General features: G+C 70.3%; 55 protein-coding genes (1 of these 55 only partly in view). 18 read left to right on the top strand and 37 right to left on the bottom strand.

The window, feature by feature from the left end; genetic code table 11:
- Window positions 1-23, bottom strand: partial view of a GNAT family N-acetyltransferase gene (locus tag NQ151_RS12690; protein WP_257528316.1) — the 5' portion only. It extends 589 nt beyond the left edge of the window; only the first 23 of its 612 coding nucleotides appear in the window; it begins with the start codon at window positions 21-23; the stop codon falls past the left edge of the window.
- Window positions 24-186: 163 nt separating this feature from the next.
- Between NQ151_RS12690 and NQ151_RS12685 the strand changes: the two genes are divergently transcribed.
- Genes NQ151_RS12685 through NQ151_RS12675 form a run of 3 tightly spaced genes read left to right on the top strand, consistent with a single transcriptional unit; the run spans window position 187 to window position 2,116 of the window.
- Complete coding sequence (locus NQ151_RS12685; RefSeq protein ID WP_257509232.1) at window positions 187-552, top strand: ribonuclease E inhibitor RraB; 366 nt, start codon at window positions 187-189, stop codon at window positions 550-552.
- 24 nt (window positions 553-576) lie between these two features.
- Window positions 577-1,839 carry an MFS transporter gene (locus NQ151_RS12680; protein WP_257528315.1) on the top strand — a complete coding sequence of 421 codons (1,263 nt, stop codon included), beginning with the start codon at window positions 577-579 and terminating at the stop codon, window positions 1,837-1,839.
- 22 nt (window positions 1,840-1,861) lie between these two features.
- A complete protein-coding gene (locus NQ151_RS12675) occupies window positions 1,862-2,116 on the top strand; it encodes a sigma-70 family RNA polymerase sigma factor family protein (protein WP_257528314.1) in 255 nt (84 codons plus the stop codon).
- Here the strand turns inward: NQ151_RS12675 and NQ151_RS12670 are convergent.
- From NQ151_RS12670 to NQ151_RS12655, 4 genes are read right to left on the bottom strand one after another with little or no spacing between them, the layout of a single operon-like run.
- The gene (locus NQ151_RS12670; protein WP_257509218.1) at window positions 2,088-2,525 is read right to left on the bottom strand and encodes an HIRAN domain-containing protein; all 438 of its coding nucleotides are present in this window, start codon (window positions 2,523-2,525) and stop codon (window positions 2,088-2,090) included. The genes NQ151_RS12675 and NQ151_RS12670 overlap by 29 nt on opposite strands.
- A gap of 48 nt (window positions 2,526-2,573) precedes the next feature.
- Window positions 2,574-2,801: a CDGSH iron-sulfur domain-containing protein gene (locus NQ151_RS12665; protein WP_257509217.1), complete on the bottom strand. Its 228-nt coding sequence runs from the start codon at window positions 2,799-2,801 to the stop codon at window positions 2,574-2,576.
- Window positions 2,798-3,760, bottom strand: coding sequence for a glycosyltransferase family 2 protein (locus tag NQ151_RS12660; protein ID WP_257528313.1), 963 nt, complete (start codon window positions 3,758-3,760; stop codon window positions 2,798-2,800). The genes NQ151_RS12665 and NQ151_RS12660 overlap by 4 nt, the downstream gene beginning before the upstream one ends.
- Window positions 3,747-4,811, bottom strand: a complete 1,065-nt coding sequence (locus NQ151_RS12655; RefSeq protein WP_257528312.1) for an iron-containing redox enzyme family protein — start codon at window positions 4,809-4,811, stop codon at window positions 3,747-3,749. Before NQ151_RS12655 ends, NQ151_RS12660 begins: the two co-directional genes overlap by 14 nt.
- A gap of 155 nt (window positions 4,812-4,966) precedes the next feature.
- On the opposite strand from NQ151_RS12655, the gene NQ151_RS12650 reads away from it, so the two are divergent.
- Together NQ151_RS12650 and NQ151_RS12645 are read left to right on the top strand one after the other, a co-directional pair.
- Window positions 4,967-5,725: an MBL fold metallo-hydrolase gene (locus NQ151_RS12650; protein WP_257528311.1), complete on the top strand. Its 759-nt coding sequence runs from the start codon at window positions 4,967-4,969 to the stop codon at window positions 5,723-5,725.
- Window positions 5,726-5,840: 115 nt separating this feature from the next.
- On the top strand, window positions 5,841-5,981 hold the full coding sequence (locus NQ151_RS12645) for a hypothetical protein (protein WP_257509213.1): 141 nt from the start codon (window positions 5,841-5,843) through the stop codon (window positions 5,979-5,981).
- A 71-nt stretch (window positions 5,982-6,052) separates the two neighbouring features.
- Here the strand turns inward: NQ151_RS12645 and NQ151_RS12640 are convergent, their stop codons facing one another.
- The 3 genes from NQ151_RS12640 to NQ151_RS12630 form a co-directional block, all read right to left on the bottom strand.
- Window positions 6,053-7,066: an aromatic acid exporter family protein gene (locus NQ151_RS12640; protein WP_257509212.1), complete on the bottom strand. Its 1,014-nt coding sequence runs from the start codon at window positions 7,064-7,066 to the stop codon at window positions 6,053-6,055.
- Window positions 7,067-7,134: 68 nt separating this feature from the next.
- The gene (locus NQ151_RS12635) at window positions 7,135-9,510 is read right to left on the bottom strand and encodes a phosphoketolase family protein (RefSeq protein ID WP_257528310.1); all 2,376 of its coding nucleotides are present in this window, start codon (window positions 9,508-9,510) and stop codon (window positions 7,135-7,137) included.
- A 4-nt stretch (window positions 9,511-9,514) separates the two neighbouring features.
- Window positions 9,515-9,664 (bottom strand): hypothetical protein, encoded by a 150-nt coding sequence (locus tag NQ151_RS12630; RefSeq protein WP_257509210.1) that lies wholly within the window; start codon window positions 9,662-9,664, stop codon window positions 9,515-9,517.
- A gap of 378 nt (window positions 9,665-10,042) precedes the next feature.
- On the opposite strand from NQ151_RS12630, the gene NQ151_RS12625 reads away from it, so the two are divergent.
- Window positions 10,043-10,747 (top strand): M23 family metallopeptidase, encoded by a 705-nt coding sequence (locus tag NQ151_RS12625; RefSeq protein WP_257528309.1) that lies wholly within the window; start codon window positions 10,043-10,045, stop codon window positions 10,745-10,747.
- Between the two features lie 44 nt (window positions 10,748-10,791).
- Here NQ151_RS12625 and NQ151_RS12620 read toward each other — a convergent pair whose 3' ends face one another.
- Window positions 10,792-11,571, bottom strand: coding sequence for an ABC transporter permease (locus tag NQ151_RS12620; protein ID WP_257528308.1), 780 nt, complete (start codon window positions 11,569-11,571; stop codon window positions 10,792-10,794).
- Window positions 11,568-12,608 (bottom strand): ATP-binding cassette domain-containing protein, encoded by a 1,041-nt coding sequence (locus NQ151_RS12615; RefSeq protein WP_257528307.1) that lies wholly within the window; start codon window positions 12,606-12,608, stop codon window positions 11,568-11,570. Before NQ151_RS12615 ends, NQ151_RS12620 begins: the two co-directional genes overlap by 4 nt.
- 61 nt (window positions 12,609-12,669) lie before the next feature.
- Between NQ151_RS12615 and NQ151_RS12610 the strand changes: the two genes are divergently transcribed.
- The gene (locus tag NQ151_RS12610) at window positions 12,670-13,671 is read left to right on the top strand and encodes a helix-turn-helix transcriptional regulator (RefSeq protein WP_257528306.1); all 1,002 of its coding nucleotides are present in this window, start codon (window positions 12,670-12,672) and stop codon (window positions 13,669-13,671) included.
- Between the two features lie 91 nt (window positions 13,672-13,762).
- Here the strand turns inward: NQ151_RS12610 and NQ151_RS12605 are convergent, their stop codons facing one another.
- The 3 genes from NQ151_RS12605 to NQ151_RS12595 form a co-directional block, all read right to left on the bottom strand.
- Window positions 13,763-14,791 (bottom strand): ABC transporter permease, encoded by a 1,029-nt coding sequence (locus NQ151_RS12605; protein ID WP_257528305.1) that lies wholly within the window; start codon window positions 14,789-14,791, stop codon window positions 13,763-13,765.
- The gene (locus tag NQ151_RS12600) at window positions 14,788-15,738 is read right to left on the bottom strand and encodes an ABC transporter ATP-binding protein (protein ID WP_257528304.1); all 951 of its coding nucleotides are present in this window, start codon (window positions 15,736-15,738) and stop codon (window positions 14,788-14,790) included. The genes NQ151_RS12605 and NQ151_RS12600 overlap by 4 nt, the downstream gene beginning before the upstream one ends.
- Before the next feature lie 100 nt (window positions 15,739-15,838).
- A complete protein-coding gene (locus NQ151_RS12595) occupies window positions 15,839-16,852 on the bottom strand; it encodes a glycerophosphodiester phosphodiesterase family protein (RefSeq protein ID WP_257509203.1) in 1,014 nt (337 codons plus the stop codon).
- A 157-nt stretch (window positions 16,853-17,009) separates the two neighbouring features.
- On the opposite strand from NQ151_RS12595, the gene NQ151_RS12590 reads away from it, so the two are divergent.
- Entirely contained in the window at window positions 17,010-17,912 is a 903-nt protein-coding gene (locus NQ151_RS12590) for a Bax inhibitor-1/YccA family protein (protein ID WP_257509202.1), read from the top strand.
- Between the two features lie 146 nt (window positions 17,913-18,058).
- Here the strand turns inward: NQ151_RS12590 and NQ151_RS12585 are convergent, their stop codons facing one another.
- From NQ151_RS12585 to NQ151_RS12555, 7 genes are all read right to left on the bottom strand, one after another.
- Complete coding sequence (locus NQ151_RS12585) at window positions 18,059-19,441, bottom strand: glycosyltransferase (RefSeq protein ID WP_257528303.1); 1,383 nt, start codon at window positions 19,439-19,441, stop codon at window positions 18,059-18,061.
- Between the two features lie 174 nt (window positions 19,442-19,615).
- Window positions 19,616-21,199, bottom strand: a complete 1,584-nt coding sequence (gene guaA / locus NQ151_RS12580; RefSeq protein WP_257528302.1) for a glutamine-hydrolyzing GMP synthase — start codon at window positions 21,197-21,199, stop codon at window positions 19,616-19,618.
- The gene (locus tag NQ151_RS12575) at window positions 21,196-21,678 is read right to left on the bottom strand and encodes a DUF3817 domain-containing protein (protein WP_257509199.1); all 483 of its coding nucleotides are present in this window, start codon (window positions 21,676-21,678) and stop codon (window positions 21,196-21,198) included. Before NQ151_RS12575 ends, guaA begins: the two co-directional genes overlap by 4 nt.
- 123 nt (window positions 21,679-21,801) lie before the next feature.
- On the bottom strand, window positions 21,802-22,674 hold the full coding sequence (locus tag NQ151_RS12570) for an SURF1 family protein (protein ID WP_257528301.1): 873 nt from the start codon (window positions 22,672-22,674) through the stop codon (window positions 21,802-21,804).
- Complete coding sequence (locus tag NQ151_RS12565; RefSeq protein ID WP_257509227.1) at window positions 22,671-23,789, bottom strand: GuaB3 family IMP dehydrogenase-related protein; 1,119 nt, start codon at window positions 23,787-23,789, stop codon at window positions 22,671-22,673. The genes NQ151_RS12570 and NQ151_RS12565 overlap by 4 nt, the downstream gene beginning before the upstream one ends.
- 127 nt (window positions 23,790-23,916) lie before the next feature.
- Window positions 23,917-24,588, bottom strand: coding sequence for a TMEM175 family protein (locus NQ151_RS12560; RefSeq protein WP_257528300.1), 672 nt, complete (start codon window positions 24,586-24,588; stop codon window positions 23,917-23,919).
- Complete coding sequence (locus NQ151_RS12555) at window positions 24,585-24,833, bottom strand: helix-turn-helix domain-containing protein (RefSeq protein WP_257528299.1); 249 nt, start codon at window positions 24,831-24,833, stop codon at window positions 24,585-24,587. Before NQ151_RS12555 ends, NQ151_RS12560 begins: the two co-directional genes overlap by 4 nt.
- A gap of 384 nt (window positions 24,834-25,217) precedes the next feature.
- Between NQ151_RS12555 and NQ151_RS12550 the strand changes: the two genes are divergently transcribed.
- Window positions 25,218-25,382 (top strand): hypothetical protein, encoded by a 165-nt coding sequence (locus NQ151_RS12550; protein ID WP_257509195.1) that lies wholly within the window; start codon window positions 25,218-25,220, stop codon window positions 25,380-25,382.
- 115 nt (window positions 25,383-25,497) lie between these two features.
- Here the strand turns inward: NQ151_RS12550 and guaB are convergent, their stop codons facing one another.
- Window positions 25,498-27,003, bottom strand: coding sequence for an IMP dehydrogenase (gene guaB, locus NQ151_RS12545; protein WP_257509194.1), 1,506 nt, complete (start codon window positions 27,001-27,003; stop codon window positions 25,498-25,500).
- Window positions 27,004-27,255: 252 nt separating this feature from the next.
- Here guaB and NQ151_RS12540 point away from each other — a divergent pair, with 252 nt between their 5' ends.
- The 4 genes from NQ151_RS12540 to NQ151_RS12525 all read left to right on the top strand — a co-directional run bounded on the left by NQ151_RS12540 (window position 27,256) and on the right by NQ151_RS12525 (window position 31,323).
- Window positions 27,256-28,605 carry a branched-chain amino acid ABC transporter permease gene (locus NQ151_RS12540; protein ID WP_257528298.1) on the top strand — a complete coding sequence of 450 codons (1,350 nt, stop codon included), beginning with the start codon at window positions 27,256-27,258 and terminating at the stop codon, window positions 28,603-28,605.
- A 6-nt stretch (window positions 28,606-28,611) separates the two neighbouring features.
- Window positions 28,612-29,595 (top strand): branched-chain amino acid ABC transporter permease, encoded by a 984-nt coding sequence (locus tag NQ151_RS12535; protein WP_257528297.1) that lies wholly within the window; start codon window positions 28,612-28,614, stop codon window positions 29,593-29,595.
- Between the two features lie 82 nt (window positions 29,596-29,677).
- Window positions 29,678-30,604, top strand: coding sequence for an ABC transporter ATP-binding protein (locus NQ151_RS12530; protein WP_257509226.1), 927 nt, complete (start codon window positions 29,678-29,680; stop codon window positions 30,602-30,604).
- Window positions 30,601-31,323 (top strand): ABC transporter ATP-binding protein, encoded by a 723-nt coding sequence (locus tag NQ151_RS12525; RefSeq protein WP_257509191.1) that lies wholly within the window; start codon window positions 30,601-30,603, stop codon window positions 31,321-31,323. The genes NQ151_RS12530 and NQ151_RS12525 overlap by 4 nt, the downstream gene beginning before the upstream one ends.
- A 74-nt stretch (window positions 31,324-31,397) precedes the next feature.
- On the opposite strand, the gene NQ151_RS12520 is transcribed toward NQ151_RS12525, so the two are convergent.
- From NQ151_RS12520 to groES, 3 genes are all read right to left on the bottom strand, one after another.
- Window positions 31,398-32,753, bottom strand: coding sequence for an ABC transporter substrate-binding protein (locus tag NQ151_RS12520; RefSeq protein ID WP_257509190.1), 1,356 nt, complete (start codon window positions 32,751-32,753; stop codon window positions 31,398-31,400).
- Window positions 32,754-32,909: 156 nt separating this feature from the next.
- Complete coding sequence (gene rarD / locus NQ151_RS12515) at window positions 32,910-33,845, bottom strand: EamA family transporter RarD (RefSeq protein ID WP_257528296.1); 936 nt, start codon at window positions 33,843-33,845, stop codon at window positions 32,910-32,912.
- Window positions 33,846-33,925: 80 nt separating this feature from the next.
- Window positions 33,926-34,222, bottom strand: coding sequence for a co-chaperone GroES (gene groES, locus NQ151_RS12510; protein ID WP_257509189.1), 297 nt, complete (start codon window positions 34,220-34,222; stop codon window positions 33,926-33,928).
- A gap of 291 nt (window positions 34,223-34,513) precedes the next feature.
- On the opposite strand from groES, the gene NQ151_RS12505 reads away from it, so the two are divergent.
- The 4 genes from NQ151_RS12505 to NQ151_RS12490 all read left to right on the top strand — a co-directional run bounded on the left by NQ151_RS12505 (window position 34,514) and on the right by NQ151_RS12490 (window position 40,327).
- Window positions 34,514-36,295: an Hsp70 family protein gene (locus tag NQ151_RS12505; protein ID WP_286130183.1), complete on the top strand. Its 1,782-nt coding sequence runs from the start codon at window positions 34,514-34,516 to the stop codon at window positions 36,293-36,295.
- Between the two features lie 40 nt (window positions 36,296-36,335).
- Window positions 36,336-38,873 (top strand): helix-turn-helix transcriptional regulator, encoded by a 2,538-nt coding sequence (locus NQ151_RS12500; protein WP_257528295.1) that lies wholly within the window; start codon window positions 36,336-36,338, stop codon window positions 38,871-38,873.
- Window positions 38,874-38,970: 97 nt separating this feature from the next.
- The gene (locus NQ151_RS12495; RefSeq protein ID WP_257528294.1) at window positions 38,971-39,696 is read left to right on the top strand and encodes an IniB N-terminal domain-containing protein; all 726 of its coding nucleotides are present in this window, start codon (window positions 38,971-38,973) and stop codon (window positions 39,694-39,696) included.
- A 28-nt stretch (window positions 39,697-39,724) separates the two neighbouring features.
- On the top strand, window positions 39,725-40,327 hold the full coding sequence (locus NQ151_RS12490) for a hypothetical protein (protein ID WP_257528293.1): 603 nt from the start codon (window positions 39,725-39,727) through the stop codon (window positions 40,325-40,327).
- Here the strand turns inward: NQ151_RS12490 and NQ151_RS12485 are convergent.
- The 4 genes from NQ151_RS12485 to NQ151_RS12470 all read right to left on the bottom strand — a co-directional run bounded on the left by NQ151_RS12485 (window position 40,268) and on the right by NQ151_RS12470 (window position 45,695).
- Window positions 40,268-41,779 carry a dynamin family protein gene (locus NQ151_RS12485; RefSeq protein ID WP_257528292.1) on the bottom strand — a complete coding sequence of 504 codons (1,512 nt, stop codon included), beginning with the start codon at window positions 41,777-41,779 and terminating at the stop codon, window positions 40,268-40,270. The genes NQ151_RS12490 and NQ151_RS12485 overlap by 60 nt on opposite strands.
- Window positions 41,776-43,674, bottom strand: a complete 1,899-nt coding sequence (locus tag NQ151_RS12480; protein ID WP_257528291.1) for a dynamin family protein — start codon at window positions 43,672-43,674, stop codon at window positions 41,776-41,778. The genes NQ151_RS12485 and NQ151_RS12480 overlap by 4 nt, the downstream gene beginning before the upstream one ends.
- Before the next feature lie 137 nt (window positions 43,675-43,811).
- Window positions 43,812-44,729 (bottom strand): hypothetical protein, encoded by a 918-nt coding sequence (locus NQ151_RS12475; RefSeq protein WP_257528290.1) that lies wholly within the window; start codon window positions 44,727-44,729, stop codon window positions 43,812-43,814.
- A gap of 63 nt (window positions 44,730-44,792) precedes the next feature.
- The gene (locus NQ151_RS12470; protein ID WP_257528289.1) at window positions 44,793-45,695 is read right to left on the bottom strand and encodes a hypothetical protein; all 903 of its coding nucleotides are present in this window, start codon (window positions 45,693-45,695) and stop codon (window positions 44,793-44,795) included.
- A gap of 189 nt (window positions 45,696-45,884) precedes the next feature.
- Here NQ151_RS12470 and NQ151_RS12465 point away from each other — a divergent pair, with 189 nt between their 5' ends.
- On the top strand, window positions 45,885-47,075 hold the full coding sequence (locus NQ151_RS12465) for a class I SAM-dependent methyltransferase (RefSeq protein ID WP_257528288.1): 1,191 nt from the start codon (window positions 45,885-45,887) through the stop codon (window positions 47,073-47,075).
- A gap of 14 nt (window positions 47,076-47,089) precedes the next feature.
- On the opposite strand, the gene NQ151_RS12460 is transcribed toward NQ151_RS12465, so the two are convergent.
- The 9 genes from NQ151_RS12460 to NQ151_RS12420 form a co-directional block, all read right to left on the bottom strand.
- On the bottom strand, window positions 47,090-47,560 hold the full coding sequence (locus NQ151_RS12460) for a hypothetical protein (RefSeq protein ID WP_257528287.1): 471 nt from the start codon (window positions 47,558-47,560) through the stop codon (window positions 47,090-47,092).
- Window positions 47,557-48,642 (bottom strand): tRNA (adenosine(37)-N6)-threonylcarbamoyltransferase complex transferase subunit TsaD, encoded by a 1,086-nt coding sequence (gene tsaD / locus NQ151_RS12455; protein WP_257509178.1) that lies wholly within the window; start codon window positions 48,640-48,642, stop codon window positions 47,557-47,559. The genes NQ151_RS12460 and tsaD overlap by 4 nt, the downstream gene beginning before the upstream one ends.
- Window positions 48,639-49,214, bottom strand: coding sequence for a ribosomal protein S18-alanine N-acetyltransferase (gene rimI, locus NQ151_RS12450; protein WP_257528286.1), 576 nt, complete (start codon window positions 49,212-49,214; stop codon window positions 48,639-48,641). Before rimI ends, tsaD begins: the two co-directional genes overlap by 4 nt.
- The gene (gene tsaB / locus NQ151_RS12445) at window positions 49,211-49,885 is read right to left on the bottom strand and encodes a tRNA (adenosine(37)-N6)-threonylcarbamoyltransferase complex dimerization subunit type 1 TsaB (RefSeq protein ID WP_257528285.1); all 675 of its coding nucleotides are present in this window, start codon (window positions 49,883-49,885) and stop codon (window positions 49,211-49,213) included. The genes rimI and tsaB overlap by 4 nt, the downstream gene beginning before the upstream one ends.
- Window positions 49,886-49,950: 65 nt before the next feature.
- Window positions 49,951-50,454, bottom strand: a complete 504-nt coding sequence (gene tsaE / locus NQ151_RS12440) for a tRNA (adenosine(37)-N6)-threonylcarbamoyltransferase complex ATPase subunit type 1 TsaE (RefSeq protein ID WP_257528284.1) — start codon at window positions 50,452-50,454, stop codon at window positions 49,951-49,953.
- Complete coding sequence (gene alr / locus NQ151_RS12435) at window positions 50,451-51,575, bottom strand: alanine racemase (RefSeq protein WP_257528283.1); 1,125 nt, start codon at window positions 51,573-51,575, stop codon at window positions 50,451-50,453. The genes tsaE and alr overlap by 4 nt, the downstream gene beginning before the upstream one ends.
- Complete coding sequence (locus tag NQ151_RS12430) at window positions 51,572-51,949, bottom strand: holo-ACP synthase (RefSeq protein WP_257528282.1); 378 nt, start codon at window positions 51,947-51,949, stop codon at window positions 51,572-51,574. The genes alr and NQ151_RS12430 overlap by 4 nt, the downstream gene beginning before the upstream one ends.
- Before the next feature lie 13 nt (window positions 51,950-51,962).
- Window positions 51,963-53,816 carry a glutamine--fructose-6-phosphate transaminase (isomerizing) gene (gene glmS / locus NQ151_RS12425; RefSeq protein ID WP_257509173.1) on the bottom strand — a complete coding sequence of 618 codons (1,854 nt, stop codon included), beginning with the start codon at window positions 53,814-53,816 and terminating at the stop codon, window positions 51,963-51,965.
- 53 nt (window positions 53,817-53,869) lie between these two features.
- A complete protein-coding gene (locus NQ151_RS12420) occupies window positions 53,870-55,018 on the bottom strand; it encodes an esterase/lipase family protein (protein ID WP_257528281.1) in 1,149 nt (382 codons plus the stop codon).
- Window positions 55,019-55,803 lie beyond the last annotated feature (785 nt).

Genomic DNA, 55,803 nt, shown 5'->3' with positions numbered 1-55,803 from the left:
GTCGCAACATCCTGATGGGCCATCGCTCACTCCTCGCGTCAATGCGGCCAGTCTGCAACCCGCCCCGAGCCTCGACAAGGCATCGCCGGGCGATTCGCAGCACCGCGGCCATGTTGCACCGAGCGCAAGAAGACCGATTTCGCAATAAATGGCGACGGGGGAGATACTTACGGCCATACTTACCAAATGACGGAGAATTCCATGCAACAAGCGACCGAGAGTTCCACGCTCCAGTCACAGTTGGCCCTTTGGCCCACTCAGGAGGCGCAGCGCATGGAACTCAATGACCGTTTCGAGGTACCACGCCCGGTGGAGCACTTCGCCTACTTCCGCCGCCGCGCGTTCGCCAATGTCGCCGGAGCCGAGTTGCAATCGCGCGGATTCAGCGTCGAGATCGGACGCCGAGGCCTCCAGACTTTTCTGCAGGCCACCCGCGAGGAGCCGCTGGATTTCGCGTCCGTCGAACGCTTCCTGAGTGAAGTGATCGCCGTCGTGGAAAGGTCGCGTGGCGACTACGACGGCTGGGGGGCTGCCGTCGAAGCATCCGCCTGAGCGGTTAGCCCTAGCATTGGCGGAATGCGCTCGCTCGGCGACCTGATCGCACCCCGCCGACTCGGCAAAGATTTCCGCTGGCTGCTGGGGTCGTCGTGGACGAGCAACGTCGGCGACGGCATCGCGCTGTCGGCGTCACCGTTGCTGATCGCGTCGCTGACCTCGTCTCCGCTTCTGGTGGCTTCGGGCGCGATGATGCAGTACCTGCCGTGGCTGCTGTTCGGACTGCTGGCAGGGTCGATCGCGGACCACCACGATCGACGCCGCCTCGTCATGCTCGCGAACGGTTCGCGCGCGGTGATCGTGCTGGGGCTCGTGATCTTCCTCGCGACCGGCCAGGTCACGGTGTGGATCGTCCTGGCCGCCGCGTTCCTCTACGGCACCGCGGAAGTGTTCGCCGACACGGCGGGCAGCACGCTCCTGCCCATGCTGGTGCGGCCTGCCGATCTGGGTCTGGGAAACGCGCGACTGCAGGCCGGGTATCTCGTCGGCAACCAGCTCGCCGGTCCCCCGCTGGGCGCGTTCCTCTTCGCCATCGGATCCTTCTGGCCGTTCGCGATCCAGATCCTGTGCGTGAGCCTCGCCGTGGTCCTCATCTCACGCATCGCGCACACCCCGATTCCGCCGAAGGATGCCGCGCCCACGGGCGCGAAGCCGCATCCGATCCGGGAGGGCTTGCGGTGGCTGCGCGGCAACGCCCCGGTGCGCACGCTCGTGCTCATCATCCTGGTCTTCAACGTCACCTGGGCCGCGCCCTGGAGCATCCTCGTGCTCTATGCGACCGAATACCTCGACATGGGTGCCCTCGGGTTCGGTGCGCTGACGACGGCATCCGCCCTCGGCGGCCTGGTGGGCACGGCGTGCTTCGGGTGGCTCGAACGCCACGTGTCGTTCGCGACGCTCATGCGGGTGTGCCTCTCGCTCGAGGTGTTCATGCACCTCACCTTCGCACTCACGACCGTGCCCGCCGTCGCCTTCGGCCTCATGTTCGGGTTCGGCGCCTACGCCTTCGTCTGGGGCACGATCTCCACCACCGTGCGGCAGCGCCTGGTGCCCCTGCATCTGCAGGGGCGCATCGCCTCGGTGAACATGGTCGGCGTCTTCGGAGGGCTGGTGATCGGGCAACTGCTCGGCGGGCTCATCGCTCAGGCATGGGGATTGACCGCCCCATGGTGGTTCGCCTTCGCGGGGTCGGCGGTCACCCTGCTGCTGGTGTGGCGCTCGATCTCGCACATCGCCGCCGCTCCCCCGGCGATCGACTCCGCCGAACCGCAGAGCGAGCGCTGACTAGAACGGTGCGGGTTCTTCGATGGCGGTGCGGCCCATCGTCGGCGCCGATCGCCTGGGGCGGTATCTCATCGGCGGCATGGCCAAGGCAGGCGGTGCGGCGGTCGCGGCCGTGACGTGGGTCAACGGTCAGTTCGGCATCCGGATGCTGCTCGGCGGTGAACTCGTCGGTGTCGTGAGCCTGACCGTCGCGGACGGACGGGTCACGCGGGCTTACGCGATCGCGAACCCCGCCAAGCTCGAACGCTTCAGCGAGGAGGTGCTGCTGCGTCGCTGATCGCGTCGCCCTCGTACGAGCGAACGAAGCCGAGCAACGCCTCTTCCTCCGGCAGGTCCACCCACAGTCGGCTGCTGCCCGATTCCGAACCCAGCCCGTTGATCACAGCGGCGCCGCCGAGCCGGTCCAGCAGGGGCGCGATCGCTGCGGCCCGCGTGGCGGAAACGTAGCCGACCGCCCGACCCCGCGCGTAGACCGCGATCGCGGACATGTCCCGCTTGTTGCGCGGCTCCCGGCGCAGCACATACATGCGATCGCCGTCGTGCGAGCGCTCCCGGTCGTGCGCCAGATAGTGCGTGCCCTCCACGCGCGCCCGGACCGTTTCCAGCCCGCGGAGGTCCGGCAGGGTGGCATGCTCGTGGGCGCGCAGAGACAGCAGATTACGCAAGTGTTCCCACCAGAGAGGCATTCGAGGAGCGTATCGAACACCCCTGGGAAACCACCGGCCCGCCGCGCCTCAGGGGTTCGCGTCGGCGGGGAGCACCGGGGTCGTGGTGAAGCCGACGAGCTTGTGGGTGCCGTCGCACCACGGCTTGATCGCCGACACTCCGCAGCGGCACAGCGCCGCGGTGCGCCGGGGTTGGCGGATCTCCTCGCCCGCTTCGTTGCGGTAGGTGACCCCGGTGCCTCGCACGATGAGCGGCCCGTCCGGGTAGGCGGTGATGGTGGTCTCGTTCTCGGTCATGTCGCCCTCCTGAGCGTGCGCAACGGCGTCGCCGCGCGAAGAATGCGTCCGTCGCGGTAGTGCACGCCGCCGCGCAGGCGCAGCGCCACCGCGATCCAGACGGTGACGGCACGCTCCATCGCCCACGGCACCGACCACAGGCAGTCCGTCGCACGGAAGTGCCGTCGCCCGCCCGCGCGGGCACGCCCGATCGCCGCGACAGCGACGACGACCGCGGCCAGCACGGCCAGCCCCCACACCTTTCGTGCGCGCAGCAACGCCACTATGAGCGGCAGCAGCGCCAGCTCGCGCGCCAAGCGCCCCGGCTGCGCGAGATCGTCATACGCCTGACGCACGCGCTGCTCGAAGAACTTCGCCAGCTCGGGCGGGCGGCGGGCGACATACACGTCGGATGCCACATCCACCCGGCCGCCGTGCGCGCGGACCGTGCGCTCCAGTTCGAGGTTCTCGAACAGCACGTCGGTGTCGTAGCCCGCCTCCGGCAGCGCCGCGCGGCGCACCGCCACCGTGCCGGAGAAGTCCCCGCCGAGGCCCCGGTTGAGCAGGCTCCGGCCGGTGTCCCACCGGGCGTGCCACGGCGCCGGGACGAACACGTTCTGCGGCCGCACCGCATCAGCGGCATCCAGCCGGTCGAGCACCGTCGTCAACTGCTGCCGGCCGTACCGCACATCGTCGTCGGCGATGACGATCTTCTCGTGGCGGGAGCACCGGATGCCGGTCACCGCTCCCCTGGCCTTGCCGTTGCGTCCCGCCACTGCGGGCGGGATGTGCCGCACGAACGGCCAGGTCACGTGGTGCCCCTCGAACAGTGGCGGGGCCGACCCGTCCACGACCGTCACGTCCACCCAGCGCCGCAACCGCGCGAGGTAGTCGGTCAGTTCCCCCAGGCCGGCGTCGTCGTCCCAGCGCAGCGGCAGCACGTACTCCCCGTCGAGGCGGTCATGCTCAGGATGCGACACGGTGCTGTTCCCAGCCCTCCCGAACGGCGCTGCGGTCCTGCTGCCACGCCTGAAGGATGTGATCGCCCGCCCAGCCGTCCACGGCCAGGCACGCTGCGGCGCCGAAGAGGATGTCGCCGAGCAGCTCGGGCTCGTCCTCGGCGAGCGCCCCGGCCATGTCGCGCCCGGCGATCTGCTCGTGCACGGCATCCGCTTCGACGTGCTCGTCGAAGTACCAGGTGACATCGGTGTCGAAGCCGTTGCGGCGGAAGCCGTCGCCGTAGTGCTTGTTCGGGATCGACGAGGTCATCTCGAACGCCGCAAGATGGCCGACGACCGCGCCGCGCAGTCGGCGGTTGAGCCCGAACATCGACATCATGTTGAGCGAGGCGAGGGTCACCGCCGGCACCGCGTCGACGTAGACGCCGTAGGTGTCGTCGAGCCCCGCGCCGCGCATGGTCTGGGCGAAGATCCCGGCGTGGGCCCGGCCCGCGTCGCCGCTGCCGTATTCGTCGAACTGGATCTCCATGAGCGCGGCCTTCGCCCGGCCGGTCAGCCGCGGGATCGCCCACGAGTGCGGGTCGGCTTCGCGCAGCGTGTAGACGCTGCGGTGCATCAGGAATTCCCGCAACTGCTCAGCGGATGCCGTCTTGGCGACGTACCGCGCCAGGCTCGGGCCCGGCGTGGGAGCGGTGAAGGAGAAGAGCAGCCGAGCCACGGCGTCGGCCGTGGGGTCGGGGGCAGCGGGCACGGTGATCTCGCTGCGCAGTTGGGCTTCGAAGGCGGCCTCCAGCACCTGCCGCGCGGCGAGCAGGTCGACGTCCCATTCACGCGACGTGGGGAGGTCCGCCAGCGACCCGTAATGCAGGGCGTACAGCAGGAACAGGCTCAGCTGCACATCGTCGTCGCGGGCGATGTCGTCGGCGGCGGCCACCGCCTGTGCGGCGAGGGTGCGGACGCTCGAGGCGTCGCGCGCCTCGTCTTCGAGGAGCGCCAGAATCTCACGTCCGAGGGGGCCGCGGGCGGAGGGTCGAACCGGAGCGTGGGTCTCGGCGGGCGCGTAGAGCGTCATGGTGGGTCCTGTCTGTGCAGATGTGACCGCTCAAGGGTCCCAAGAAGAACCGGCGCCTGCACGGACTTGACGGGCCAGCGCCGGATCGCTATCACCGCACCGCACCGCCCGGCAATACCCTCCTCTGCGCGCGGTGCGACCCACAGGCTGACCACATGACCGCACCCACGACGCCCTGGCAGGAATGCGCGCCTGGCGTGTACCGGCTGTCCCGCGCGCAGGTGAACTGCTACCTGCTGGCCGGCGCCGACGGCCTCACTCTCGTCGACACGGGGCTCCCCGGCATGTGGCGGGATCTCGTCTCCTTGTTGCGGACGCTGGATGCCACGCCGTCGGACATCGACGCCGTGCTGCTGACGCACGGCCACTTCGACCACGTCGGCATGTCGCGACAGCTGGCGGAGGATCACGCCGTGCGGCACTTCGTGCACGAGGGCGACCGGCGCCTCGCGCGGCATCCGTATCGGTACCGGCATGCGGCACCCCGCTGGGTGTATCCGCTGCGGCATCCGCGTGCCATCCCGATCCTCGCCCGCATGACGGCAGCCGGCGCCCTCACGGTGAAGGGCGTCGAGGCTGAGGGCACCGTCGTGCCGGGGCGTGCACTGGATGTCCCCGGCACCCCGGTGCCGGTCTTCACCCCCGGGCACACCGACGGGCACTGCGCGTTCTTGCTGCCCGCCTCCGGCGTCCTCCTCTCCGGCGACGCGCTGGTGACGCTCGACCCCTACACCGGCGCATCGGGTCCCAGAATCGTCGCCAACGCGGCCACGGCCGATCCGGACTCGGCACTCACGGCCCTGACAGCCCTCGCCGGGACCGGCGCGAACACAGTGCTCCCCGGACATGGCGAGCCCTGGACCGAGGGCATCCGCGCCGCGGTCACCCTCGCCGCGCGCGAGGGCACGGCATGAGCCGCGGGTCGACCGGGCGGTACCCCGGCGTCTGCCGCGCGTCAATCCCTTCGCCTCGTGCGCTGCGGATCGTTAGCGTCGAGGGAGAAGACCTCGAGCACGAAGGAGGAGAAGCATGGACAGTGACATCTCGCGACCCAGTCAGGCCGAAGGCGACGACCCGGACCGCCCCTCGGAGGGCACGGACGACGCGATCGGGCACCCCTCGCAGGCCGAAGGGGACGACCCCGACCCGCAGGCGGACGACTCCGTCTGAGCTCGTCACGGTGCGGTCGGCGATTCACCGTCGGCCGCACCGGCGGGTGACCCGCTCCTTCTCGCGTCGCCTCACAACAGCGATCGCGCGAGCTGTACCAGGCGCCCCAGACAGACCGAGACCGTGACCGCCGGGCTCGGCTGCGGGGCATCGGGGTCGGCGCCGACCCTGACGTACCGGTCGATCGCATCCGTCGCGACGGCCAGGTGCGCAGCCGCGTTCTCCCCCGTGGCGACGGTCGAGATGGCCGTGCCGACGGCGCGCAGTGCGGCGGACAGCACGCCGTCGTCGCTGCGCGGCTGGCCGTACACCTCCGGATGCTGGATGAGGATGTCCGCCAGTTCGCGCGCCAGCAGCACCGAGCGCTGCAGGGCCCGCCAGCCCCGCTCGAGCTGAGCCTGCTCCGCGGCCCGCCGCCGCCCTCGGGGGTTTCCGCGTCCGCTGCGGCTCGCCTGCTGCACGCCCTCCGCCGCCACCTCGGCCAGGGCCGCGAGGTTCTCCGCGGCGGCCACGAGGTCGTCGTCCTTCAGAACGCCGGCATCCACCCCCGCCGCCATCTGATCGAGGGTGTCGGCGATCCGCTCGCGCAGTGTCGCCAGCTGCGCCCCCGCTTCGCGCAGGTACAGCGGCGGCACCAGAAGGTAGTTGGCGGTGATCCCGACCGCCACGCCGAACGCCATGGTGACCAGGTACGAGGTCGAGAACGCGTCGGCGTTCGAGCCGCCGAGCACCAGCACGAACAATCCGGCCAGGGCGATCCAGTCGCGCCCGACGCCCAGCCGCCGGATGCCGCCCAGCGCGACGCCGACACCGACGACGATCGCGATGGCGACGACCCCCGGCGCACCCGCACCGACCACGGCCAGCCCGCCGAAGCCCAGCACGATGCCGATGGCAAGTCCGACGAGCGCCTGCAGCCCAGCACGGGCCGAGTCGGCGACGGTCGGGTACATGCTCACCAGCACCCCCATCGGCGCGTAGTAGGAGTAGTCCGCGTCGGCGAACGGCACGAAGGGCGCGAGATACCAGGCCACGGCCGCGGCGACGGCGGTCTTGGCGGCCAGCACGAGGCGCGACAGTGCCATGACTTCGCCACCGGCGGATCGGACGGAGGATGCCAGCGAGGCGCGGCGGCCGGAGGAGCGCGGCCGGCTCACTGCGGCGACCAGCGCCAGTCCCGCACCCAGGCGACGTCCTCGCCGGTCTCGCGGGTGTGGCTGCGCGCGGCATCCCGCAGGTCCTGCATCCGCTGCCGCACGTCGCCGCAGCGATCGGCCAGTCCCGGCACGCGGTCGATGACGTCCATCACCAGGTGGTACCGATCGAGGTCGTTCATCATCAGCATGTCGAAGGGCGTCGTGGTGGTGCCCCGCTCGAGGAACCCGCGCACATGCAGGTTGTCGTGCCCCCGGCGCCGGTAGGTCAGCCGGTGCACGAGCCACGGGTACCCGTGGAAGGCGAAGACGATGGGGCGGTCGGCGGTGAACAGCGCGTCGAAGTCGTCGTCGGTCATGCCGTGCGGATGCACCGTATCGGGCTGGAGCCGGCCGAGATCCACCACGTTGACCACGCGCACCCGCAGGTCGGGGATGTGCTCGCGCAGCAGCGACGCCGCCGCGATCGTCTCGATCGTCGGCACGTCGCCCGCGCAGGCGAGCACGACGTCGACGCTCTGGCCCGCGGTCTCGCTGCCGGCCCACTCCAGGACACCGGCGCCTCGTTCCACATGGGCGATGGCGTCGTCCATTGCCAGCCACTGCGGTTCGGGCTGTTTGCCGGCAACCACGACGTTGACGAGATCCCGCGAGCGCAGGCAGCGGTCGTAGGTGGCCAGCAGCGTGTTCGCATCGAATGGCAGGTACACCCGTACCACGTCGGGGCTCTTGTTCATCACGACGTCCAGGAACCCGGGGTCCTGGTGGGAGAACCCGTTGTGATCCTGTCTCCAGACGTGGCTGGAAAGCAGGTAGTTCAGGCTCGCAATCGGCGAGCGCCACGGGATGCCGGCACTGGACTGGAGCCACTTGGCATGCTGGTTGAACATCGAATCGACCACGTGCACGAACGCCTCGTAGGAGGTGAAGACACCGTGCCGGCCGGTGAGCAGGTAGCCCTCGAGCCACCCCTGGCACTGGTGCTCGCTGAGCACCTCCATCGCCCGGCCGGCGGGGGCGAGGTCACGGTCGACGTCCTCGGTCGCGGCCATCCACTGCTTGGCGGTGACGTCGTACACGGCGGGGGCCAGCCGGTTGGAGGCGATCTCGTCGGGACCGAAGAGGCGGAAGTCCTCGGGATTGCGACGCATGACCTCCGCGAAGAAGCGGCCGAGCACGGCGGTGCTCTCCTCGTCCGCGCCGCCGTGCTGGGTGACCGGCACCCGGAACGAGCGGAAGTCGGGGAGATCCAGCGGCCGCACGACGCCGTCGTGCACGTGCCGTGACGCGCTCATGCGGCGCTGCGGCGGCGGAGCCAGGGCGGTGATCTCCGCGCGCGGCTCCCCCGTCGGGCCGAACAGCTCCTCCGGGCGGTACGACCGCAGCCACTGCGCCAGCACCTGCAGGTGCGCCTCGTTCTCGCGCGCCCCCGATACCGGCACCTGGTGGGAGCGCCACGTGCCTTCGACGGGCTCGCCGTCAACGACCGCCGGTCCGGTCCACCCCTTGGGTGAGCGCAGGACGATCATCGGCCAACGAGGGCGCCGCAGGTCTCCCGCGCGAGCGGCGGCGCGGATGCGGTCGATGCGGTCGAGGGCTTCGTCGACGACGGCGGCGAACGTGCGGTGCACCTCGAGCGGGTCGTCGTCGACCGCGAAGCTCGCCAGCAGCGGGTCGTGCCCGTAGCCGCGCAGCAGCGAGAGCAGCTCGTCCTGCGGGATGCGCGCGAGCACCGTGGGGTTGGCGATCTTCCAGCCGTTCAGATGCAGGATCGGCAGCACCGTGCCGTCGGTCACCGGGTTGAGGAACTTGTTGCCGTGCCACGCAGTGGCAAGCGCCCCGGTCTCGGCCTCGCCGTCGCCGATGACGCACGCCACCGTCAGGCCGGGGTTGTCGAACGCGGCGCCGTAGGCGTGGCTGAGCGAGTAGCCGAGCTCCCCGCCCTCGTGCATCGATCCGGGCGTCTCGGGTGCAGCGTGACTCGGGATGCCGCCAGGGAAGGAGAACTGGCGCATGAGCGCGGCCAGACCCTGCTCGTCACGTCGGACGGCGGGGAAGAGTTCGCTGTAGGTGCCATCCAGCCACGCATTGGCGACCATCGCGGGCCCGCCGTGGCCGGGGCCGGCGATGTAGACCACATCGAGGGCGCGGTCGATGATCGCGCGGTTCAGGTGGGCGTAGATCAGGTTGAGCCCGGGCGCGGTGCCGAAGTGTCCGAGCAGGCGCGGTTTGACGTGTTCGGGGGTCAGCTGCTCGCGCAGCAACGGGTTGTCCAGCAGGTAGATCTGGCCGACCGAGAGGTAGTTCGCCGCCCGCCACCACAGGTCCAGCCCGGCGGCGGTGTCGTCGTCGATCCTGAGGGTGTCGATGCCCATACCGTTACTCGTCGTCGGGGCTCGCGGAGCGACCCTCGATCACGTTCCCTTCGTCATCGAGCGGGACGAGACGGTCATCGTCTTGGACCGGCTCCGGCGGAAGATCGGCCTCGGGGTCGATCGGACGCTCGTCATCGGGCACGTTGCTGCTCATCGGTGCTCCCTTCTCTGGACCCAGCTTCGGTTCCCGGGCGATGATGCGCACCCGGTTGACGATGGGCGGTGGCGCGACTATGCGTGCACGCGTGGAGGCTCCGTCCAGGTTGACCGTGACAGGATCGTTACCAACGACGTCGCAGCCAGCGAACCGGCAGCGACACAAAACCCGCCGACCCGACGGCGCCGACCCGAGGGCTCATCGAGCCCAGAGGAACCTTTGACTCAGCACCCCACCCCTGCCACGCCTTCGCGCCGCTTCGCCCGACTGACCGCCCGAACGGCGGTGCGTCCGGACAATCCGAGGCACAACGCGCGAGGCGCCTTCGCGATCGCCGTGGTCGTCAGCCTCGCCGGCACCTCCGCGCTACCCGCCATGGCACTGACCCCGGTCGAGGGTTCGACCGCGGCCCAGCCGACCGCGGCCCAGCCGACCGCGGCCCAGCCCGCCGCGGCTGGTGCGGCTCAGACGCCCGCGGCTGTCGCCGCGGAGGCGCCCGCCGCACAGGTGCAGTCGCTCGTCGTCGCCTCGGCGACCGATGGCATCACCCTGAACCGCGCGTCCTACGCGGCCACGACGCCGGAGGAGCTCGCCAGCATCGAGGCGGCCAGGGCCGAGCAGGAGCGCGCACGCCTGGCTGCCGCGATCACGAACGGCCAGCTCTCCTCCGTCGCCTCGGCACTGCCGGTAGGCGGTGGCGTGGTGCGGCCGCTGCCGTACTTCAACAACTTCGGCACACCGTATGCCGGCCACAAGGGCGTGGACTACATGGTCGGTGCCGGCACCCCCATCTCGTCCATCGCGGACGGCGTCGTCATCGAGTCATCCGAGAGCGGACCAGGCTGGGGCGTCTACGTCAAGGTCGCCCACAACATCAACGGCACCAGTGTCACGAGCCTCTACGCCCACATGACCTACGGCACCCGCACCGTGCAGGTGGGCGACCGCGTCGCCGCCGGCCAGGTCATCGGTCAGGTCGGTTCCACCGGCCGCGCCTTCGGGGCGCACCTGCACCTCGAAGTCCAGGTCAACAACGGGTACGTCAACGGCGAGAGCTGGCTGGTCGCCAACGGCGCCTAGCCGAGCATGCCGCCGACGGTCGTTGCACCGGCGGCGGCATCCGCTCAGCTGGATCGGCGCATCGCCCGCACGCCGACCACGAGTCCCACCACGGCGACCGCGAGCCCCGCGGTCCAGCCCCACAGCACCGCCGGGGCATCGAAGTCGCCCGACAGCAGTGCCCTCTCGGCCTGCACGACCCAGTTGACCGGGTTCACCGCGGCGACCACCCGCATCCACGCCGGGCCGTCATCCAGCGGCAGCAGCATGCCCGACAGGATGAGCAGCGGGAAGATCAGCGACTGCTGCACTCCCCAGAACAGCCACTCCCGGTCTTTCGTCGCCAGCGCGAGGGAGTACGACAGGGCACCGAGCCCCACCCCGAACACCGCCAGCAGCGCCAGCCCGACCACCAGGCCCGCCAGATCCACGCGAAGGCCGAACGGCCAGGCGATCAGCACGATGATGATCGCCTGCACCACGATCGGGGCGATCTCCTTGAGCGCCCGGCCCACCAGCAGCGCCGACCGCGACAGCGGGGCGACCAGAGTGCGCTCGTGGGAGCCGGTCATCATCTCGTACTGCAGGTTGGAGCCGGTGGCGCCGGTCCCGAACAGCACGATCATCACCAGCACCCCCGGCACGAACCACCGCAGCGTCTCGGCGACGTCGCCGCCGGCGGCTCCCGCCAGCAGCGGGGCGAACAGCCCGAGGAACACCAGCGGCTGCAGCAGGCTGAAGATGAGCGAGAACGGGTCGCGCACGATCGGCCGCAACTCCCGCGTGAGCACGTTCCAGGTGTCGCGTGCGGGGTTCGCACGCACGAACTGCTGTGTGGTGGTCATCGGACTGCTCCTGTCTGCTGTGCCGCATCGGCGGCATCCGACTCTTGTTCGACCGGTTCGACCGGTTCACCCTCGCCCGCTTCGCGCAGCGTCCGTCCGGTGAGCACGAGGAAGACGTCATCGAGGGTCGGCGGCACGCCGGTGGCCTGCTGCACGACGACCCCGGCGGCATCCAGCGCGCGCACCGCCCGGGGCAGCAGCCGCTCGCCGTCGGGCGCGGTGAGGGCCACGGATGCCGCGCCTTCGCGCCGCACCACGCGATCGGTCAGCGCCTGCACCACCGCGACGGCGCGATCGGCGTCTGCCGGGTCGGCGAACCCGAGCGTGATGACGTCACCGGCCAGCGTCGCCTTCAGCGCACTCGCGGTGTCGTCGGCGATAACCCGCCCCCGGTCCATCACCATGACCCGTTCGGCGTAGCGGTCGGCTTCTTCGAGGTAGTGGGTCGTGAGGAACACCGTCGTGCCGTGCTGGGCGCGCAGATCGATGATGTGCTGCCACAGGTTGGCGCGGCTCTGCGGGTCGAGCCCCGTGGACGGCTCGTCCAGGAACAGCAGCGGGGGCGCGTGCATGAGTCCGAGGGCGATATCGAGCCGCCGTCGCTGGCCGCCGCTGAGCTGCTGCACGGAACGTGTGGCGAACGAGGCGAGATCCACCGACTCGATGAGTTCGTCCGCCCGCACCCGCGAGGCCGCGCGTGCCATGCCGTAGAACGCGCCCTGGCTGATCAGCTCGTCGCGCACCCGCTGCGCGTAGCTGCCGCTGTTGAGCTGCCCGACGTAGCCGATGCGGGCACGCACGGCACCGGCATCCGTCGCGATGTCGTGCCCGACGACCCGGGCGGCGCCCGCCGTCAGCGGCAGGAGAGTGGTGAGCATGCGCAGGCTCGTCGATTTCCCCGCGCCGTTGGGACCCAGGAACGCCACCAACTCGCCCACGGCGACCTGGAACGTGAGGTCGGTGACCGCCTCGACGGTCTTCTTCTTGACGGTGAACTTCTTTGTCAGCCCCACCGCATCGATGATCGGTTCGTCCATGACGACACGGTAGGAGCCAACGCGGACAGATTCTGTCCGCGATCCAGGACACAATCGAGCCATGTCCGATACGACAACACGCGCTCTTTCGCTCTTGAATCTGCTGCAGACGCACCGGCACTGGTCCGGGTCCGAGCTTGCCAGCCGGCTCGGTGTCACCGAGCGCACGGTGCGCCGCGACGTGGATCGGCTGCGGGAACTCGGCTACCGCATCGAATCGGCACCGGGCGCGGCAGGTGGCTATCGGCTGGAGGCTGGGTCGGCGGTGCCCCCATTGCTTCTCAACGACGACGAGGCCGTCGCGATGGCCGTGGGGTTGCGGGTGGCCGCCGAGCAGCGCCTGGTCGGCGGCCCCGAGACGACGCTGACGGCACTGGCCAAGCTCGAGCAGGTGCTGCCGGCGCCGCTGCGGCGACGGGTGGGCGCGCTGGCCGCGGCGGTGCAGCCCGGCGCCGTGCGCAGCGGCGCCGCGGTGTCGACGGAAGTGCTCAGCGAACTGGCGCTGGCCTGCCGCGACCACGAGCGGCTGCGCTTCACCTACACGTCGGTCACCGGCGTCCAGGGATCCCGCCGCGTCGAACCCCACCTGCTGGCCCCCGCCAACCGCAACTGGTACCTGCTGGGGTGGGATCTGGACCGGGAGGACTGGCGCACGTTCCGCATCGACCGCATCGTGGACGTGCAGCACACCCGCGTGCTGTTCGCCCCGCGGGAGCTGGATGCCGCAACCGCGGCGGAGATGGTCTTCGTGGCGACGTCGTGGTCGCCGCAGAAGATCGAGGCGGATGTGGTCATGGACCTGCCCCTGGAGCAGATGAAAGAAGTGTTCGGCGTGTGGTCGCAGGGCGCCGTCGCCGAGGGGGACGGGCGCACCCGGTGGCCCATCGGTGGCCCCGACTGGCGCGATGCCCTCTACGGCATGCTGTGGATCCCCGAGGGTGTGGAGTACGCCACCGACTTCCCCGAACCCGATCGCGCGACCCTGCGCGAGTCGCTGGAGCGCGCGCTCCGCGCCCTCTCGTCCCCGCCGCCACCGTCCCGCCCCCGCCGCGTCCCTTCCTGACCGTGAGACCACAGCTGGTCGCCGAGACCGTGGGAACTTCCCATCGTCTCGGCGACCAGCTGTGGTTTCAGCGTTCTCGGCCGCGCGGGGGTCAGGCGATACGGGTGCCGGGCGGGAGGGAGCGGGCGGGGGTGCGGGTGCGGGCGTATGCCCACCCCATCAGGCCGCCGGCGAGCACGAGTTGCACACCCAGCCCCACGAACCAGCTGGGGGTGGATGTGGCGATGATCTCCTCGGCCGTGTCGTAGTCGTTCTGCTGCGGCGCGCACTCGTCGTAGCGCACCTCGGTTTCGGGTGCCCGCTGCGCCGAGCGCACGCCGACCTTGGCCTGACCGAACAGGTCGACCGCGTTGCCGTTCGCGTCGAACTGCGTCGGCGTGGCATCGGCGAGGATCACGAACGGATTGGCGGCCAGCACCCACCAGACGGTGTCGAACCGAGGCGCCTCCGAGGTGTACGAGTTCCACTCGTCGGTGCACTCGACCTGGTTGCCCTCGTACGTCGCAATCCGGTGAGAGTAGGTGACCTCGGTGCGGATGCTGGCCCCCACCAGCAGGAACACGATCAGGGTGCCCACCGTCAGCGCGGCGACGACCAGGTAGGTCGTCGCGACCGAGAACAGCGGACGGGCGAGGATGCCGCTGAGGGCGACGCCGATGGCGGAGATGACCCCGATCTCGATGATCAGCACCACGAACGACACCAGCACGGTCCAGCCGCTCACCCCTCCCGCGAGGGTCGCGATCACCAGGAACGGCACGGCGACCACGGCGAACGCGAGCCCCGTGCCCCACGCCGCCAGGAACTTGCCCGTCAGGATCTCCCCCGTCGTGGCGGCCGTCACCTGCACCGGCGCGAGGGTGGCGGCATCCCGATCGCCGTTGATGGAGTTGCCACTGAGAGTGGGCGAGACCAGCACCGCGAGCAGCAGCGTGATGAACACGACGGTCGAGTAGACGCCTGGTCCGCGGTCCTCGACCGACCCGAACACGAGGAACGCCAGCGCCGTGACCCCGACCAGGAGCAGCGCGAACACGCCCAGCAGGACGTACCAGGCCACCGAGCGCATGCGCTGGATCAGCTCCAGACGTACGATCGTGCCGATCCGCTGCAGATTCATGCGGCACCTCCCTGCGATCCGGGTCCTTCTCGCAGATCGAGGAAGGTGTGCTCGAGCATGCCGGTGGCTGCGGAGAACTCGGCCACCGGCAGTCCCGCAGCGACCAGGGCCGCCAGTCCCTGCGCGGCGTCGGGGTCGGACGCGAACCCGACGAGCACGTCGCGCCGGTCGACGGGCAGGATGCCGGGATCCAGGCCGAGCGCAGCGGCGACGGGCACCACAGCGGCGTTGCCTTCGCGGTCGGCGAGGCGGATGCGCCAGGTACGCACGCGGGACGCAGCGGCGGCCACCCGCTCCGAGCTCACCGTTTCGCCGGCGACCATGAACACCGCGTCGTCGATGACCTCTTCGAGCTCGGAGAGCACGTGACTGGAGATGAGCACCGTGCGCCCCTCCGCGGCGAAGCGGCGCAGCAGCACGCGCAGATCGATGCGCGCCTGCGGGTCCAGCCCCGAGGCCGGCTCGTCCAGCAGCAGGATGCGGGGATCGTGCACGAGCGCCCGGGCCAGCGCCAGCTTCTGCTTCTGGCCGCGCGAGAGCACTTTGGCCGGTGCATCCGCGAGCGGCTCCAAGCCCAGCTCCGCCAGCAGCTGCGCCGCGCGCGCCCGCGCCTGCTCGCGCGTCATGCCGTAGAGCTCGCCGGTGATCGCGATGGTCTCGCGCGCCGTGAGGGCTGGCCAGGCACCCAGCGCGTCGGGCATCCAGCCGAGCATCCCGCGCGCCTGCGCCGGGTCGGCGATGGGATCCACCCCGCCGATCTGCAGCTCACCGGCATCCGGCGCCAGGAGCGAGGCGAGCATGAGCATGAGCGTCGTCTTGCCGGAGCCGTTGGGGCCGACCAGGCCCGTGACCGCTCCCTGCCGCGCCTCGAGGGTCACATCGCGCACCGCATGCACGTTGCCGAACGACCGGCGCACCCCGCGCGCCACTATTCCGGGTGTGGTCACGAGCGCCACCATAGCGGATCCACAGGATTGCGCCCCGGATCTGCGGAATCGGCGCGGCGCCGGCCGGTCAGGCGGGGGTCAGGCGCCGGTCAGGGTCCGGTCAGGCGCCGTGGAAGAACGCGACGCCGAGGTCCGGGTGGTCGACGAAGACGCCGTCGACGTCGGCATCCACCAGCAGCTGCCACTCCCCCTCATAGTCGCCGAACGCGGCCTTGCCGCCGCGGCCGCGGAACTGGCCGACGAGGAACGCGTTCTCGGGGCGCGCGGTCCAGGTGAACACCCGCAGCCCGCGCGCGTGCGCGTCGGCGACCAGTGTCGTGGGGCCCTTCGCATGACCGAGCTTGTCGGGACCGAGGATCATGCGCTTGTCGACGCTGATGCCGTCGACCAGGTTCACCAGCTGATCCAAACCCTCCGGCGACGCGGTCTGCCGATAGGTGGGCGCCTCGCCGCCGTGCGCGGTGACCAGGTCGAACGGCTTGCCCGCCGCTTCGAGCAGATAGATGTAGGACGCACGGATGCCGCGCCCCTGCAGTCCTGCCAGCACGGTCGACTCGAACGACTCGACGATCAGCGGCAGCCGGCCATCGGCCCAGCCGGCGGCGCGCAACTCCTCGGCGATGAGCTGCGGCATGTCCCAGCCGAGGGAGCCGAAGTAGGTGGCGTGCTTGATCTCCAGCACCACCGCGATCTCGCGCCCCTGTGCGTAGGAGGCGTCGCGGACGAGGTCGAGCACCTCGCGCAGTCGCATCACCGGCTGCTCGTCGTCGAAGGTCGCGCTGGCGGGACGCAGCTTCGGCAGTCGCTCGCGGCAGCGCAGCCCCGACAGCTCCTCCCAGGTGAAGTCCTCGGTGAACCAGCCGGTCAGCTCCGCGCCGTCGATCGTCTTGGTGGTGCGACGGTCGGCATACTCGGGGCGGTCTGCGACGTCGGTCGTGCCGGAGATCTCGTTCTCGTGCCGCACGACCAGCACCCCATCGCGGCTGACCACGATGTCCGGCTCCACGCCGTCCACACCCAGCTCCAGCGCGAGGTCGTACGAGGACCGGCTGTGCTCGGGACGGTAGCCCGGTGCGCCACGGTGGCCGATGACGAGCGGGCGTGTGCGAGGCATCCATCAAGGCTACGCGGCGAGGGCTACGAGCCCCGGTATCCGGTTGATTGCTCGCTCTCAGCGATATACCCGTCCTCATACCACGCCGTTCAGATACTGTGGAGTGCACACAGCATGGCGCTGTGTCCCCAACCCCGACTTTGGAGTGTGAGAGCACGTGGCCCTCAACAATCCCGCATTCGCCAACCCGGCGTTCCAGGAACAGCGTCCCGGCTTGACGCCGCCGGCCGTATCCGGCACGCAGACCCAGTTCGCCGCCGCCCAGCACCAGGGCGTCGACGCCGCCTCCCAGGCGCACCTCGAGGGGATGTACGCCGCTCCCCCGGCCGGCGCCATCGAGACCGACCGCATGAGTGTCGAGGACACCGTCCTGAAGACCGTCGGCCTGTTCGCGATCCTGATGGTGACGGCTGTCGTCGGCTGGATCTGGACGCTGTCGACCGTCACGGTCGCCAACCCCTCGCCCACGATGATGCCGTGGATCATCGGCGCGCTCGGTGGCTTCGTGCTGTCGCTGGCCGTCATCTTCGGCTCGCGCAAGAAGATCCGCCCCGGGCTGATCTTCGCGTATGCCGCACTCGAGGGCTTGTTCGTCGGTGGCATCTCGGCGTTCTTCGAGTTCATCTTCCCCGGCATCGTGATGCAGGCGACGCTGGCGACCCTCGCGGTCGTGGGCGTGACGCTCGCCCTCTTCGCCAGCGGCAAGGTGCGCGCGTCGAAGAAGGCCACCAAGATCTTCATGATCGCCATGGGCGGCTACCTCGTCTTCTCGCTGCTGAACGTCGGCCTCATGCTCTTCGGCGTGATCCCCGGCGACATGATGTTTGGCCTGCACAGCGCCACGATCATGGGCATCCCGCTCGGCCTCATCATCGGCGTGCTCGTGGTCATCATGGCCGCCTACTCGCTGGTGCTGGACTTCGACCAGGTGCAGCAGGGCGTGCGCAACGGCGCTCCCCGCAAGTTCGGCTGGATGGGTGCCTTCGGCATCATGGTCACGGTCGTCTGGCTGTACGTCGAGATCCTGCGGATCCTCGCGATCGTCCGCGGCAGCAACTGACCCGCATCCGCTTCACCCCGAAGGGGCCGCCCACCGGGCGGCCCCTTCGTCGTTCCCGGGGGCCTTCCCCGGCCCGAATCGCTGAGACCACTGCTGGTCGCCGAAACGATGGGAAGTTCCCACTGTCTCGGCGACCAGCAGTGGTTTCACGGGCTGGGGACGCGGCCGGGGCGCGGGGACGGGGACGACAGCGCGGAGCGGGCCGCGGCGCCGAGGGCGCGCATCGAGGCGGCGGCATCCATCGCGGCGGCGGCGGAGCGGCCGGCATCCGAGAGCCACTCCCGGACTCCGGGGCCGGTGAGCAGCGCGGTCAGCGCCCCCGCGAGTGCGTCCACGTCCCCGTCGGGGACGAGCATGCCGCCGCCGCGGGCGAGCGTGTCGCGCGGGCCGTAGGGGATGTCGTACGAGACCACCGGCACGCCGTGGCCGAGGGCTTCGAGTAGCACCAGCGGCTGCCCCTCGTTCGTGCTCGTGAGCACGAACAGGTCCGCCGTCGCCCACGCCGCCTCGGGGTCGGGAGCATGACCGTGCAACAGCACCGCGTCGCCGATGCCGAGGGACTCGGCCAGTTCCGCCAGCGCAGCGCGCTCGGGACCGTCCCCGTACACGTGCAGCTCGGCGTGCGGCACTGACACCCGCACCGCCGCGAGCGCCCGCACGGCATCGGCCACGCGCTTGCGCGGGATCAGCGTGTTGAGCATCACGATGCGCCCCCGCACCGGGTCGTTCGTCAACCCCGAGGGTGCCGGATGCGGCACGACCGAGGAGCGGATGCCGCTCACCCGGCGCTCCACGTCGGCCTGCTGGCTGGGGGTCAGCCACAGCACGCCGTCGAACCGGTCGGCGATGTCCAGCCACCGCGTCCACGCGGCATCCATCGGCGCGTCCCAGGTGAAGGGCGCCAGCACGTGGCACGCGTGCGTCGTGTGCAGCAGCCGGATGCCGCCGTCCAGCAGCGGCGCTGCGTCGGCGACGAGCACTTCGCCCACCTGCCGCGCCTCGCAGACCACGACGACCGGACCGACGGATGCCGCAGCGAGGGCGTTCAGCCACGCGCGGTACAGCCCGCCGAAGCCGGGGAGCCAGCCGACCGGCTCGCGGCCGTCGGCGTCCCACACCACGACGGGAGCCTGACTCAGATGCCACGCCGGGTCGCCGGTTATCACCGGGAGATCCAACACGGTGCGCTCGGCGGCATCGGCGATCGCGCGGGTGTCGTTGTCGTGTGCCGGGACGGGCAGCGGCAGCGCGGCGGCCCGCAGCCAGCCGGCATCCGTCCGTGCGTCGTCGAAGAGGTTGCGCAGGTCTTCGGGGGCGCCGAGCAACCCCCGGCGCACCCATTCGGCGCGGTCCCGGTCGTGGTCGGCCTGGTCGCCGGGGTCCACTGTCAACAGCCGTACCCGGGCGCCGGCGGCAGCCATGTCCAGCGCGCGGCGCAGCACCGAGATGGTGAATCCGCCGTCGCGGTCGGGGATCAGCCTGCTCGCCAGGACGAGGTACTCGGCGTCGGGCAGCGCGGGTTCACTCATCCCTCCATCCTCCCCCACGGCGCTGGGTCTCCCCCGAGGCCGCGTCGGAATTCAGGCTGAGAGCACCGGATACCCCCGAACCCGCCGCGCGGATGCCGCACAGCCTGAATTCCGACGCACCCGCCCGGAAACGACGGATGCCGCGACCCTCAGGCCGCGGCATCCGTCACCGATTCACTCCCACTCGATGGTCCCCGGGGGCTTGCTCGTCACGTCGAGCACCACCCGGTTGACCTCGCGCACCTCGTTGGTGATGCGATTGGAGATCTTCGACAACACGTCGTAGGGCAGACGCGTCCAGTCGGCCGTCATCGCGTCCTCCGACGAGACCGGACGCAGCACGATGGGGTGACCGTAGGTGCGGCCGTCGCCCTGCACGCCCACCGAGCGGACGTCGGCCAGCAGCACCACGGGGCACTGCCAGATCTCGTCGTCCAGCCCCGCCCTCGTCAGCTCTTCGCGAGCGATGGCGTCGGCGTCACGCAGAATCTCGAGGCGGTCAGCGGTGACCTCACCCACGATCCGGATGCCGAGGCCGGGGCCCGGAAACGGCTGGCGACCGACGATGACCTCGGGAAGACCGAGCTCCCGGCCGATCGCGCGCACCTCGTCCTTGAAGAGGGTCCGCAGCGGCTCGACGAGCTCGAACTGCAGGTCCTCGGGAAGACCGCCCACGTTGTGGTGGCTCTTGATGTTCGCGGTGCCCGAGCCCCCGCCGGATTCGACGACGTCGGGGTACAGCGTCCCCTGCACCAGGAACCGGATGGGCTCGCCGTCGGCCTCGGCCTCCGCGACCAGCGCGGCTTCGGCCTGCTCGAACGAGCGGATGAACTCGCGCCCGATGATCTTGCGCTTCTGCTCCGGGTCGCTCACTCCCGAAAGCGCCGTCAGGAACTGCTCGCGCGCGTCGACGGTGACCAGGCGCACGCCGGTCGAGGCGACGTAGTCCTGCTCGACCTGCTCCCGCTCGCCCTTTCGCAGCAGACCGTGGTCCACGAAGATGCACACCAGCTGGTCGCCGACGGCTTCGTGCACGAGGGCGGCAGCCACGGCGGAGTCGACACCGCCGGACAGCCCGCAGATGACACGCGAGGTGCCGACCTGGGCGCGGATCTTCGCCACCTGCTCGGCGATGACGTTGCCGCTGTTCCAGTCGGCGGCAAGGCCGGCGGCCTTGTGCAGGAAGTTCTCCAGCACGTTCTGGCCGTGGTCGGTGTGCTTGACCTCCGGATGCCACTGCACGCCGTACAGGCGTCGCTCGTCGCTGCCGAAGGCGGCAACGGGGGTCGCCGCGGTGGAGGCGAGCACGTCGAAACCGGCGGGCGCGGCGGCGACCTGGTCGCCGTGGCTCATCCACACGTTCTGCGCGGCCGGCTGGCCGCCCAGCAGCACGCCGCCGTCACCGGTGAGCGTGGCATCCGTCGCGCCGTACTCGCGCAGTCCGGTGTTGGCGACCTCGCCGCCGAGCGTCTGTGCCATCACCTGGAAGCCGTAGCAGATGCCGAGGGTCGGCACCCCGAGATCGAACACCTCGGGATCCAGCGAGGGGGCGCCCGGGTCGTACACCGACGACGGGCCGCCGGACAGGATGATCCCCACCGGCTCCTTCGCGGCGATCTCCGCCGCGGTCGCGGTATGAGGGACGATCTCGCTGTAGACGCCTGCTTCGCGCACGCGGCGCGCGATCAGCTGCGCATACTGCGCGCCGAAGTCGACGACCAGGACGGGACGCTGGGACGAGTCGGTCTGCGAGGTCAACGGGTGCCTTCCGTGGCGGGGATGGGGTCGGATGCCGCAGCGTCGGCCTCGCGCTGGGCGAGGTAGGCCCGCACATCGCGGGCGACGCGGGTCTCCATGAAGAAGGACAGCAGCGGCACGATGCCGCCGCATGCCAGCAGTAGGAAGCGCCAGAACGGCCACCGCATGAGGCTCCAGATGCGGAAGCAGGCGAACAGGTACACGACGTAGAACCAGCCGTGGACGATGAGGATCCCCAGCGACAGGTTCACGCCGTCGCCGGTGGACAGCAGCTCCCCTTCGGGGCCGGGGACGACGGGCGCGAGCCACAGCAGGCCACCGGATCCGCCCAGGAACACCTCGACCGCCAGCGGCGTGTACTTGAGGATCATCTCGGCGCACAGCAGCAGCAGGCCGACGCCGGTGATGACCGAGGCGATCTGGTAGAACCGCAGGGCCCCACGGATCGCCGGGAAAGAGGCGAGTTTGGGTGCCGGCATGGCCTCCATCCTACCGGCGCGGCTTGAGTGCCCGCCGCGTGCCGCGACCCGCCAGACGCTGAGACCACACCTGGTCGCCGAGACCCTGGGAAGCTCCCATCGTCTCGGCGACCAGCTGTCGTTTCACGGTGCGGGAGGGGCGGACTCCTCGAGAGACTCGACCTCTTTCTCCCAGGCGTCGCGAGCCAGGCGGTACCACATGTAGAACGCGAACCCGGCGAAGACGACCCACTCGGCCGCGTAGAAGATGTTGAGCCAGTTGACCGTCGAGCCCTCTTCCGGGGCAGGCGAGTGGATGCCTGTCAGCCCGCCGAACGGCTCGCTCGAGGTGAGGTAGGCGCGGTACACGTCCAGCCCCTCGATGTCGTGCCAGTGCGAGAGCAGCGCAGCCGGGGACATGCGCGTCATGGTCTGCGGGTCGGCGCCCGCAGGCGGCACGCCGGGGCCCTCGTCGGAGATCAGCCGGCCGGTGACGTGCACCGTGGCATCCGGGTCCTGCGCGACCTCGGCCTCGAGCGCCTCGATCGCGGCGTCCGCGGCTTCGCGCGTGGGCGCCCAGCCAACGGCCACCGCCAGCGATGTGGGTTGCGCCGACCCGGTCGTGTCCGCGTCCAGCCGCAGCTGACCGGTGACCCAGTACCCCTCGACCCCTTCGTTGAAGCGGGATGCCACCGGGATGAAGTCCCCGGCGATCCAGCGGCCGGACGCCTCGACCATCTGACCGACCAGCGGCTCCGGCAGGTACTGACCCGGCTCCGTGACCTCGGCCAGCGGGCGCACCTGCTCGTTCATGCCGGCCGGCGGCGGGTCGGTGTCGATCGCGCTGCCCAGCTGCCACTGCCCGAGCCACGCGAACACCCCGGCGATCACCAGTGCGACGCCGAGCATGCCGAGCCACCACGGGCGCAGCAGCACCTCGCGCAGGGTGGGCGGGAAGACCTCGGGGGCGGCGGCCGATGCCACGTCCCCCGCCGCCTGTGGGGCGTTCTCGGTCATCCGGCGGAGTACGGCGCGACGACGACCTCGACGCGCTGGAACTCCTTGAGGTCCGAGTAGCCGGTGGTCGCCATGGACTTCTTCAGTGCGCCGATGAGGTTGGCGGTGCCGTCGGCGACGGGAGCCGGACCGTAGAGCACGGATTCGAGGTTGATCTTCTGCTCGACGTGGATGCGGCTGCCCCGGGGAAGCTTGGGGTGGTGGGCCTCCGGGCCCCAGTGGTAGCCACGGCCGGGCGCATCGGTGGCACGGGCGAGGGCGACGCCCAGCATCACGGCATCCGCTCCCATCGCGAGTGCCTTGACGATGTCGCCCGAGGTGCCGACGCCGCCGTCGGCGATGACGTGCACATAGCGCCCGCCCGATTCGTCGAGGTAGTCGCGGCGTGCGCCGGCGACGTCGGCGACGGCGGTGGCCATGGGGGCGTGGATGCCGAGGGTGCCGCGCGTAGTGGAGGCCGCTCCCCCGCCGAAGCCGACCAGCACGCCGGCGGCGCCGGTGCGCATGAGGTGCAGCGACGCGGTGTAGGTGGATGCTCCGCCGACGATGACGGGGACGTCGAGGTCGTAGATGAACTTCTTGAGGTTCAGCGGGGCCTCGACGCTGGAGACGTGCTCGGCCGAGACGGTGGTGCCGCGGATGACGAAGAGGTCAACGCCCGCGGCCACGACGGTCTCGTACAGCTGCTGGGTGCGCTGCGGGGTCAGGGCGCCGGCGACGGTGACACCGGCGGCGCGGATCTCGGCGAGGCGCTCACGCACCAGCTCGGGCTTGATCGGCTCGGAGTACAGCTCCTGCATGCGGCGGGTCGCCTCGGCGTCGGGGAGCGTGGCGATCTCGGCCAGCAGCGGGTCGGGGTCGTCGTAGCGGGTCCACAGGCCCTCGAGGTCCAGCACGCCCAGGCCGCCGAGCTTGCCCAGCGTGATGGCCGTCTGCGGGCTGACGACCGAGTCCATGGGTGCCGCGAGCACCGGGATGTCGAACTGGAATGCGTCGATCGCCCAGGCCGTCGAAACGTCCTCAGGGTTGCGGGTGCGCCGCGAGGGCACGACCGCGATGTCGTCGAACGCGTAGGCGCGGCGAGCGCGCTTGGCGCGGCCGATCTCGATCTCCATGCTCACCAGCCCAGCCTACCCGCGGGCTTCCCTCCCCGCCCACGCCGTCCAGCCCCCGAGTGAGTATTCGCGGGCCCGAGTGAGTATTCGCGGGCTCGAGTGAGTATTCGCGGGCTCGAGTGAGTATTCACCCGGTCGAACGCCCCCGGTCCGCGCCGTCGCGAGACCCGGCATCCGCATTCCGACCACCGCTGCCGCGCAGCACGCGGCTGAGCACACCGTCGAGGAGGAAGAGCAGAAACGCCCACGATCCGATCCATGGCGACAGCACGACCACCGCTGCACTGATGAGCAGGGCGCTGAGGGAGCCACCGCCGAAGGCTGCGGCATCCGTCGGCGTCAGCTTCGGCAGCATCACCTCGGCGTGCCGGGCCATCCACTGCCACTGGATCCAGCTGCACAGGATCGCGAGGAAGAAACTCACCGGCATGGCCATGCGACCGGCGACGAAGTCGGAGTACTCGGTGGTGAGGTTGGTCGCGAACGGCACGAAGGCGATGAACAGCAGCCGCGCGTTGTTGAGCCAGATCGCGACGGCATCCACCCGTTCGACGTACTCGAACTGCTGCACGTGCACGCGCCAGAGCAGGCAGAGCAGCACGAAGCTGAGCCCGAAGTTGAAGAACAGCAGCGACATGTCGCCCAGCGCCGCCCACATCTGTGCGTCGGAGTCGACGGTGCCGAGCGAGTGGTCGGTGAGGTCGAGCACGAGCAGCGTCGCGGCGATCGCGAATACCCCGTCGGTGAATGCCTCGAGCCGCCGCGTGGACAAGCTGGTGGAGCGCCGCGTCCGGATCACGCGCTCAGGCTAGCGGCCTGCTCCTCGCCCGGTAAGGCCCGCTCAGCGCAGGCTGAGGGAGTGGGCATTGCGACGCTCTCGCCCAGTGCGGTGCGCTGGTAGTAGACCTCCCGGCCGCGGTGGAACGAGCGCAGCAGACCCGAACCGGTCAGGATGCGGAGATGCTCGCTCGCCGTCGCAGGCGCCACTGCGAAATGGGCCGCCACGTGCGTCGTGGTCATCGGCACGTCGAACTGCCGGAGCACGTTCGCGCGCGTAGCCCCCCAGGCCAGGCGAAGACGCCGGGCACGAGCACCAGACCCCGCCCTTCGAGACCGCTCTTGAACGCGCAGCACTTGCCGGATACGTCCAGGCCGTCCTCCGTTCGCCGCAACTGCGGATGGGGGCTGCGCAGCATCTCCTCCAGCCCGCCGCGGGAGATGAGCCCCCGATGCACAGCGGATGCCGCATCCGCACGCATCGCCTGACGGGTGTCCCGCGCCCGGGCACGGTGCAGAGGGGCGTCTCCCGCGCCAGGGCGCCGACCGCGGCGACCGTCTCCCACCACGGCGACACCACGGACCGGACCCGCAACAGGTGGGCTGGCGTGAATGGATGCGAGTGTCGGATGTCCCCGCGACGATGTCAGCATGTACCAGAAATCACCCAGACGCCGTCGTCCGTCCGCGACCGCGATCGACGGGGCCGACGCCGAGGAACCGCGTGGACACGTCCGCCGGGAGGACCCGCTCGCGATGATGCGCCGCGAGCGCGACGAACTCGCCGCCAGGCACGGCTTCGGCTTGTTCGGCTGAGCGCCCCACGAGAGTCGTGCGGGGTCCCGCCCGCGAATACTCACTCGACAGCGCGAATACTCACTCGCGAGCACGAATACTCACTCGCGAGCGCGAATACTCACTCGCGAGCGCGTCAGCGGCGGTAGTTGGGCGCCTCGACGACGATCTGCACGTCGTGCGGGTGCGACTCCTTGAGCCCGGCGGAGGTGATGCGCACGAACTTGCCGCGGGCCTTCAGCTCCTCGATCGTGCGGGCGCCGACGTAGAACATCGCCTGCCGAAGTCCTCCGACCAGCTGGTAGGACACCGCAGACACCGGTCCCCGGTACGCGACCTGGCCTTCGATCCCCTCGGGGATCAGCTTGTCGTCGCTGGGCACGTCGGCCTGGAAGTAGCGGTCCTTCGAGTACGACGTCTTCTTGCCGCGCGTCTGCAACGCGCCGAGCGACCCCATGCCGCGGTACTGCTTGAACTGCTTGCCTCCGACGAACACGATCTCGCCCGGCGACTCGTCGGTGCCGGCGAACAGCGAGCCGATCATGACGCTGTCCGCACCGGCGACCAGCGCCTTGGCGATGTCGCCGGAATACTGCAGCCCGCCGTCGGCGATCACCGGGATGCCGGCTTCACGAGCGGCCAGGGATGCCTCGTACACGGCGGTGACCTGCGGCACGCCGACGCCGGCGACGACGCGGGTGGTGCAGATCGAGCCGGGCCCGACGCCGACCTTGACGGCATCCACACCCGCATCGACGAGCGCCTGGGCGCCCTCACGGGTGGCGACGTTGCCGCCGATCACGTCGATGTGCTCGAACGTGGGGTCGGCCTTGATGCGGCGCACCATGTCGATGACGCCCGCCGACTGACCGTTGGCCGTGTCGACGACGAGGACGTCCACGCCCGCGTCGCGCAGCGCTTCGGCACGCTCCCACGCGTCACCGAAGAAGCCGATCGCCGCACCCACGCGCAGCCGCCCCTGCTCGTCCTTGGTGGCGAGGGGGTACTTCTCGCTCTTGTCGAAGTCCTTGATGGTGATGAGGCCCGCGAGCTTGCCCTCGTCGTCGATGAGCGGCAGCTTCTCCACGCGGTGCTTGGCGAACAGCGCGATGACGTCGGTGGCCCCGATGCCCACCTTGCCGGTGATGAGCCCCTCGCTGGTCATGACGTCGCGGACCTTGGTGGTGTACCGCTCGGTGCCGGTGACGAAGCGCATGTCGCGGTTGGTGATGATGCCCAGCAGTCGCCCGTCGGGGTCGATCACCGGCAGCCCCGAGATGCGGTACTGCGCGCACATCGTGTCGACCTCGTCGATGGTGGCATCCGGGGTCGTCGTGATCGGGTCGGTGATCATGCCCGACTCGCTGCGCTTGACGCGGTCGACCATGGCCGCCTGCTCCGCGATGGCGAGGTTGCGGTGGATGATGCCCAGTCCGCCCTCGCGCGCGATCGCGATCGCCATGCGCGCCTCGGTGACGGTGTCCATCGCCGCGGCGATCAGCGGAGTTGCCACCGTGATGCGGCGGGTGACGCGGGAGGACGTGTCGGCTTCGCTGGGGATGACGTCGGTGTGCCCTGGAAGCAGCAGGACGTCGTCGTAGGTCAGTCCGACGAAGCCGAAAGGATCATGCTGCTCGCTCATATGCCTGGGATGCTCCTACTCGACGGACGATCTCTTGGAATCCTAAGCGCCCCACCTGTGTGGTTCATTCCCACGCGCGGACACGCGGACCTACGCCGGCATGCGGGTGGCGCCGCTCGCCCGTCGGTCACGGTCGCATCACGGCTGACAGATCGCGGCTCCGTGAAACATCGGCGACATATTACGCTCGTAAAGTCGCAGTCGCTGCCGATGCGACCCGTTCATCGGCGCAGGTGCCGAACTGGAGGTTCTGTGAGTTCCACCACTTCTCCCGCGAAACGACCACTCGGGTGGCTCGTGCTCGCGCTGGGTGCACTGATGGCGACGCTGATGATCTTCAGCGTCGTCCCGGCGGCATCGGCCTCCACCCCCGACCCCACGCCTTCCGCTTCCCCCGGCTCCGACGAGGAACCGCAGGACCTGCCGTTCACGGTGATCGTCAACGTCAAGACCACCGGCGACGCGGTGGCAGGCGCGACGGTCCTGGTCAGCGGCGAAGGCTTCGAAACCGAGGGGGAAACCGGTGAGAACGGCAACGTCCGCATCGGCATCCCCACGAAGGACGGCACCTGGGAGGTCGAGCTCGTCGAGAGCAGCCTCCCTGACGCCGTCGAGGCGCCGGAGGGGTTCGAGTTCACCCGCGAGGTGCAGTTCGGCGGTGGCAGTAGCGTCACCGCGAACTTCACGCTGGGTGCAGCCGAACGAACCACCACGAGCTTCCTCGATCAACTGATCTCGCGCACCGTCAACGGTCTGAACTTCGGTCTCATGCTGGCGCTGGCCGCGATCGGGCTCTCGCTCGTGTTCGGCACGACGGGCCTGTCGAACTTCGCCCACGGCGAGATGGTCACCTTCGGCGCCCTGGCGGCGCTGCTGTTCTCGGCGAGCTTCGGATGGTCGATCTGGCTGGCGATCCCGGTGGCGATCGTCGTCTCCGCCCTCTTCGGACTGGGGATGGACGCCGGCCTCTGGCGACCACTGCGCCGAAAAGGCGTGGGAACTGTGCAGCTGATGATCGTCTCGATCGGACTGTCACTGGCGCTGCGGTACATCTACCAGATGATCATCGGCGGCGGGACGCAGCAGCTGCCAGGCGGCTCAACAGGCACCATCCCCGGGCTCGGCCCGATCCGGCTGACCTGGACCGACGTCATCAGCATGGCCATCTCGATCGTCGTGATCGCCGCGTTCGGCTGGTGGCTGATGCGCACGCGCATCGGCCGCGCCACCCGCGCCGTCTCCGACAACCCGTCACTGGCGGCCGCGAGCGGTATCGACGTGGATGCCGTGGTGCGCGTGGTCTGGGTGGTCGCCGCCGGGCTCGCCGGCCTCTCCGGCATCCTGTGGGCGTACTTCCGCCCCGGCATCAAATGGGACATGGGAACGTCCATCCTCCTGCTGATCTTCGCCGCGGTCACCCTCGGCGGACTCGGCACGGCGTGGGGCGCGTTGATCGGAGCGATCATCGTGGGCCTTCTCGTGGAGGTGTCGACCCTGTGGATCCCCTCCGACCTCAAGTACGTCGGTGCCCTCGTGGTGCTGATCGTCATCCTGCTGTTCCGCCCGCAGGGGATCCTCGGGCGTCGAGAGCGAATCGGGTAGCGCGCCATGGACTTCATGCAGATTCTCTCCAACACGCTCGGGCAGGTCCTCGCCCCCGCGACGCTCGGCTACGCCCTGGCGGCGATCGGACTGTCGGTGCACTTCGGATTCGCGGGACTGCTCAACATGGGTGTCGCCGGGTTCATGGCCATCGGCGCGTACGGCTTCGCGATCTCGATCCTCACGTTCGGCCTGCCCTGGGGTGTCGCGGCCGTGATCGGACTGATCGCCGCGACCCTGTTCGCCGTCGTGCTGGGCGTGCCGACGCTGCGGCTGCGGGGCGACTACCTCGCCATCGTGACCATCGCCGCCGCCGAGGTCCTGCGGCTGCTGTTCCTCACCTCCGCCTGGCGCAACGTCACCGGGTCCGCAGACGGGCTGTTCAACTATCAGCGCGGATTCCGGGGGGTCAACAACCCGCTGCCGCCTGGTACCTATGGCTTCGGCCCGTGGACGTACACCTCCGACCAGTGGTGGGTCATCATCATCGGGCTGGTCACCGTCGCCGTCGCCGTCCTCACCGTCTGGCTGCTGATGCGCAGCCCCTGGGGCCGCGTGATCAAGGGCATCCGCGAGGACGAGGATGCGGTGCGCGCGCTGGGCAAGAACGTCTTCTCGTTCAAGATGCAGGCCCTCATCATCGGCGGCATCATCATCGCCGCCGGCGGCATCATCACGGCGATGGGTTCCAACGTGAACCCGAACGTGTATGTGACATCGCAGACGTTCTACATCTGGACGGCGCTGCTGCTCGGTGGCGCAGCCACGGTGTTCGGCCCCGTCCTGGGCGCCGTGCTGTTCTGGATGGTCCGAGCCTTCCTGTCGAACCTCCTGCCCGCACTTGTGGAGATCGGCTGGCTGCCGTTCCTGTCGGGCGAGCAGTCGCAGATGCTGGTGTTCGTCCTGGTGGGCGTCGTGCTGATGCTCCTGGTGATCTTCCGACCGCAGGGGCTCCTCGGAAACAAGAAGGAGTTGACCTTTGTCCGGTGACACGCAGCACGACGATGCACTGCCCGGTGAGGTGACACCACCGGTGCAGCGCCCCAAGACCACGGGTCTGCACGTGGGCGAGATGAAGCCGGGAGTGGCGAAGAAGGACCCGATCCTCATCGCCGACAACGTCCGGCGCGTGTTCGGCGGTCTCACCGCAGTGGATGTCGAGCACGTGGAGATCCCCCGCAACGCGATCACGGCGCTGATCGGCCCGAACGGTGCCGGCAAGACCACGCTGTTCAACCTGCTCACCGGCTTCGACAAGCCCAACGAGGGAACCTGGTCGTTCGACGGCACCGCGCTTGCCGGCATCCCCGCGTTCAAAGCGGCGCGGATGGGTCAGGTGCGCACATTCCAGCTGACCAAGGCCCTGGCCCTTCTCACGGTGCTCGAGAACATGAAACTGGGCGCCCCGCAGCAGACCGGCGAGCGACTGTGGGCGGGTCTCCTCCCCTTCATCTGGCGCAAGCAGGAGTCGCGCATCGAGGAGAAGGCACGCGGGCTGCTCAAGCAGTTCAAGCTCGACACGAAAGAGGACGACTACGCCGCGGGGCTGTCCGGCGGTCAGCGCAAACTGCTCGAGATGGCGCGTGCCCTCATGAGCGACCCATCGCTGGTCATGCTCGACGAGCCGATGGCCGGGGTCAATCCGGCCCTCACCGAGTCGCTCCTCGAGCACATCCTCGATCTCAAGGACCTCGGGATGACCGTGCTGTTCGTGGAGCACGACATGCACATGGTGCGTCACATCGCCGATTGGGTGATCGTGATGGCCGAGGGCAAGATCGTCGCCGAGGGACCGCCCGATGTGGTCATGCGGGAGCCTGCGGTGATCGACGCCTACCTCGGTGCGCACCAGGATGTGGACCTGGGCGTCGTGACGGGGCGCCACGAAGGCACGCTCACGACCGAGGCCCTCGCGCTCGTGGAGACCGCGCACGAGCTGAGCGAGGTCATCGAGGCCGAGCTCGAGCATCCGACCGATCGAGAAGAGGACGCCAAGTGAGCGTGAACGTCGTCGAGCTCGACAACGTCGTCGCCGGCTACCTGCCCGGAGTGAACATCCTCAACGGCGCGAACCTGACCGCCGCCAAGGGCGAGCTGATCGGCATCATCGGGCCCAACGGTGCCGGCAAGTCGACCATGCTCAAGGCCATCTTCGGCCAGGTGAAGGTGCGCGAGGGCGCGGTGCTGCTCAACGGCGAGGACATCACCGGTCTGCGCGCCAACAAGCTCGTCGCCAAGGGCGTGGGCTTCGTGCCGCAGACCAGCAACGTCTTTCCCAGCCTCACGATCGCCGAGAACCTGCAGATGGGCGCCTACCAGCGTCCGAAGGCGTTCGACGAGCGGGTCGGATTCGTCACCTCGATCTTCCCCGACCTCGCCAAGCGCCTCAATCAACGCGCCGGATCGCTCTCCGGCGGCGAGCGGCAGATGGTCGCGATGGGCCGTGCGCTCATGATGGACCCCCACGTGCTGCTACTGGATGAGCCGTCGGCGGGGCTGTCCCCCGCCCGGCAGGACGAGGCGTTCATCCGGGTGTCGGAGATCAACAAGGCGGGCGTGACGACGATCATGGTCGAGCAGAACGCGCGCCGCTGCCTGCAGATCTGCGACCGCGGCTACGTGCTCGACCAGGGCCGCGACGCCTACACCGGCACCGGACGCGAACTGCTGAACGACCCGAAGGTCATCGGCCTGTACCTGGGCACCCTCGGCGCCTGACGCGCGCCACACCCGCGAACACACGACAGCGGCCCCGGTCCGAAGACCGGGGCCGCTGCTGTTCCTCAGGCTGATCAGCCGATGTTGAGGAAGCTGTAGTTGTTCTCGTCGTCGAACTGGAAGACGCCGATGGTCGCCTCGGTCGGGTCGCCCACCTCGTTGAAGGTGACCGGGCCGGAGACGCCGTCGTAATCGGCGACCTCACCCGCGACGATGATGTCGGCGCACTCGGCGAACGTTGTGCACTTCGTGCCCTCACCCGTGCCACCCGACACCTGCTGCAGGTGGGCTGCCACATCCGGGCCCGCCGTCGAGCCGGCCTCCAGCGCACCCAGTGCCAGCAGCACGACTGCGTCGTAGGACTCGGGCGCGTAGGTGAAGTCCTTCAGCGGGGCATTGCCCTGCTCGACCCAGAACGCCTCGAGGGCGGTGCGGAACTCGTCCGTCGCGGCCGGGTCGACCGCCGGGTAGGTGCCCTTGGCGCCTGCCAGCGTGCCCGCCTCGAACTCATCACCGAAGTTCGACAGGTTGCCGTCGACGAAGTAGAGCTTGTCGGCCGGGAAGTCCGCGACCAGCTCGGGGATCATCGTGGTGACCTCTTCGAATGTGATGAGCGCGATCGCGTCGGCGCCGGCTGCCAGCACGTCCTCGACCTGCGTCGAGAAGGTGGTGTCACCGGTGTTGTACAGCGAGGTCGCGACGACCTCACCGCCGGCGGCCTCGAACGACTCCTTCGTGAAGCACGCCAGGCCGGTGCCGTACGAGTCGTTGAGCACGATCATGCCCAGCGTCTCGTTGCCGTCGGCAGCGATCAGGTTGCCCAGGACCTCGCCCTGCAGGACGTCGGAGGGAGCGGTGCGCCAGTACAGGCCGTTGTCCTCGTAGCCGGTGAAGGCAGCCGAGGTGTTCGCGGGCGAGAACTGGATCGCGTCGGCGGCGATGACGGAGTCGATGAACTGCAACGACGTGCCAGAGGATGCCGCGCCGACGATGGCCGTGGCGCCCTCACCCAGCAGACGCGGGATCTCCGTCTCGTATGCCTTGTTGTCGGTGTCGCCCGAGTCGCCCTGCACGAGGTTGATCTGCACACCCTTGTTGGCGGCGTTGATCTCTGCGGCGGCGTACTCGGTGGCCGAGATCTCCGGCGGGCCGAGGAACGCCAGGTTCCCGGTGACGGGAAGGGCCGTGCCGATCGTGTACGTCAGGTCGGTGCCGGGCCCGGTCGAAGACGAGGAGTACTCCGGCGTGTACGCCGCTGGAGCCGCTGCATCGCAGTCGATCGGAAACTCGAAACCTGCGGCTTCGCCGCCTGCTGTCTCTTCAGGCTCGCCCCCGCCGCTGGTACAGCCGGCAAGGATGATCACGCTGACTCCGGCCACGGCGACTGCGCCGAGGACCTTGGCGCCGCGCGAACGTGTGAAGACGCTCATAGTGCTCCCTAGTTGATTCATGAAGGCGCGGCTTCGTCGGGTGCCGCTCCGGTGCGTCCAACCTAATCGTGGGTCCGCGTCGTCAGTGTTGCGATGTGTTAACGGTCTGAAACAGAAGGGTCTCGGATCGATAACGACCAGCGGATGCCGCTGCGCTCAGGTGATCGCACCGAGGTCGTCGACGCCGCGAACGCGGCGGGCGTGACGCAGCGAATCGACCGTCAGCAGGATCAGCGCCACCCACACCAGCGCGAACCCGACCCAGCGCTCCGGCGGCATGTCCTCGCCCAGCCACACCCCGATCGCGAACTGCAGCACCGGCGCGACGAACTGCAGCAGCCCCATCACGGTCAGCTGCGCACGGCGCGCGCCGGCGGCGAAGAACAGCAGCGGCGTGGCGGTGATCACGCCGGCCAGGCACAGCAGCACCGCGTGCGCCGGCCCCGCCGAGCCCATCGTGATCCCGGTCGTAGCCGCAACGACCGCCAGTTGCACGATCGCGACCGGCATCAGCCAGAACGACTCCAGCGTCAGTCCGCTGATGGCATCCACCGCAGGGCCGAGCTGCTTCTTCACCAGGCCGTAGACACCGAACGAGGCGGCCAGCGTGAGCGCGATCCAGGGGAACGTGCCGTAGCCCACGACGATGACGAGGACTGCGGCCACCGCGATGCCGATGGCCACCCACTGCGTGACGCGCAGCCGCTCGCGCAGCACCAGCACGCCCAGCAGCACCGTGACGATCGGGTTGACGAAGTAGCCGAGGCTCGATTCCAGCACGTGGCCGGTGAGCGTCGCGATGAGGAAGACCTGCCAGTTGACGTAGATGAGGGCGCCGGCCACCGCGGTCCACAGCAGCAGCCGCGGGCGGCGGATGATCGCCAGGATCTTCGGCCAGGAGCGCGTCACGCTCAGCAGCAGCAGGCAGAACACCAGCGACAGCAGCACCCGCCACGAGACGACCTCCCACGGCCCGGTGGGGGCCAGCAGCAGGAAGTACAGAGGCATGAAGCCCCACAGGAAATACGCGATGAACGCGTAGACGCCGCCGAGCATCCGTTCGCGAGCGGGGTCAGCAGCAGCAGCCGTCATCACCGATCCAGCCTAGGGGCCCCAACGACGACGAAGGACCCGGATGCAGTGCATCCGGGTCCTTCACAAAGCGTCGCTGCTCAGCGGACGACGACCGCCAGCACGTCGCGCGCCGAGAGCACCAGCAGCTCGTCGCCACCGAACTTGACCTCGGTCCCGCCGTACTTGCTGTAGATCACGCGGTCGCCCACGGCGATATCCAGCGGGATGCGGTTGCCGTTGTCGTCGATGCGACCGGGGCCCACTGCGACGACCTCGCCCTCCTGGGGCTTCTCCTTCGCAGTGTCGGGAATGACCAGCCCGCTGGCGGTGGTCTGCTCGGCCTCGACCTGCTTGATGACGATGCGGTCCTCGAGCGGCTTGATGGAAACCGACACGGTCTACCTCTTTCTTGAAACTGAAGACTCGTTAGCACACACCCAGTGAGAGTGCTAACGCCAGTGTACGGGGACGCTGGCACTCCCGCAACGCGAGTGCCAGCCCGTGACGCCGCATGACGGTCGCGTGCTCGAGCGTGTATGAGCACCCCTGGTGCGCCCTCCTGACAGGTGATATACATAGCGCGACCGCAAGGCCGTTGTCCGAATTCCGGGGGGAAGGGACACGTAGTGGGGTACGTCATCGCCGTCGATGTCGGAACCAGTAGGACAGCTGCAGCCGTTGCACGTGTGGGATCGAATGGGGAGATCTCGACGACTCCGTTCGCTCTCGGACGTCACGCCGACAGCGTCCCGAGTTCCGCCTTCGCACTCTCGGGTGAGCTCCTGTGGGGGGATGCCGCCGAGCGCCGGGGCCTCACCGCGCCGGACCGTCTGATCCGGGAGTTCAAGCGTCGGGTGGGCGATGATGTGCCGATCGTCGCGGGAGACCAGAGCTTCACCGCCGAGCAGCTGTTCGCCCGGATGGTGGCGTGGGTGGTGGACACGATCCGCGAGCGCGAGGGCCACTCCCCCGATGCCGTCGCGGTCACGGTGCCGGTCACCTGGGGCGGCTACCGCACCGACCTGATTGCGGGGGCGCTGGCGCGAGCCGGACTCGGGGAAGTCGCCATCGTCAGCGAGCCAGAGGCCGCGGCCCGCCGCTACGAGATGATCAACCCGCTGGAACCGGGGCATGCCCTCGCCGTCTACGACCTCGGCGGCGGCACGTTCGATGCCGTCATCCTCCGTAAGGACGCCGACGACACCCTGGTGCCGGCCGGGGAGCCCACCGGCATCCGCGATCTCGGCGGTGCCGACTTCGATGACGCGGTGCTGCGTCACACGCTCGGTGTGGCGGGCTTTTCCGCCGCAGCCCTCGCCGTCGATCGCGGCGCGCGGATGGGCGTGGCGGTGCTGCGACGCGAATGCGTGGATGCCAAGGAGGCACTGTCCTTCGACAGCGATGCGTCGATCCCGGTGCTGCTGGGAGAGCGCGAGACCACGGTGCGCCTCACCCGCGACGAGTTCGAGGCGATGATCGGAGAGGCGATCGACCGCACCGCGGAGACGCTGGCCGATGCGCTGGAATCGGCCGCTGTTCCCGCCGATCGCGTCGATGCGATCCTGCTCACCGGCGGATCCTCCCGCATCCCGCGCATCGCGCAGCGGCTGTCGGCGCGATTCGACCTGCCCATCGCCACGGATGCCGACCCGAAGGCGATCATCGCCCTGGGCGCGGCCGGCGCGCTCGCCGCACAGCGTCTGGCGGCGGCACCGCGCGCCGTGGTCGAGTTCGAGGATGCGCCCGCGCTGCCGGACGGGGCCGCCGGCGACGCCGCGGATGCCACCGCTGCCGCAGCACCGCCACGATCCTGGTTCCGTCGCATCGGTGCCGGAGCGCTCTCGGGCACCGGCGTGGTCGCGCTCGCGGCGACGATGATCACCCTGAGCGCATCAGCGCTGGGCGGAGCGCCGGTCGACACCGCACGGGGCGACGACGACGCTCAGCGCGCCTCGGCGATGCTGCCGTGGGCGTGGGACGGCGCGCAGCCGCAGGCCCTGCCGACCTCCGATCCGGAGGCCGCCCCGCTGGTGACGGCTCCGGCGCCGCCCGCGACCGAAGACGCCCCTGGTCCGTCCGAGCGGCGCGCCCCCGGCAGGGCGACACCACGCGAACCTGCCACCGCGAACCCGGCTGCGCCGCGCAGCGCGGCGCGCCCCGGCTCGGCCGACGCGTCCGCCGAGCCGGGCAGGCCCACCCCCGCGCCGAACCCGGCGGCGCCTGTCGTCGCCCCCGACCCCTCTCCCGAGCCGGAACCGACGACGGAGCCGGATCCCGAACCTGAGCCCGAGCCCGACCCCGAGCCCGAGCCTGACCCCGAGCCCGAACCGGAGCCCACGACCGATCCGGAACCGGAACCGGAGCCCACCGACCCCGCCCCCGAGACGTCGGACCCCACACCCGAATCACCGACCCCCGCGGACCCCGGCCCGCTGTCCGAGCCGAGTCCGCCCGAGTACACCGTCTGATCGGGTGCCCGCCCCCGGTGCGCGCCCGTCCAGGAGAACCATGTCATTGGCTTCTATTTCGTCCCCGCCGCTCTCGGTGATCCGTGCCGAGCCGGCCACGGAAAGACCGGCCCTGTGGTCCCGCCTCGCGCACAGTCACATCGCGGCGCTGACGACGGACGACGCCCCGGCCCGGGCCGTCGTCACCGGCGTCGCCGGCTCCGGAAAGTCCAGCGTGTTACGCCACGTGCGCCGCGCCCTGCAGGCGCGGGGCCGCGCCATCACCCGCGTCACCGATGGGGCTGATCTCAGCGCGGCGCAGCCGGACGACGTGCTCCTCGTCGACGACGCGCACCGCCTCGATGCCGAGGCACTCGAGGCAGTGCTGCACCGCCTGGACGATCCCGCCTGCGAGGTGGTCGTCGCCTGCCGGCCGTGGCCGCGCAGCGCTCCCCTGCAGCTCCTGGTGCGCCGGCTGCAGCAGGAGCGGCCGACGATCGTGCTGGACCGGCTCTCCGCGCACGATGTCGCCGCGTGGCTCGCCGCCCACCAGCGCGCCCTTCCGCCCGGGCGCGTGGAGGCCCTGCTGACGCTGTGCGGCGGCGTGCCGTGGCTCGTTGTCGAGGCCCTGCATCTTGACGACGAAGTCGCCCTCGCCGACGAGCAGGAGAGCCTGCGCGCGGTCTCCGACGCCCTGTCGGCGATCATCGCCCACCGGCTGCGCACGATCGATCCCGAGGTGCGCGATGGGGTCGAGCTGATCTGCCTGCTGGAAGGTGCGCCCACCGGGTGGCCGGATGATCCGGCCGACACCGTCGTGGCCGCCGCGCACGCGGAGGGGCTGCTGCTGATGGACGGGACGCCGGCACCGGTTGTGCGCGAAGCGGTGCAGGCCACGGTCTCACCGGACCGGCTGCTGCATCTGCTCTCGCTCGCCCCTGAGCACACCGTCGCCGACACGGTCGCCGCACGCGTGCGGGAGCCTCGGCTGGCCGATCGGCTGCTGCGACGGGCCGACTCCCTCATCGCCGAGCAGCCCGAGCGCGCGCTGGCGCTGTTCGCGCTGGCCGCCGACGCCGGGGCGGATGCCGCGACGGCCGCGCTCGGGCGGGCACGCGCCGCGTGGGCGCTGGGCAGCCTGGACGCCGTCGGCGTCGAACTTGATCGCGCGGCGCGGGCCGGCACCCCGGCCCCCGCCGAGGCGACCGACCTCGCCGCAGCCCTGTGGTCGGCACGCGGGCTCACCGAGCGCAGCCACGCCATCCACCGCGCACACCCGCCCACCGCGCCGCGCACCGCCGCGGCATCGGTCGCGGTGGCCTTCGCCGTCGGCGACGGCGAAGCCGCACGCGAGAGCGCGATGCCGACGCCGCAGCGGGTCCCCTCCACGCTCGACGTGGCATCCGAGCTGCTCGTGGCGGGCCTGCAGTCCACCCTCGACGGCGACGGCTCCGCGGGGCTGGGCGATCTCGTCCGCGCCGCCGAGATGCACACCGCGTCGGGGTCGGCCGAAGCCGTACCCGAGTTGCCGGCGGTGATCGCGGCCACCGCGGCGCTCCAGCTCGGCGAACCGGATGTGGCTGCCACGGTGCTCGCCGACGCCGTCCGCGGCGGACACGGCGGGGCGTGGGCCCACGACAGGCTGCAGTTGTGGAGCGCATGGGTGGCGATGCAGCGGGAGCGCCCGCACGAGGCGGAGGCCGCCCGCGCGCGGGTGCGGGCAGCGGTGCGGGAGTTGTCCACCCGCGACCGGATCGTGTCGGATGCCGTGGCGGTGGGGGTGGCCCGGCGGTTCGGCGACGCCGCGGCACTGGCCACCGCATGGCGCGGCGCGCGCGAGTCGCTGCTGCGCGTCCGGTTCGATCTGTTCATCCTGCTGCCGCTGACCGAGCTCACCGTCACCGCCGCACGACTGGGTGAGGGCGACCGCATCGCGGATCATTTCGACCGCGCGGTGGCGCTGACCGACCATCTCGGATCCCCCGCCCTGTGGAGCACCGCCCTGTACTGGGCTGGCGTGCAGCGCGGCATCCTCTCCAACGATCCCGAGTCGCTCAAACCCCATGCCCGCAGGCTCCTGTCGGCGGCCGCGCGCAGCCGCACGGCCGCGACCATGGCACAGGCCGGGCGGGTGTGGACGGATGTGCTGGCCGGTCGCGTCGATCCGGACGCGGTCGAGTCTGCCGCCTCACAGCTCGCCTCGATCGGTCTCGCCTGGGACGGGGCACGCCTGGCCGGCCACGGCGCGGGGCGCACCGATGACCGACGGGTGGCGGCCCGGCTGCTGGCCTGCGCGCGGCAGCTGCACCCGCGCGAAGACACCGCCGCCGAGCCGACGACCGACGAGGGCGCTGCCGCGACCGGGCCGGCGCTGAGCGCGCGCGAGCAGGATGTCGCCCAGCTCGTGCTGCAGGGCAAGACCTACGCCGAGATCGGCGCGGCGATCTTCATCTCGCCCCGCACCGCCGAGCACCACATCGCCCGCATCCGCCAACGGCTGGGCGCCACGTCGCGCTCGGACCTGCTCGACAAGCTGCGCGGCGGGCTGGCAGCCCCCGGCGACAGCCCATCCCCCCTGCCCCCGGGGGCGGTCCCCTAGTGGGCGCGGTGGAATGGGGGGCGCAGCCCCGACGCGGCGCCCGACCTGAAGACCTAGCGTTGAAATCGGATCCATCTCGGTTGCAGAGGAGCACACCATGAGCATCACCGTCGCCACCGTCGCCGACGCGTTGATCGAATTCATCCTGAGCCTGTTGCGCGACCCGGAAGCCGTCGAGGAGTTCGAAGCCGACCCGGCGGCGGCGCTGGGCAGTCGCGGGCTGTCGCAGGTGCGGGCGGAAGATGTCTGCGCCGTGGCCCCCGTCATCGCCGAACGCCCGGCGGTCGTCGTCGCCGCCGACCCCAACCCGGACCCGCCGAGCCCGTCGGTGAACCCGGTGGTGCGCGAGATCCAGAACATCGTCAACAACCTCACCATCGACGACCGCGACACCATCGTGGACCAATCGGTCAACCAGAACATCTGGGCCGCGGGGGATGTGACCCAGACCTTCGACAACGAGGCCGTCGTGGGTTCGGGAGACGGATCGATCGCCGCGGGCGACGATGTGGACATCGACCAGACCGAGGACAACTCGACCAACGTCAACGCCGGCGAGAACGTCAACGTGGGCAACGACACCACGACGACGGTGACCGCGGGGTCGAACAACCAGCAGACCGACACGTCGACGACCACCGACAGCTCGACCGCCACGACCACGACAGGCTCCGGCAACGATTCGTCGACCACCACGACGGCGGAAAGCTCGTACAACGACTCCGCCACGACCTACCAGGAGACCGCGGTCGACACCGAGTCCACGACCGTATACGAATCGACCGACACCGTCATCGACGAGACCGGGAGCGACGATTTCTGACGTCGAACGCGCTCGTCCGCAGGCGCCGGTGGCGCCAGAAGCTCGTCGCCCCAGGGTCGAAGGTGCGCCGCAGGCCCCCGCCCGGCCGAGCCTGGCGGGCAAGCAGGCCGCCCCCGTCATCGTCAAGCTCCCTCCGCCGGTGAGCATCCGCGCGGCCCAGCTGGGCTGGGTGCTGAGCATGCTGACCGGGGCGGTGGCGGTGGTGTACCTGTTCATCATCCGCGAGACGCAACTGCCGGCGATGGTCGAGGCGGTCAAGGCGGTGGATGCCACCCGGGCAGAGGAGACCTACACGACGGCAGCCGACATCATCTACTGGACCGCGTTCGGCATCCTCGCCGTCGTGCTGCTGGTGCAGGTGACGTCGCTGGTGTCGTTCAACAACCGCCGCCCCAAGGCGCGCTGGTGGCAGTTCGGGTCGGTGGTGCTGCTGGGGATGGCGCTGATCGGCATCCGCGAACTCGTCGCCGTGGGCGAACGCGGGCTGCCGCTGACCCGCATCCTGGCTCTGCAGGTGGCGCTGGCCCTGCTCGCGCTGGGGTTCAGCGTGCTGCCGCCGGCGCTGAAGTGGTCAGCGCGACGGCATGATGTCCGAACCGCTGCCCCCGGGGTGAGCGGCGCCGACCTCTGAAGCGATCGCCTCGAGGCTGCGCGCGACCACCCGGCACGTCTGCGTCGTCGTGCGGTCGTTCAGCGGCGACTGCTCCAGCATCCGCCAGTGCGCCAGCCGCTGCGCTGTCGCCTCCCGCACGTCGGCCTTCGTCGCCAGGTCGGACAGCCCCAAGCGTGCGGAGGCCGAGTCCCCCGCCCCGCCCACGATCCGCTCCGCCTCGGCTTCGTCCTCCGGCTGCAGCGCCGACACCGACGTGCGCAGCTGGGCCAGCAGCGCGAGTTCGCGCAGGTCGTGTGCCGTGAGCGACACCCGCTCGATCGCGATGCGCACACCGGTGGCGCCGGCCCGCGGCTTCTCGCGCAGCAGGTCCGTGACCCCGTCCAGCACGGTGCGGGCCTTGAGAGCGGCGACCCGGGAGCGGAACTGGTCGGCGACGAACCGCTGCACGTCGATCAGGCCGCTCTGCGCGATCATCCGCTCGGCCAGCTCCGACGAGGTGTGCGCACCGCCGCGCACCAGAGCGACCCCGAGGCGCACCCCGAACAAGCCGAACCGGGCCAGCAGACGCTGGCGCACCGACACGCTCAGGTCGGTATCGGCGGAGGCGCGGGTGAAGCGGTCGACGGATACGAACAATCGCTCCCGCTGCTCGCGGGTGAGGGCGGCGAGCGCGCGGAACGCGATGAACTCGCTCTCCCGCAGTGTCCGTGCTCCCTCGGCCAGCAGGCCCGCCACCGGGATCACCCCGAGGGTCAGGGCACGCAGTTCCCCGTCGCGGCGGTAGCGCTCGGCGATACGAGCTGCCGAGATGAGCGAGTCGATGCGGCCCGATCCGATCTCGTCGGCGCGGGAGAGCAGCCCCACCGCGTTGACGGTGTGGGACGAGCCGGCCACGGTGTCGCGGAAGGCCTCCAGGAACGCCACGTCGGAGGCGTGGATGTGGCGCAGCAGATAGATGATCGCGTCGGCGTCGGATGGCCGGTGGTCGGGGGTGAGGAACCGGGTCGTGCGCAGCGACGTCGCCGCCGACAGCGACGCGATGCCCGGGGTGTCGATCAGCACCGTGGTGCGCAGGTGCTCCGACGGCCAGGCGACGTCGATCCAGCCGACCTCGTCGATGTCGATCGAGCCCAGGTCCAGTTCCAGGGCGCCGTCGCTGCGGCGCACCGGCAGCCGCTCAGTGCGCCCATCGGCCAGATGCACCGTCACCCGCGGGGTGAGGGAGTACCGGTACCAGACCACCAGCTTCGTGCATTCCCCGGCATCCGTCGGCGCCACCTGCTCGCCGATGAGGGCGTTGAGCAGGGTCGATTTCCCCGCCTTGACGACGCCGGCGACCGCGAGGCGCAGGGGCTCGTTCAGCCGCCGATCGTATGCGTCGAGCAATTCGATCGCGGCGGGGTCGTCGGCGTACAGGTCGCGCGCCTGCGAGACCACACCGGCGATCTCGCCGATGCCCACCCGCCTCATGCGCCGACCTGGTCGGGGTGCTCGGGCATCGGGAGCTCGCGGATCTGCGCGCGCAGCTGCTCGATCCGCGACAGCCGCAGCCGCAACTGGGCGATGCGCTCATCGCGGCCGGCGGTGTAACTGGCGGCGGCCTGCTTGGCCACCAGCACCGACTCCGACAGCGACCGGTGCAGTTCGTCGGCGATGCTGCCGAAGTGGTCGCGGGAGACCCGCTGCACCAGGCGGAGGCGGTCCTTGAGCTGCTTGCCGACCTGGAACACCACCTCGTCGATGTGCTTGCGCACCAGGCTCTTGGCCTCCATCTGCCGGCGGGTCAGGCGCGAGGTCATGTCCTCCCGGAACGCCCGGCGTCCCACCAGGACACCGGCCAGCAGCGACAGCGGGTTGATCAGCGACAGCCCGATGAGGCTCGTGGCCAGCCCCACCATCAGCACACCGCCGTAGGAGCCCCGCACGCCGATGTAGATCTTCTCCGCCGCGCTCAGGCGCCCTTCGGCGAGGTCCGCGAGGTCCTCGACCGGATCGAGCACCCCTTCGGTGCGCCCGACGTCGATGAGCGGGATCGACGACTCCCCCGTGATGAAGGCATCCGCCACCCGCCCGGCCAGCCACTGCGACCGCTCGTCGGTCCACACGAACGTCTCCGCCACCGCGGCGTTGACCCGCACGTCCAGCCACTGCGCGATCTGGTCCCAGATGGGGCCCGGGTCACCCTCGTCGATGGATGCCTCGGCATCCCGCTGGACCTTGCGCAAGCGGTCGCGCAGGTCGTGTTCGGTGTCGGCCATGAGATCGCCGATGCCGTCGCTGAGGGTCACCTGCCACCGGGAGGACCGGCTGCGGAACTCGTCGGCGCGGGACTTGGCCTCTTCGAGCCGCGCGATCATGCGCGGGGTGTCCTCGGGGTGCTCCAGCGCCGACAGCTCGGTGCGCAGCGCCATCGCCAGTTGCTCGGTCACCGACAGCAGCTCGTGGATGGCCACGCGGCGGCGCAGCGCCTCGGCCCGGCCCAGCACGTCGCGCCGCAGATGGGCCACAAGCGCCGGGAAGCCGGATTCGTCGTTGAGCGAGCGGTCCTGCTGGTCCGCGGCGAGCATGCGCAGGTCGCTGGAGACGGCGAACAGCGGCACCGTGCCGACGTCGCCGAGGTGACCGCGGTCGATGTCCTCGATCTGCCGCCACGACGGGTACATGTCGGTCTTGGACAGCACCGCCGCGACGCTGGGAGAGATGCGCATCGCGTGGCGCAGGAACTGCATCTCGGGCTCGGTGTACTCCTGCGAGGCATCCGAGACCAGCAGCACGGCGTGCGCCGTCGACAGCGCGGCGAGCGTGCTCAGCGACCGGGTGGATTCCAGCCCGCCGACGCCTGGTGAGTCGATGACGCGCAGGCCGCCCTTGAGGATCTCGCGCGGCAGCAGCACCTCCGCCCCGACGATGTCCTTCCCGGTGTCGGGGCTGCCGTTCTCCGAGACGTATTCGGCGAGGTCGTCCAGCGGCACCGGCACCCGTTCGATCGCCGGGTCCGGGCCGTCGTCGCGGCGCACCAGCACGACCGCCGAGGGCTCCTCGGCATAGCCGACGGAGGTCGGCACGCTCGTGGCCACGTCGTCGTCGACGGGGCAGGCGGGGGCGTTGACGAGCGCGTTGACGAGCTTGCTCTTTCCCTGCTTGAACTGGCCGACGACGATCACCCGGATGTTCGGGTCGAGCATCCGGTCCTTGGTCTGCCCGAGCCTGGTCACCAGATCCGGCCGGCCGAGCGCCTGCGAATAGCTCGCGGCGCGGTCGATGAGCGGCAGGATCACAGCGGTGACGGCCTCGTCGTCGAGGTCGTCGGGGGCATCCGGCGGCGGCGTGGCGGGCAATGCCGGTCCGGTGGCGGGAATTGTCATCGACGGGCCTTTCGCAGGTGACGGTCGCCGGTCCAACGGCGGAACGCGCCGAGAACCCGCTCCGCGGATGCGGGGCGGGTTCTCGGTGACGGTTCGCGCCTCACGGCGCCGCCGCCCGGCGGCGAAAGGTCATCCGGTCAAAGGGTGACGTCGCCACCGTCGATGGATGACGAGGTGCTGTCCCAGATCACGTCGACATCCACATTCCAGGTCTCCTCGGAACTCGAGGTCAGCTCCTCGGTGAACGAGTTGTCGGCCGTCCACGTCTCGGAGTTGTCGTTGTACGAGTCGGAGACGTCCGTGTCGGTGGAGTTGTCGGTCGCCGTCGAGGTCACCGTCGCGGTGTTGTACGAGTCGATGACACTGTTGACGGTCGTCTCGTTGCCGATGTTGACGTCCCCCTCGGCGTCGACGTTGAACGACGAGTCCTCGGACAGCGACACCTTCGCGTCGCCGCCGGCGGCGATCGATCCGCTGCCCGAGGCCACCACGGCGCTGTTGTCGTACCCGCCGCCACCCCCGCCACCGTCGTCGGATGCTGCGGCGAAACCGCCACCGCCGGAGCTCGCTGAGTTGAACGACTGGTCGACGATCGTGCTGGAGTTGTTGACCCAGACATCGCCGCCGCCACCACCGCCGCCGCCGTCGAGGGTGACATCCCCAAAGGAGGTGTTGTAGTTGCGCACCCCGACGTGCACCGAGTCGTCGTTGGTCGACTCGTCGGTGTACGTGTTGTACGAGCCGTTCGTGGAGTTGTCCGAGCTGTCGTTGAACGAGTCGTTCGTGGAGTTGTCCGACCAGTCGTTCTCGGAGTTGTCGGAGTTGTCGTTGTACGAGTCGCGAACGTCGGTGAACGTGGCCGTGTCGTTGGAGTCGCGGTTGAAAGATCCGGAGACGTCGGCGGTGATGTTGCCGCTGTCGGTGACCGACTCGTCGGTGTTGGCGACGTTGTTCAGGTCCACCCCGAGGGTGTTCGTCGCGTTGTTGGTGGTGTTCCCGGAGTCGCGCACGCGTGTGTTGAACGCGTCGTCCAGGGTGTAGTCGTCGAAGGCCATGATGGGCTTTCCTTTCCGAAGCTAGGGACCGGGCCGGCCGCGGGGCGGCCGGCCCGAACGGCATCAGCCGGCGGCGTCGCCGATCGAGGAGTCGGAGCTGTCGACGATCGCGTCGACATCCACGTTGATCTCGGCAGCGAACGACTCATCGGTCGTGGTGTTGAACGAACCGGTCGCCGTGTAGCTCTCCGAGTTGTCGTTGTACGAGTCGTCGACGTCGGTGTACGTGGAGTTGTCGGTCCACGTCGCGGTGGACTCCCACGTGTTGTACGAATCCGACACCATGTCGACGGTCGTGGTGTTGTCGAGGTTGACGTCGCCTCCGGCGTAGATGTTCGTGGAGTTGTCGATGTCCACGTCGTAGTCCACGTCGCCGCCCGCGGTGATGGAGTCGGCGCCGCTGGCGACCACCGCGCTGTTGCCCCCGCCGCCGCCACCGCCGTCGTCGCCGTCGAACGCGGAGAAGCCACCGCCTGCGGAGTTGGTCGACTGGTCGACGATCGTGCTCGAGTTGTTGACCCAGACATCGCCCCCGCCGGTGCCGCCTCCGCCGCCGGTGATGCTCACGTCCCCGAACGACGTGTTGTAGTTGCGCACGCCGACGTGCACCGAGTTGTCGTTGGTCGAGCTGTCCGTGTACGAGTTGAACGAGTCGTTCGTCGAGTTGTCCGAGTCGTCGTTGTACGAGTCGTTCATGGAGTTGTCCGAGTCGTCGTTGGTGGAGTTGTCGGAGTTGTCGTTGTACGAGTCGTCGACGTCGGTGTCGGTCCAGGTGTCGTTGGAGTCGGTGTTGCCCGAGTCGGTGACGGTGAGATCGAGGTTGCCGCTGCCGTCCACCGACGCGTCGGTGTTGCCGACGTTCTCGAACGCGGCGGTACCGGTCGTCGTGGACGTGTTGGTGGTGTTGAACGAATCCCGCACGCGCGTGTTGAACGCGTCGTTCAGGTCGTAGTCGTCGAATGCCATGACTGTTTCCCTCTTCCCGGGGAGCATCCCCGACGTGTGGTGATGACTGAACGCTACGAGCGGGGCGCCACCGGCACATCGGGGATGACTCCCGATTCTGCGGGCCGGGGTTGCGGGGTCCCCCCTGCCGGGGAGGGGGGAGGGGTGGGGGCGGGCTGCCGGGCTCGGGCGGGAACGTAGGCTGAACGGATGGATCTGGCCGAGCTGACCGCGCTGCTCACTCCCGACGGGCTGCGGCTGCTGGACGCGACCGGCGGCATCCGCACGACCTCCGATGCCGCCGCTGCGGTGTCCCGGCTGCGCGCGGCCGGTCACTCCCCCGACCTCGTGTCGGCGGTGGTCGGGCAGGCGCGGCTGCGTGTGAAGGCGCAGGCGAAGTTCGGTGACTTCGCCGACCGGATGCTGTTCACCCGCGCGGGCCTGGAGCAGGCCACCCGCCTGTCCGTGGCGGCGCGACATGCTGGCCGGTACCGCGATGCCGGTTTCGCGCGGGTCGCCGATCTCGGCTGCGGGATCGGCGGCGACGCCCTGGGGCTGGCGGCCCTGGGGATCGAGGTCGACGCCGTGGACGCCGACGAGGTCACCGCCGCGATCGCCGCCTACAACCTGGCCCCGTTCGGTGAGCAGGTGCATGTGCACCACGGCACCGCCGAGGCGTTCGACACCTCGACGGTCGACGCGGTGTGGCTCGACCCCGCACGGCGCACGGCAGGGCACACCGAGACCACCCGGGTCGGCGCCGGCGAGTGGTCACCGCCGCTGGACTGGGTCTTCGACCTCGCCACGCGCCTGCCCGCCGGCATCAAGCTGGGCCCGGCCTTTGACCGCACCGAACTGCCCGAGCACGCCGAAGCGCAGTGGATCAGCGTCGACGGCGCCACGATCGAGCTTGTGGTGTGGACCGGCGCCCTCGCCCGCGACGGCATCCGCCGTGCTGCCCTGGTCACCCGAGGACAGACCACCCACGAGCTGACGGCGGCATCGGATGCCGCCGACGAGCCTGTGCGCGAGCTCGGTGAGTTCGTGCACGAGCCCGACGGTGCGGTGATCCGCGCACGCCTCATCGGCGACGCCGCCCGGCAGCTGGAGGCGGGCATGCTGGCCCCCGGCATCGCCTACCTCACCGGCGACGCCGCCGTGACGAGCCCGTTCGTGTCGACCTTCCGGGTGCGCGAACGCCTGCCGTCGGATGTGAAGGCGCTCGCCAAGGCGCTGCGGGAACGCGACATCGGGACGCTGGAGATCAAGAAGCGCGGCGTGGACGTGGACCCTGCGGTGCTGCGCACCAAGCTGAAACTGAAGGGCGCGGCATCCGCCACGCTGCTGATGACCCGCGTGGGCAGCAAGCGCCTGACGCTGCTGGCCGACCGGGTGAACTGACGGCGCGCGCCGCTTCAGGCGAAGATGTTCGCCTGCTGCGCGGCCCAGTACAGCCACCCGGCGCTGTAGAGCACCGAGAGGATGCCGAGGACGAGTGCCCAGACGGCGACCGCCCGGTTCTCCAGCGGTCGGCGCAGCGCCACGATCGCGGTGATGGCCGAGCCGACGCCGATCGGGAACCCCCAGCCCACGACGCACGCGATCGCCAGGCCCAGTATCGAGAATCCCAGTGCCCAGCCGGCAAGACCAACGGTGGGCCGTTGCGGCTCGATCCAGGTGGTGGGCACCGAGGCGGTTTCGGCGCGGGTGAGCTGGACGGGCGCGGTGGGGAGGCGGCTGAACCCGCCGCGATGCTCGCCGGGGAGGCGCAGCGTCTCGTCCGCGGGGGCGACATCGGGCGTCGGGGCTCCGATCAGCGTGGCGGGCGGCGCCGGGGGGACCCCGGGCTCACCGGGCGTTGCGGCATCCTCGCGCTCATCGTTCATGCGAGCACCTCCTCGGCCACCTGGATCTCGGTGACCGGCAGCGTCGAATCAGCGCCGAACACCAGGGACGACGGCGGGCGGCCCGCGGCGATGAGCTCGGCCGCCAGCCCGGCGATCATCGCGCCGTTGTCGGTGCACAGGCTCAAGGGCGGAATCCGCACCGTCACGCCCGCTGCGGCGGCGCGCTCCAGGGCCACCTCACGCAGCCGGCGATTGGCGATGACGCCGCCGCCCAGCAGCAGTCGCGGCACGTCGTGCCGCGCGCACGCGTCGAGGGCCTTCGTGACGAGCACGTCGACCACCGCTTCGCGGAAGGATGCCGCGACGTCGGCGACCGGCACGGGGTCGCCCGCCGCCTCGCGCTGCTCCATCCAGCGGGCGACGGCGGTCTTGAGCCCGGAGAACGAGAAGTCGTAGCGGTGCGCGTCCATGTCGGAGGCGCGGGACAGGCCCCGAGGGAAGCGGATCGCGGCGGGGTCGCCGGTGGCGGCCGCGCGGTCGATCTCGGGGCCGCCGGGGTAGGGCAGCCCGAGGATGCGGGCGACCTTGTCGAACGCCTCCCCCGCCGCATCGTCGACGGTCTCGCCGAGCAGTTCGACGTCGGTGGTGAGGTCGCGCACCAGCAGCAGCGAGGTGTGCCCGCCGCTGACCAGCAGCGCGACGGTGGGGTACTCGACGGCATCGCCGGTGAGGAGGTCCGCGGCGATGTGACCGACCAGGTGATTGACGGCGTACAGCGGCTTGTCCAGGCCCACCGCGAGTGCCTTGGCCGCTCCGATGCCGACCATGAGGGCACCGGCAAGACCCGGGCCGCTCGTGACGGCGACCGCGTCGAGGTCGCTCAGCGCGAGCGGCCGCCCCTCGGTGGCGGACGCCTCGGCCAGCGCCTGCTCGATGGCCGGCTGCAGCGCCTCAAGGTGGGCGCGCGCGGCGATCTCGGGGATCACGCCGCCGTAGCGGGCGTGCTCGTCCATGGAACTGGCGATCGTGTTGCTCAGCAGCCGGCGGCCGCGCACGATCCCGATGCCGGTCTCGTCGCAGCTGGTCTCGATGCCGAGCACGAGCGGATTGTCGCGGTTCATGTGCACCACCTCTGCGGTTCGGCGCCTTCATCGGGTCGCAATTCAGGAAGATCGGCCGGTTTCGGGGCGTTCCCGGCCTCCGGCCGCGGTTCTTCCTGAGTTATGGTCCGCCCGGCAGCGGTCCAGCCCCGCAGGTCGAGCCGCATCACGACGGCATCCACCCCGTCCGGCTGGTAGTACCGGGGCCGACGGCCGATCTCGGTGAAGCCCTCCGAGGCGTACAGCGCCTGGGCGAAGGGGTTGTCTGCCCGCACCTCGAGGAACACCTCCGCGGCGCGACGCTGCACCGCTTCGGCCAGCAGCGTCCGCAGCAGCGTGCGGCCGTACCCGAGCCCGCGGGCCTCGGCGGCGACCGCGATGGTCTGGACGTCGGCCTCTTTCGACCCGGCGGGCGCCCGCAGTCCCGCGTACCCGACGAGGCGTCCGGCCTGCTCCAGTGCGAAGTACCGGCCGTGCGGCGAGGCGAGCTCGGCGCGCATGAGCGACTCGCTCCAGGCATCCGTCGGGAACGACGCGCGCTCCAGCGCCATGATGGCGTCGAGGTCGTCGGCTGTCGCCGGGCGCACGCTCACGTGCCGACCTTCTTGCGGGGGGCGGGGACGGAGACGTCCGGCACGCGCAGGTACAGCGGTTCGGATGCCGCGACCTGCCGGCCCGCGGCGATCGCGCGGGCGGCGACGAGGGCCAGCAGCTGCGCCGGCACCGCGGCGGCGTCGTGACGACGGGCACCCCACTCGGCCAGCCGCGCGTCGATGTCGTCGCGCGGCACGAGAACCGGGCCGGTGACCCGCACCGGCAGCCCGTCGTCGTCCAGGTCGTCGTAGACGCTGCAGGCGAACTCGCGGCGGCGGGCGTCGGTGACGACGGCGAAGCGGGGGGTGTCCTCCCCCGACATCGCGTCGGCCAGCAGCACTTCCAGCGCGACCGCGTCGTGGCTCGCGACGGGGACCACGGGGATGCCGCGGGCCAGCGCGAACGCCTTCGCCGCGGCGATGCCGACGCGAAGGCCGGTGAAGGGACCGGGACCCATGCCAGCGGCGACATGCGTCACGGTGACCGGTGCCGCGGCGGTGGTGGCGCCGACCGGGCCGAACTCCGCGTCGGCGAGGACGCGCTGCAGCAGCTCGCCGATGACCTCCGCGTGCCCGAGCGGGTTGGGATTGGATGCGGTCGAGCGCACGACCCCGTCGGCCTCGACGACGGCGAGCGCCGTGCCGAGGGAAGTGTCGATGCCGAGGATCACCCTCCCAGGCTACCCGCGCGCGCCGGTGGCATCCTCGTGCCGCGGCCGCGCCACCACGGGCGCCGTCACGGGCGTCGGGAGATCACGACGCGCCGCGGAGTGTCGGCGTCGAGGTCGTCGGTCGCGCGCGCGACGGTGCCGCAGGCGGTGTCGACGCCCCGGCCGTGCCACTCGCGGTCGAGTTCCACTTCCCACCAGCGCTCCCGCAGCCCCTGCACCATGTCGCGGCCCCACTCGACGACGACCACCGAGCCGTCGAGGTCGAGGTCGAGGTCGTCCAGCTCCGCCCCCGAGCCGAGCCGGTAGGCGTCCACGTGCACCAGCGGCGGCCCGCCCACAAGTGAGGGGTGCGTGCGCGCGATCACGAATGTGGGGCTCTGCACCGGCCCCCGCACGCCGACGCCGGCGGCGATCCCGCGGGTGAGGGTGGTCTTGCCTGCCCCCAGGGCCCCGGTGAGCACCAGCAGGTCACCGGCGCGCATGCTCTCGCCCAGCGCGCGTCCGAGCGCCTCCATCTCGGCCGGCGAGTCGATCTCGCGCGCCCCGACGAAGTCGTCGAGCCCGCTCACGTGGACACCTGCCGGCGCGGCACCCGCGGGCCGATCCGGGTGACGATCTCGTAGTTGATCGATCCGGATGCCACGCCCCACTCGTCCGCCCCCGGCGCGCCGAGGGTGGGGTCGCCGAACAGCACGACCTCGTCGCCGACGGCCACTGGCGCGTCGCCGACGTCGACGACGAACTGGTCCATCGCGATGCGGCCGGCCACGGTGTAGCGGCGCCCGCCGATCATCACCGGTCCGAGGCTCGACGCCGCCCGCGGCACCCCGTCGGCGTACCCGAGGGGCACCAACGCGAGCGTCGTCTCCCCCTCGGTGCGGTGCAGGTAGCCGTACGAGACGCCCTGCCCTGCCGGCACCCGCCGCACCGCCGCGACGGCGGCGCGCAGCGTCATCGCCGGGCGCAGGCCCAGGTCGGCCGAAGTGCGGTCATCGAACGGCGACAGCCCGTACATGCCGATGCCGATGCGCACGCAGTCCAGCCGTGCCTCCGGCAGTGCGATGGCCGCGTTGGTGGCAGCGATGTGCCGGGTGTGCGGCGCGAGCCCCACGGATGCCGCCAGGCCCACTGCCTCGTGGAACACCGCCAGTGCGGCGCGGTCGTCGGCGGCGGAGGTGTTGGAGAGGTGACTGAAGATGCCGGCGACCCGGACCCTGCCGATCCGCTCGAGCCGTGCGGCTTCGGCGAAGACGGTGCCCCACTCGGCGGGCGAGAGCCCGTTGCGGCCGAGGCCGGTCTCGACCTTCAGATGCACCGCGACCGGGCGGTCGGCCGTGGCCGCCGCGGCGGCGGCCAGCAGCTGGTCGAAGCTGGAGACGCCCAGTTCGATGTCCTGGGCGGCGGGCTCCGCGAACGACGCACCCGGCGCGTGCAGCCAGGCGAGGATCGGCGCATCGACGCCGGCGCGGCGCAATGCCAGCGCCTCGGTGACATCGGCGACGCCGAGCCGGGTGGCGCCGGCGTCGAGGGCGGCGCGGGCGGTGCGCAGCGCGCCGTGGCCGTAGCCGTCGGCTTTCACGACCGCGAGGATCTCGACACCGGTGAGTCGGCGCAGGTGACGGATGTTCGCACCGATCGCTCCGACGTCGATCACCGCTTCGCGCATGGCGCCCGCCGGCATCCGGCTCATCGTTCGCCGTCCGCGCGGGGGTCCAGCGCCTCGGCGACGACGTACGCCGTCGCGAGCCCGGCGTCGTGGGACATCGACAGGTGCAGCGTCGTGATCCCCCGCTCGGCGACGACGGCGGCGGTGGAGCCGGTGAGGGTGAACCAGGGCCGGCCGGAGGCCTCCGGGGTGATCTCGATCTCGGTCCAGTGCACGCCGTCCGAGCCGCCCAGCGCCTTGATGAGCGCTTCCTTGGCGGCGTAGCGGGCGGCCAGCGACCGCGGCGGCAGCAGCTGTTCGGCCGGTGAGAAGAGGCGCTGGGCGAGACGCGGGGTGCGCTCCAGCGACCGCTCGAACCGCGGGATGTCGACCAGGTCGATGCCGATTCCGACGATCACTGTCACCTCCCGGTTACTCGACGGTGACGGACTTTGCGAGGTTGCGGGGCTGGTCCACATCCAGGCCCTTGGCGGTGGCCAGGCCCATCGCGAAGATGTGCAGCGGCACGACGGCCAGCAGCGGCTCGAACAGCGCGCCGGCCAGCGGGATGCGCAGCACCTCGTCGGCGTACGGGAGCACGGCGGCATCCCCCTCTTCGGCGACCGCGATGATGCGGGCGCCGCGCGCGCGGATCTCCTGGATGTTGGAGACGACCTTCTTCTGCAGCTCGGCCGATTCCCGCGGCGACGGCACGATCACGAACACGGGCTGTCCCGGCTCGATCAGTGCGATCGGTCCGTGCTTGAGCTCGCCGGCGGCGAAGCCCTCGGCGTGGATGTAGGTGATCTCCTTGAGCTTCAGCGCGCCTTCCAGGGCAATCGGGTAGCCCACGTGGCGCCCCAAGAACAGGACCGAGCGGGTGTCTGCCATCCAGCGCGCGAACTGCTCGATGTGCCCCTGCTCCTCGGCGAGGATCCGGGCGATCTTCGCCGGGATCGCCTCGAGTTCGTCAGCGTTCGCGGCGATCTCGGCATCCGTCAGCGAACCGCGCAGGCGCCCGACGTGCAGTGCGAGCAGGTACAGCGCGGTGATCTGCGCGACGAACGCCTTCGTCGAAGCGACCGCGACCTCAGGCCCGGCGTGGGTGTAGACGATGGCATCCGACTCGCGGGGGATCGTCGCACCCTGCGTGTTGCAGATCGACAGCGTCTTCGCGCCGTGCGCCGAGGCGTACTTCACGGCCATGAGGGTGTCCATCGTCTCGCCGGACTGACTGATCGACACGACCAGCGTGTCGGGTCCGATCACCGGGTCGCGATAGCGGAACTCGTGGGCCAGTTCCACGTCGACGGGGATGCGCGTCCACTGTTCGAGGGCGTACTTGCCGACCATCGCGGCGTATGCTGCGGTCCCGCAGGCGATGACGACGATGCGGTTGATGCCGGTGAACATCTCGTCGAGCCCGTCGAGCTCGGGGATGCTCACGACGCCGTCGTGGATGCGGCCGCGGAGGGTGTTGGCGACGGCTTCGGGCTCCTCGGAGACCTCCTTGGCCATGAACGACGACCAGCCGCCCTTCTCTGCCGCCGATGCGTCCCACACCACCTCGAAGGGCTCCACCTCGACGTCGTTGCCGTCGAAATCGGTGACGGTCACGGCGTCGGGGGTGATGGCGACGATCTGGTCCTGGCCGATGGCCAGGGCGTTGCGGGTGTGCTCGACGAACGCGGCGACATCGGAGCCGAGGAAGTTCTCGCCGTCGCCCAGGCCGATCACCAGCGGCGAGTTGCGGCGGGCGCCGACGACGACGCCCGGGCTGTCCTGGTGCATCGCGAGCAGCGTGAACGCGCCCTCCAGCCGGGACACCACGGACCGGAACGCGGCGACGAGGTCCCCGCCCTGCTCGCGGTACGCGCGGGCCAGCAGCACCGCTGCGACCTCGGTGTCGGTCTCGCTGCGGAAGGTGTGACCCTCGCCGAGGAGCTCGTGCTTCAGCTCGGCGAAGTTCTCGATGATGCCGTTGTGGATGACGGCGAGCTTGTCGTCATCGGCCAGGTGGGGGTGGGCGTTGGCGTCGGTCGGGCCGCCGTGGGTCGCCCACCGGGTGTGGCCGATGCCGGTGGTGCCGTCGGGCATCGGATCGGTGACGAGGTCGTCGCGCAGCACGCTGAGCTTGCCCGCGCGCTTGCGCATACCCAAACCCCCATCGCCGTCGATGACGGCGATGCCTGCAGAGTCATAGCCGCGGTATTCCAGGCGTGCCAGACCCGAAAGGAGGATGTCCTGGCTCGGCCTGGGGCCGACGTAACCAATGATTCCGCACATATCGCCATCCTAGATCTCGGCGACTGGGAGTCCGCGCGGCGCCCGGGTCCCCGCTACGGAAAACGCGGGTTTCGGCGCGGCGGGGGCTCCCCGCCGAGCACGTCGAGAACGTTGTCCACAACGTCGTGATTGCCGAACAGTTCGTCGTGCGCGCACCCGTCGCCACCGAGCGGCATCGACACGTGGCCGCCGAGCACCTGCCCGAGGCCCGCCGCTCCGGCGGCGACGCGCTCTTCGCAACGCACGACGAAAACCGAATCCGCTTCGGCAACAGCTGACTCGCGCGAGACCAGTCCGTCGCCGAATGACATCACCCGGTCCCCCACCCGCAGTCGCGCGTCACCGGCGATCGCGTGCACACGCAGCGCTTCGGGCCAGTCGGGCAGATTCGCCAGCTGCTCCGAGCCGGCATGCAGCGCGCGTCCGGCGTCGCCGGCGTTCGCGATCGAGGTGCGCAGCCAGGTCGGCAGACCGCAGCCGTCTTTCGCATCGCGCGCGAGGTCGCGATTACACAGGTCCACCAGCGTGGGAACGATCAACGCACGCGCGGCGGATCCCGCGCCTATGGCGGTTCCGGTCGCCAGCGAGATCACATCGAGCAGCGCCGCGGCGTCGGAGCCGAGCGTGGGAGTGCCCACCGTCACCACCTGGCCGATCAGATCCACCAGGTCGGGGTAAGCCGCGATGGCATAGCGCAGCGCGAGGCCGCCCATCGAGTGGCCGATGACGTCGACCGGGGCGTTGGTGTCCATGGCCAGTTGACGGATCGCGGCGGCCAGACCCTCCACGACGGCGCTGCCGCCGACCCATTCCGCGGCGGTCTGCGAGTAGTCGAACGCGTACAGCGTCGTGCCGGGCAGCGCCTCGATGCGACCCTGCAGCGAGCGGGTGGCGTCGTCGGTCTCACCGAGCGCTGGTTCGGCGGCCTCGGCATCGCCGGCGAGCGGGCGGGCGAATGGCGACTGAGCGACGCTGGGCTGGGCGCCGTCGGCGGTGGGCAGCGAGGTGCTCAGCCAGCCGTGCACGAACAGCACCGCGTGCTCGGCATCCGCTGACCGCTCGGGCGACGACAGGCTCACCAGCGATCCGCCGACGGGACCGTTGTACCCCTGCGTCACGGTCAGCGCCGCGGGGCCATCCCCCTCGGCCGCAGCGAACGACGGCAGCGGTACGCCGGAGCTGGAGTAGGCGAGCACGGCCACCAGGCCCAGCGCGATCCTCGTGGATCTCGAAGCCGTCAGACGGCGAACCCAAGTTCGCGCCCTGGCGCCTGCGGCATGGCGCATCCGCGGGGCCTCCACCTGGGGGTACACGAGACCGCTCGCCGACGTCTGCGACGGGGCGAGGTGGGTCACTGACGAAGCGGCGGCCGAGCGGCCGCGCCCATGCGCCATCACCCAGGTCTCGAAAGCGCGATATTAACCCCCATGACAGTTGATTATGGCGGTAAATGCGGCGTGTCCGTAAATGGCGCGGCGGGGAATTAAAGCGGGACCCTCTCGAGTCAGCCATTTGGGGACTGATTTACTCGAGAGGGTCCCTTTGCCCGCGCACTCTCGAGCGATCCGTTGGGGACGGAGCATGCCCGAACGCCGCTTGGGGAGCAGCTGAGATTTACGCGCAGGCGCGCCCATGTTAGCCGATGCGGGGGCCGGGAATTCTCCATCGCGCGCGCGAGTCTGGCACGTGTACCGTGCGCGCGCTACGCACGCCTGCGCGGAGCGGGCCACGCGCGGGCGCTCGCGCGAACCCCGCATCCGTGGTCCCGGATGCGGGGGGTGTCCCCCTATTGGAGGACCACCTCCACCTGTGTAATATGGCCGCCGACAGGCAGGGCCTGAGGCATTTGGGGAGTCCCAGGCCGATGAATGCCTGTCGATCCAGGGGGCATTTGGGGACACTGTGCACCGTGGGGGGCGTGGGGGGGGGGGGGGGGGGGGGGCCCCCCCCCCCCCGGGGGGGGGGGGAGGAGGCGGGGGCGGACCAA

This window comes from Microbacterium sp. zg-YB36 (genome assembly GCF_024623575.2).
In the GTDB taxonomy this organism is placed as follows: Bacteria; Actinomycetota; Actinomycetes; order Actinomycetales; family Microbacteriaceae; genus Microbacterium.
This window is presented reverse-complemented; position numbering and strand designations above follow the sequence as displayed.

What these genes read in the sequence shown, in the direction of transcription:
- NQ151_RS12685 (WP_257509232.1), top strand. Translation starts at nt 187, where the DNA reads ATGACGGAGAATTCCATGCAACAAGCGACCGAGAGTTCCACGCTCCAG.
- NQ151_RS12680 (WP_257528315.1), top strand. Translation starts at nt 577, where the DNA reads ATGCGCTCGCTCGGCGACCTGATCGCACCCCGCCGACTCGGCAAAGAT.
- NQ151_RS12675 (WP_257528314.1), top strand. Translation starts at nt 1,862, where the DNA reads ATGGCGGTGCGGCCCATCGTCGGCGCCGATCGCCTGGGGCGGTATCTC.
- NQ151_RS12670 (WP_257509218.1), bottom strand. Translation starts at nt 2,525, where the DNA reads ATGCCTCTCTGGTGGGAACACTTGCGTAATCTGCTGTCTCTGCGCGCC.
- NQ151_RS12665 (WP_257509217.1), bottom strand. Translation starts at nt 2,801, where the DNA reads ATGACCGAGAACGAGACCACCATCACCGCCTACCCGGACGGGCCGCTC.
- NQ151_RS12655 (WP_257528312.1), bottom strand. Translation starts at nt 4,811, where the DNA reads ATGACGCTCTACGCGCCCGCCGAGACCCACGCTCCGGTTCGACCCTCC.
- NQ151_RS12650 (WP_257528311.1), top strand. Translation starts at nt 4,967, where the DNA reads ATGACCGCACCCACGACGCCCTGGCAGGAATGCGCGCCTGGCGTGTAC.
- NQ151_RS12645 (WP_257509213.1), top strand. Translation starts at nt 5,841, where the DNA reads ATGGACAGTGACATCTCGCGACCCAGTCAGGCCGAAGGCGACGACCCG.
- NQ151_RS12640 (WP_257509212.1), bottom strand. Translation starts at nt 7,066, where the DNA reads ATGGCACTGTCGCGCCTCGTGCTGGCCGCCAAGACCGCCGTCGCCGCG.
- NQ151_RS12635 (WP_257528310.1), bottom strand. Translation starts at nt 9,510, where the DNA reads ATGGGCATCGACACCCTCAGGATCGACGACGACACCGCCGCCGGGCTG.
- NQ151_RS12630 (WP_257509210.1), bottom strand. Translation starts at nt 9,664, where the DNA reads ATGAGCAGCAACGTGCCCGATGACGAGCGTCCGATCGACCCCGAGGCC.
- NQ151_RS12625 (WP_257528309.1), top strand. Translation starts at nt 10,043, where the DNA reads ATGGCACTGACCCCGGTCGAGGGTTCGACCGCGGCCCAGCCGACCGCG.
- NQ151_RS12620 (WP_257528308.1), bottom strand. Translation starts at nt 11,571, where the DNA reads ATGACCACCACACAGCAGTTCGTGCGTGCGAACCCCGCACGCGACACC.
- NQ151_RS12615 (WP_257528307.1), bottom strand. Translation starts at nt 12,608, where the DNA reads ATGGACGAACCGATCATCGATGCGGTGGGGCTGACAAAGAAGTTCACC.
- NQ151_RS12610 (WP_257528306.1), top strand. Translation starts at nt 12,670, where the DNA reads ATGTCCGATACGACAACACGCGCTCTTTCGCTCTTGAATCTGCTGCAG.
- NQ151_RS12605 (WP_257528305.1), bottom strand. Translation starts at nt 14,791, where the DNA reads ATGAATCTGCAGCGGATCGGCACGATCGTACGTCTGGAGCTGATCCAG.
- NQ151_RS12595 (WP_257509203.1), bottom strand. Translation starts at nt 16,852, where the DNA reads ATGCCTCGCACACGCCCGCTCGTCATCGGCCACCGTGGCGCACCGGGC.
- NQ151_RS12585 (WP_257528303.1), bottom strand. Translation starts at nt 19,441, where the DNA reads ATGAGTGAACCCGCGCTGCCCGACGCCGAGTACCTCGTCCTGGCGAGC.
- NQ151_RS12575 (WP_257509199.1), bottom strand. Translation starts at nt 21,678, where the DNA reads ATGCCGGCACCCAAACTCGCCTCTTTCCCGGCGATCCGTGGGGCCCTG.
- NQ151_RS12570 (WP_257528301.1), bottom strand. Translation starts at nt 22,674, where the DNA reads ATGACCGAGAACGCCCCACAGGCGGCGGGGGACGTGGCATCGGCCGCC.
- NQ151_RS12565 (WP_257509227.1), bottom strand. Translation starts at nt 23,789, where the DNA reads ATGGAGATCGAGATCGGCCGCGCCAAGCGCGCTCGCCGCGCCTACGCG.
- NQ151_RS12550 (WP_257509195.1), top strand. Translation starts at nt 25,218, where the DNA reads ATGTACCAGAAATCACCCAGACGCCGTCGTCCGTCCGCGACCGCGATC.
- guaB (WP_257509194.1), bottom strand. Translation starts at nt 27,003, where the DNA reads ATGAGCGAGCAGCATGATCCTTTCGGCTTCGTCGGACTGACCTACGAC.
- NQ151_RS12535 (WP_257528297.1), top strand. Translation starts at nt 28,612, where the DNA reads ATGGACTTCATGCAGATTCTCTCCAACACGCTCGGGCAGGTCCTCGCC.
- NQ151_RS12530 (WP_257509226.1), top strand. Translation starts at nt 29,678, where the DNA reads ATGAAGCCGGGAGTGGCGAAGAAGGACCCGATCCTCATCGCCGACAAC.
- NQ151_RS12520 (WP_257509190.1), bottom strand. Translation starts at nt 32,753, where the DNA reads ATGAGCGTCTTCACACGTTCGCGCGGCGCCAAGGTCCTCGGCGCAGTC.
- rarD (WP_257528296.1), bottom strand. Translation starts at nt 33,845, where the DNA reads ATGACGGCTGCTGCTGCTGACCCCGCTCGCGAACGGATGCTCGGCGGC.
- NQ151_RS12500 (WP_257528295.1), top strand. Translation starts at nt 36,336, where the DNA reads ATGTCATTGGCTTCTATTTCGTCCCCGCCGCTCTCGGTGATCCGTGCC.
- NQ151_RS12495 (WP_257528294.1), top strand. Translation starts at nt 38,971, where the DNA reads ATGAGCATCACCGTCGCCACCGTCGCCGACGCGTTGATCGAATTCATC.
- NQ151_RS12485 (WP_257528292.1), bottom strand. Translation starts at nt 41,779, where the DNA reads ATGAGGCGGGTGGGCATCGGCGAGATCGCCGGTGTGGTCTCGCAGGCG.
- NQ151_RS12480 (WP_257528291.1), bottom strand. Translation starts at nt 43,674, where the DNA reads ATGACAATTCCCGCCACCGGACCGGCATTGCCCGCCACGCCGCCGCCG.
- NQ151_RS12475 (WP_257528290.1), bottom strand. Translation starts at nt 44,729, where the DNA reads ATGGCCTTCGACGACTACACCCTGGACGACGCGTTCAACACACGCGTG.
- NQ151_RS12470 (WP_257528289.1), bottom strand. Translation starts at nt 45,695, where the DNA reads ATGGCATTCGACGACTACGACCTGAACGACGCGTTCAACACGCGCGTG.
- NQ151_RS12465 (WP_257528288.1), top strand. Translation starts at nt 45,885, where the DNA reads ATGGATCTGGCCGAGCTGACCGCGCTGCTCACTCCCGACGGGCTGCGG.
- NQ151_RS12460 (WP_257528287.1), bottom strand. Translation starts at nt 47,560, where the DNA reads ATGAACGATGAGCGCGAGGATGCCGCAACGCCCGGTGAGCCCGGGGTC.
- tsaD (WP_257509178.1), bottom strand. Translation starts at nt 48,642, where the DNA reads ATGAACCGCGACAATCCGCTCGTGCTCGGCATCGAGACCAGCTGCGAC.
- alr (WP_257528283.1), bottom strand. Translation starts at nt 51,575, where the DNA reads ATGAGCCGGATGCCGGCGGGCGCCATGCGCGAAGCGGTGATCGACGTC.
- glmS (WP_257509173.1), bottom strand. Translation starts at nt 53,816, where the DNA reads ATGTGCGGAATCATTGGTTACGTCGGCCCCAGGCCGAGCCAGGACATC.